This window comes from Diaphorobacter sp. (genome assembly GCF_050251835.1).
Lineage (GTDB): Bacteria > Pseudomonadota > Gammaproteobacteria > Burkholderiales > Burkholderiaceae_C > JBFXIE01.
In genome coordinates, this window is record NZ_JBFWLZ010000029.1 from 1 (window position 1) to 41298 (window position 41298).

At 67.7% G+C, this 41298-nt stretch carries 30 protein-coding genes; 14 read left to right on the plus strand and 16 right to left on the minus strand.

Annotated elements, in window-relative coordinates:
• The 3 genes from AB7E35_RS10665 to sucC all read right to left on the minus strand — a co-directional run.
• Positions 1–431: protein phosphatase 2C domain-containing protein (locus AB7E35_RS10665; protein ID WP_428167520.1), on the minus strand; the 431-nt coding region annotated here is incomplete at its 3' end.
• A gap of 339 nt (positions 432–770) precedes the next feature.
• Positions 771–1664: a succinate--CoA ligase subunit alpha gene (gene sucD / locus AB7E35_RS10670; protein WP_428167521.1), complete on the minus strand. Its 894-nt coding sequence runs from the start codon at positions 1662–1664 to the stop codon at positions 771–773.
• Between the two features lie 17 nt (positions 1665–1681).
• Entirely contained in the window at positions 1682–2842 is a 1161-nt protein-coding gene (sucC, locus tag AB7E35_RS10675; protein WP_428167522.1) for an ADP-forming succinate--CoA ligase subunit beta, read from the minus strand.
• A gap of 177 nt (positions 2843–3019) precedes the next feature.
• On the opposite strand from sucC, the gene argC reads away from it, so the two are divergent.
• A complete protein-coding gene (gene argC, locus AB7E35_RS10680) occupies positions 3020–3952 on the plus strand; it encodes an N-acetyl-gamma-glutamyl-phosphate reductase (protein ID WP_428167523.1) in 933 nt (310 codons plus the stop codon).
• 337 nt (positions 3953–4289) lie between these two features.
• Here the strand turns inward: argC and dprA are convergent, their stop codons facing one another.
• Together dprA and AB7E35_RS10690 are read right to left on the minus strand one after the other, a co-directional pair.
• A complete protein-coding gene (gene dprA / locus AB7E35_RS10685) occupies positions 4290–5522 on the minus strand; it encodes a DNA-processing protein DprA (protein ID WP_428167524.1) in 1233 nt (410 codons plus the stop codon).
• 38 nt (positions 5523–5560) lie between these two features.
• Positions 5561–6769: a LysM peptidoglycan-binding domain-containing protein gene (locus tag AB7E35_RS10690; protein ID WP_428163759.1), complete on the minus strand. Its 1209-nt coding sequence runs from the start codon at positions 6767–6769 to the stop codon at positions 5561–5563.
• 201 nt (positions 6770–6970) lie between these two features.
• Here AB7E35_RS10690 and def point away from each other — a divergent pair, with 201 nt between their 5' ends.
• From def to AB7E35_RS10720, 6 genes are all read left to right on the plus strand, one after another.
• Positions 6971–7483 (plus strand): peptide deformylase, encoded by a 513-nt coding sequence (def, locus tag AB7E35_RS10695; RefSeq protein ID WP_428163760.1) that lies wholly within the window; start codon positions 6971–6973, stop codon positions 7481–7483.
• Positions 7480–7968, plus strand: coding sequence for a hypothetical protein (locus AB7E35_RS10700; protein WP_428167525.1), 489 nt, complete (start codon positions 7480–7482; stop codon positions 7966–7968). Before def ends, AB7E35_RS10700 begins: the two co-directional genes overlap by 4 nt.
• 23 nt (positions 7969–7991) lie before the next feature.
• Positions 7992–9086: a methionyl-tRNA formyltransferase gene (locus tag AB7E35_RS10705; RefSeq protein ID WP_428163762.1), complete on the plus strand. Its 1095-nt coding sequence runs from the start codon at positions 7992–7994 to the stop codon at positions 9084–9086.
• Complete coding sequence (locus AB7E35_RS10710; RefSeq protein WP_428167526.1) at positions 9083–9844, plus strand: AzlC family ABC transporter permease; 762 nt, start codon at positions 9083–9085, stop codon at positions 9842–9844. Before AB7E35_RS10705 ends, AB7E35_RS10710 begins: the two co-directional genes overlap by 4 nt.
• On the plus strand, positions 9841–10176 hold the full coding sequence (locus AB7E35_RS10715) for an AzlD domain-containing protein (protein ID WP_428167527.1): 336 nt from the start codon (positions 9841–9843) through the stop codon (positions 10174–10176). Before AB7E35_RS10710 ends, AB7E35_RS10715 begins: the two co-directional genes overlap by 4 nt.
• Positions 10177–10309: 133 nt before the next feature.
• Entirely contained in the window at positions 10310–11515 is a 1206-nt protein-coding gene (locus AB7E35_RS10720; protein ID WP_428167528.1) for a phosphoglycerate kinase, read from the plus strand.
• A gap of 66 nt (positions 11516–11581) precedes the next feature.
• Here the strand turns inward: AB7E35_RS10720 and AB7E35_RS10725 are convergent, their stop codons facing one another.
• Both AB7E35_RS10725 and AB7E35_RS10730 read right to left on the minus strand, forming a co-directional pair.
• Entirely contained in the window at positions 11582–12481 is a 900-nt protein-coding gene (locus AB7E35_RS10725) for a DMT family transporter (protein ID WP_428163766.1), read from the minus strand.
• Between the two features lie 52 nt (positions 12482–12533).
• Complete coding sequence (locus AB7E35_RS10730; RefSeq protein ID WP_428167529.1) at positions 12534–13520, minus strand: glycosyltransferase family 32 protein; 987 nt, start codon at positions 13518–13520, stop codon at positions 12534–12536.
• A 153-nt stretch (positions 13521–13673) separates the two neighbouring features.
• Here AB7E35_RS10730 and pyrF point away from each other — a divergent pair, with 153 nt between their 5' ends.
• On the plus strand, positions 13674–14492 hold the full coding sequence (gene pyrF / locus AB7E35_RS10735; RefSeq protein ID WP_428167530.1) for an orotidine-5'-phosphate decarboxylase: 819 nt from the start codon (positions 13674–13676) through the stop codon (positions 14490–14492).
• A gap of 228 nt (positions 14493–14720) precedes the next feature.
• Positions 14721–16679, plus strand: coding sequence for a methyl-accepting chemotaxis protein (locus tag AB7E35_RS10740; protein ID WP_428167531.1), 1959 nt, complete (start codon positions 14721–14723; stop codon positions 16677–16679).
• Between the two features lie 58 nt (positions 16680–16737).
• On the opposite strand, the gene uvrA is transcribed toward AB7E35_RS10740, so the two are convergent.
• Positions 16738–19821: an excinuclease ABC subunit UvrA gene (uvrA, locus tag AB7E35_RS10745; RefSeq protein WP_428167532.1), complete on the minus strand. Its 3084-nt coding sequence runs from the start codon at positions 19819–19821 to the stop codon at positions 16738–16740.
• A 326-nt stretch (positions 19822–20147) separates the two neighbouring features.
• Here uvrA and AB7E35_RS10750 point away from each other — a divergent pair, with 326 nt between their 5' ends.
• The 3 genes from AB7E35_RS10750 (at position 20148) to AB7E35_RS10760 (ending at position 23902) form a co-directional block, all read left to right on the plus strand.
• Positions 20148–21323: an MFS transporter gene (locus AB7E35_RS10750; RefSeq protein ID WP_428167538.1), complete on the plus strand. Its 1176-nt coding sequence runs from the start codon at positions 20148–20150 to the stop codon at positions 21321–21323.
• A gap of 206 nt (positions 21324–21529) precedes the next feature.
• Positions 21530–22087: a single-stranded DNA-binding protein gene (ssb, locus tag AB7E35_RS10755; RefSeq protein WP_428163771.1), complete on the plus strand. Its 558-nt coding sequence runs from the start codon at positions 21530–21532 to the stop codon at positions 22085–22087.
• A 150-nt stretch (positions 22088–22237) separates the two neighbouring features.
• Positions 22238–23902, plus strand: a complete 1665-nt coding sequence (locus tag AB7E35_RS10760; RefSeq protein WP_428163772.1) for a hypothetical protein — start codon at positions 22238–22240, stop codon at positions 23900–23902.
• Positions 23903–24437: 535 nt separating this feature from the next.
• Here the strand turns inward: AB7E35_RS10760 and AB7E35_RS10765 are convergent.
• The 7 genes from AB7E35_RS10765 to bcsD all read right to left on the minus strand — a co-directional run bounded on the left by AB7E35_RS10765 (position 24438) and on the right by bcsD (position 36988).
• Positions 24438–28823: a cellulose synthase subunit BcsC-related outer membrane protein gene (locus AB7E35_RS10765; RefSeq protein ID WP_428167533.1), complete on the minus strand. Its 4386-nt coding sequence runs from the start codon at positions 28821–28823 to the stop codon at positions 24438–24440.
• On the minus strand, positions 28790–30028 hold the full coding sequence (gene bcsZ, locus AB7E35_RS10770) for a cellulose synthase complex periplasmic endoglucanase BcsZ (protein WP_428167534.1): 1239 nt from the start codon (positions 30026–30028) through the stop codon (positions 28790–28792). Before bcsZ ends, AB7E35_RS10765 begins: the two co-directional genes overlap by 34 nt.
• Before the next feature lie 227 nt (positions 30029–30255).
• On the minus strand, positions 30256–32583 hold the full coding sequence (gene bcsB / locus AB7E35_RS10775; RefSeq protein ID WP_428163775.1) for a cellulose biosynthesis cyclic di-GMP-binding regulatory protein BcsB: 2328 nt from the start codon (positions 32581–32583) through the stop codon (positions 30256–30258).
• A gap of 40 nt (positions 32584–32623) precedes the next feature.
• On the minus strand, positions 32624–34840 hold the full coding sequence (gene bcsA / locus AB7E35_RS10780; protein WP_428163776.1) for a UDP-forming cellulose synthase catalytic subunit: 2217 nt from the start codon (positions 34838–34840) through the stop codon (positions 32624–32626).
• An 8-nt stretch (positions 34841–34848) separates the two neighbouring features.
• A complete protein-coding gene (gene bcsQ / locus AB7E35_RS10785; protein ID WP_428167535.1) occupies positions 34849–35625 on the minus strand; it encodes a cellulose biosynthesis protein BcsQ in 777 nt (258 codons plus the stop codon).
• Positions 35622–36470, minus strand: a complete 849-nt coding sequence (bcsP, locus tag AB7E35_RS10790; RefSeq protein ID WP_428167536.1) for a cellulose biosynthesis protein BcsP — start codon at positions 36468–36470, stop codon at positions 35622–35624. The genes bcsQ and bcsP overlap by 4 nt, the downstream gene beginning before the upstream one ends.
• A 29-nt stretch (positions 36471–36499) precedes the next feature.
• Positions 36500–36988, minus strand: coding sequence for a cellulose biosynthesis protein BcsD (bcsD, locus tag AB7E35_RS10795; RefSeq protein ID WP_428163778.1), 489 nt, complete (start codon positions 36986–36988; stop codon positions 36500–36502).
• A gap of 482 nt (positions 36989–37470) precedes the next feature.
• Here bcsD and AB7E35_RS10800 point away from each other — a divergent pair, with 482 nt between their 5' ends.
• A complete protein-coding gene (locus tag AB7E35_RS10800; protein ID WP_428163779.1) occupies positions 37471–38847 on the plus strand; it encodes a diguanylate cyclase in 1377 nt (458 codons plus the stop codon).
• 167 nt (positions 38848–39014) lie between these two features.
• Here the strand turns inward: AB7E35_RS10800 and mnmA are convergent, their stop codons facing one another.
• Complete coding sequence (gene mnmA / locus AB7E35_RS10805) at positions 39015–40142, minus strand: tRNA 2-thiouridine(34) synthase MnmA (protein WP_428167537.1); 1128 nt, start codon at positions 40140–40142, stop codon at positions 39015–39017.
• Between the two features lie 237 nt (positions 40143–40379).
• Here mnmA and AB7E35_RS10810 point away from each other — a divergent pair, with 237 nt between their 5' ends.
• Complete coding sequence (locus AB7E35_RS10810; RefSeq protein ID WP_428163781.1) at positions 40380–41261, plus strand: DUF262 domain-containing protein; 882 nt, start codon at positions 40380–40382, stop codon at positions 41259–41261.
• Positions 41262–41298: the final 37 nt, after the last annotated feature.

Here is a 41298-nt window from a genome sequence, read left to right on the forward strand (position 1 = left end):
GTGATTTGCCGCAGCTCGCCCGCGCGCAGGCGGTAGCAGCGCGAGTCGCCCAGGTGGCCCAGGATGAGCCGGTCACCATGAAACACGCCCACCACCAGCGTGGTGCCCATGCCCTGGTATTGCGGGTGGGCCAGTGATGCGCCCAGGATGGCGTGGTTGGCGTTGTCCACGCAGGCCTGCAGGGCCTGGCGCACGTCGGCGGTCTGTGCGTGCGCGCCCTCGGTTTGCAGCCAGAGCTCCATCTCGGTGCCCACGTAGCTGGTGGCCATGCCGCTGGCCACTTCGCCCGCGTTGTAGCCGCCCATGCCGTCGGCCAGGATGACCAGGTTGACTGATTCATGGACGGCAACTGCGTCTTCGTTGTTGGTGCGCACGCGCCCGGTGTCGGTCAGCGCGTAAAACTCGTAGTGCAGCGCTGGCTGTGGTTTCATAAGCCTCCCCGGAGTTCGCTGCGCACAGGGGCAGCGGCCAGCGCTGGCGTGGGCATGGCGGTCTGCTGAAGGTGTTTCATGTCGCCGCTGGCTGCACTGTGTTTTGTATGGATTTGTGCATCATAGATCACGCCTTCAGGCCCAGTAGCGCGGGTTTTGGCGGGTGTGGTGGCGTCATTTTTTGCGCGCGCGGATGACGGCGTGCCACAAGTGCAATGTTTGTCCTCGCATCAAGTCAAAACGCCAGCCCAGGCATTCCCGGACTGGCGTTTTCTCAAAAAACCAGCAGTGCAAAACGGGCGCCCGCAGGCCGCTTCTGCCGTGCCTGCGGGGGCTGGCTTACAGCAGGCCCTTGAGGATGCGGCCCATCTCGGACGGGTTGCGCGTGATCTTGAAGCCGCACTCTTCCATGATGGCCAGCTTGGCGTCGGCCGTGTCGGCGCCGCCGGAGATCAGCGCGCCCGCGTGGCCCATGCGTTTGCCGGGAGGGGCAGTCACGCCGGCGATGAAGCCGACGATGGGCTTCTTCATGTTGTCCTTGCACCAGCGGGCGGCTTCGGCTTCGTCGGGACCGCCGATTTCGCCAATCATGATGACGGCATCGGTGTCGGGGTCGTCGTTGAAGGCGCGCATCACGTCGATGTGCTTCAGGCCGTTGATGGGGTCGCCACCAATGCCCACGGCAGACGACTGGCCAATGCCCAGCTCGGTCAGCTGCGCCACGGCTTCATAGGTCAGCGTGCCGGAGCGGCTTACCACGCCGATGCGGCCCTTCTTGGTGATGTGGCCGGGCATGATGCCGATCTTGATCTCGTCGGGCGTGATCAGGCCGGGGCAGTTGGGGCCCAGCAGCAGGGTCTTCTTGCCGCCAGCGGCTTCCTTGGCGCGCATTTTGTTGCGCACTTCCAGCATGTCGCGCACCGGAATGCCTTCGGTGATGCAGATGGCCAGGTCCAGGTCGGCCTCTACGGCTTCCCAGATGGCAGCCGCGGCGCCTGCGGGCGGCACGTAGATCACCGACACCGTGGCGCCGGTTTGCTGGGCGGCTTCCTTGACGGAGGCGTAGATCGGGATGTTGAAGATGGACTCACCGGCCTTCTTGGGGTTTACGCCGGCCACAAAGCAGTTTTTGCCATTGGCGTATTCCTGGCACTTTTCGGTGTGGAACTGGCCGGTCTTGCCAGTGATGCCCTGGGTGATGACTTTGGTGTCTTTATTGATGTAGATGGACATGTTGCTCTCTCCAGGGCTTAGCGGACGGCTTCTACGATCTTCGTGGCGGCTTCGGCCATGGTGTCGGCGCTGATGATGGGCAGGCCCGACTCGGCCAGCATCTTCTTGCCCAGCTCTTCGTTCGTGCCCTTCATGCGCACGACCAGCGGCACCTGCAGGTTCACGGCCTTGCAGGCGGTGATCACGCCGGTGGCGATGGTGTCGCACTTCATGATGCCGCCGAAGATGTTGACCAGAATGCCCTTGACCTTGGGGTTCTTGAGCATGATCTTGAAGGCTTCGGTCACCTTCTCGGGGGTGGCACCGCCGCCCACGTCCAGGAAGTTGGCGGGTTCGCCGCCAAACAGCTTGATGGTGTCCATGGTCGCCATGGCCAGACCTGCGCCGTTGACCAGGCAGCCGATGTTGCCGTCCAGGCTGATGTAGGCCAGGTCAAACTTGCTTGCTTCGACTTCTGCGGGGTCTTCTTCGTCCAGGTCGCGCAGGGCCACGATCTCGGGGTGACGGAACAGCGCGTTGGCATCAAAGTTGAACTTGGCGTCCAGGGCCATCAGGTTGCCGTTGGAGTCGCAGTTCAGGGGGTTGATCTCGACCAGCGACGCGTCGGTGTCCATGTAGCACTTGTACAGCTTGGCGAACAGATCCACGGCCTGGTCCACCGAAGCGCCCGTCAGGCCAATGGCCGCGGCAATCTTCTTGGACTGCTCGGCGGTGATGCCGGTCAGCGGGTCGATGTACTCGGTGACGATCTTCTCGGGGGTGGCATGGGCCACTTCCTCGATGTCCATGCCGCCTTCGGACGACGCGATGAAGGCCACCTTTTGCGTGGCGCGGTCGGTCACCAGCGACACGTACAGTTCTTTCTTGATGTCGGCGCCGTCTTCGATGTACAGGCGGCGCACCTTCTGGCCTTCGGGGCCGGTCTGGTGCGTGACCAGCTGCATGCCCAGAATGTCGCTGGCGCGTGCCTTCACGTCGTCAATGGTCTTGGCCACCTTCACGCCGCCGCCCTTGCCACGGCCACCGGCGTGGATCTGGGCCTTGACCACCCACACGGGGCCGCCGAGCTTTTGTGCGGCTTCCACGGCTTCTTGCACCGTGAAAGCGGGGATGCCACGCGGAACGGGCACGCCGAAACTGCGCAAGATTTCCTTGCCTTGGTATTCGTGAATCTTCATGAGGTCTCTCTCAGGGGAAGGATGGTGTTTTGTTGCCCGTTTTGCCGACAAGCGGGAATCAGACCGCTCGGGCGATAACGGCGGCGGGCAAATGTATCATGCTGCAGCGCACCACCCATGTGGTTTCAACTTACGTGCGGGCCGCTCCATGCAGGTCCGCAGCAGGAGCTTTTTTCCATGCCCAAGGTCTTTATTGATGGCGAGGCAGGCACCACCGGCCTGCAGATCCGTGAACGTTTGCAGGCCATGCCCCAGGTCGATCTGGTCAGCATTGCCCCCGAACTGCGCAAAGACCCCGCCGCCAAGCGTGCGCTGATCGCCGGTGTCGATCTGGTGGTGCTGTGCCTGCACGACGACGCTGCACGCGAGACCGTGGCGCTGGTGGACGCCATCAGCGCCGAGACGGGGCGCACCATCAAGATCATCGACGCATCCACCGCGCACCGCACGGCGCCGGGCTGGGTGTTTGGCTTTCCAGAGCTGGCCGCGGGCCAGGCGGATGCCGTGCGCGGCGCCACGCGCGTGGCCAACCCCGGCTGCTACGCCACCGGCGCCATCGCGCTGCTGCGCCCGCTCGTCGATGCCGGGCTGGTGCCCGCCGATCACCCGCTGGCGCTGCCGTCGGTCAGTGGTTATTCGGGTGGTGGCCGCACCATGATCGAAGCCTACGAAGGCGGCCAGGCCGCGCCCTTCGAGCTGTACGCGCTGGGCCTGGAACACAAGCACCTGCCCGAGATCATGCGCTACACCGGCCTGACGCGCCGGCCCATCTTTGTACCGGCGGTGGGCAACTTCCGCCAGGGCATGCTGGTGCAACTGCCCCTGCATCTGGACTTGCTGCCGGGCGCGCCCAAGGCTGCCGACCTGCACGACGCCCTGGCCGCGCACTACGCCCGCAGCAACACGCCGGAGCAGTGGGTCAAGGTGCTGGCGCCCACCGATGACTTGAAGCTGGCCGCCGACACGCTGGCCGACACCAATCAGCTGGAGCTGCGCGTATTTGCCAACGAGCAGCATCGCCACGCCCTGCTGGTGGCCCGCCTGGACAACCTGGGCAAGGGCGCCAGCGGCGCTGCCGTGCAGAACCTGCAACTGATGCTGGGGCTGTGACTACAAAAATCATAGCTGCCAGCGCTTGTTTTATAAGGGCTGGCGGTGGTTTTTCCTGCTTGGCGACATGCCTCAGGGCGCTTTCGCTCTCCCTCCCCCGCTGGGGGAGGGTAGGGGTGGGGGTCTGCCTGGCGCACCGCAAAAACCATGAAGGGTGCACTAGCCGCGCCCCCATTCCCGCCCTCCCCCAGAGGGGGAAGAGGAGTCTGAGACAAGTCGCCAATCAAGCAGTTCTGAATCGAAATCTGCCGGCCTGATCGAAGTGCGTCAAAAAATAAGCCAAATGCCCTTCAGCCCAATTGGGACAAGCGCAAGCAGCTATTGACTCGATAGCAAATCAAGCCCTGCCCTGGCGCTGAAACAGCCCGCCCGGCAGCCGCGCCACCTGGCCGTCCAGCTCCAGCTCCAAAAGCCGTACCTGCAGCGTGGCGGCATCCAACCCGGTGCGTGCCACCAGCGCGTCCAGCCCCTGCGGGTCAAAGCCCAGCGCGTCCAGCACGCATTGGTAGTCGGGCATGGCTGGCGGTTGCCCGGTCGTATCGGTATCGGCTTGCGCGTTGGCTGGCGTTGACGGGGGCAGTTGCAGCTCTTCCAGCACGTCCTGGGCTGATTCCACCAGCTTGGCGCCCTGGCGTATCAGCGCATGGCAGCCGCGCGACTGCGGCGCGTGGATGGAGCCGGGAATGGCGAACACCTCACGCCCCTGCTCGGCCGCCAGCCGCGCGGTGATCAGCGAGCCCGAGGCCAGCGCGGCCTCTACCACCAGCGTGCCCTGCGACAGCCCGGCGATGATGCGGTTGCGCTTGGGAAAGTTGGCCGGCAGCGGCGGCGTGCCCAGGGGGTATTCGCTGATCAGCAGGCCGTGGCGCGCAATGCGGTGGGCCAGGTCGCGGTGGGCGGCAGGGTAGACCCGATCCAGCCCTGTGCCGACGACGGCGATGGTGGCCGGCGTGGCGGCGTTGTCGGGGGCGTCGATCAGCGCGCCCTCGTGCGCCGCCGCGTCAACTCCCAGAGCCAGCCCCGACACGATGCACAGCCCCGCCGCGCGCAGTGCGCGTGCAAACTGCAGCGCGTGCTGTGCGCCCTGGGCCGTGGGGTTGCGGCTGCCCACCATGGCCACGCAGCGCTGGGGAGCAAAGGGCGCGTTGCCGCTGTGCACGAACCGCGGCGCGCCCAGCAGGTACAGCAGCGGCGGCGGGTCTTCGGTGGCAAGCAGGGCAGGTGGGTAGGCTGCATCGCCCAGGGTAACGATGCGGTGCGCGGGTCGCTGCGCGCCGGGCGTTTTCGAGACATTGGGCTTATCGGGTGCGCAGGGTGATTCAGATGGGCCGACCAGGCTGCCAGCCTGGAGCCACTGCCAGGTTTGCTCCAGCAGCGGCTCCAGCCCTTCGGGCACGGCGGCCAGGGCGCGCGCCTGCGCGGCCGTCACGCAGTCGCGCCAGGCGCTTTCGCTCTGCGCAAAAATATTCTGCGGCAGACCAAAGGCGGCCAGCAGCCGCCGCGCCGCGCTGTTGCCCACGCCAGGTGTGATGGTCAGTCGCAGCCAGGCTGCGAGCTCGTCGCGTTGCATGCGCAGGGGCGCAAAACGGCGGGGCGGGCCGCCGGGCGTTATTCGGGGTTGACCAGCCGGTCGCCCACGCGCACGGTGCGGTCGGCCTGCACGATGAGCGCGTAGGACACGCGATCGAAGGTGAGGAAGACCATCGCCAGGCCGTTGCTTTCGCTGGGCAGGCGGATCATGGCGCGGGCTTCGTCGGTCTTGTCCACCAGACGCTCGCCGCGGGTCAGCAGCTGCAACACATGGCCGGCTTCCATGCCGTCGCGTGCGCCGCGGTTGATGGTGATTACCTGATTCTGGCCGGCATTGGCTACGGCGCTGCCGTAGATGGACACCACGCTGGCATCCACGGGCGACTGCGGAGCCCGCGGTGCATAGCTGTTGAAGGTGCGCTGCGGAGCGGGCAGCATGCGGTCGCCCGCGCGGATTTCTTCGCGGGCGCCTGACAGCTCGAGCGTGGCGGGCACCAGATCCAGCTCGGCGTCTGCCTGCGCCGGGTCGGAGCCGGGCGCCGGGGCAGTGGATTCGCCGCGCACCAGTTCGGCGCGGCCGACGTATTGCGCCTCGTAGCCCAGCACTTCGCCGGTGTTGGGGTCCTTGAGCGCCACGGCATTGCGAAACACCCGGTACAGGCGCGCGGCGCCGGGCGCCATTGTCAGCGGGCTGCCCTGCGGGCCGCGTGCGTAGGCGCGGTCGCCGTTGGCCATCAGCACGCGCTCATCGCGGGTGGCCACGATGCGTGGGGCCTGCAGCAGCGCCAGCTCGTCCACCACCAGCGGCTCGACGAGGAAGGGCTCGATCAGGTGCGGCTGCAGCGTGGGAAGCGCCGTGCCGGCCAGGCTGTCGTAGCGCGTGCGCGGCGACACGCGCACGGTCTCGCTGGCGTCGCCGGGGCTGGTGCGCAGGCGTGCGTAGCCGTCGGCGCGGTCCAGGTACAGCGTCTGGCCCGGAAAGATCAAGTGCGGGTTGGGGATGGCCTGCAGGTTCATGCCCCACAGCTCGGGCCAGCGCCAGGGGCGCTGCAGGTACATGCCGGAGATGCCCCACAGCGTGTCGCCGCGTTTGACCACGTACACGTCGGGCGCATTGGCCGCCAGCTCGGACACGGGAACGCCGCGCGAGGCCACCTGCTGCGCCGTGGCACGCTGTGCTGCGGTGACGGGGTGGTTCTGGGCCTGCGCTGCCGGGGCCATGACGGCGCCCGCCAGCATGGCCAGAACGCCCAGCGCCGTGGCGCGCCCGCGGGCCGTACTCGTCATATTGTTCTTCGTGTCATTCATTGAAAAACGTCCCTCTTGTTGCAGTGCAGTTAATCCGCCTGACGCCAGAAACTACCGCAAAGACATTACAAAGCATTTGAGATTCTGTGTCCAAGCCCTTGATTGGGCAACGATTATTGCTGCCGTGCCTGCATCGGTCCGCAAAAGTGGCGAAAATAGCGACATATTCGACGCGCTGCCATGGCCATTCTTCCGATTCTCTGTTACCCCGATCCCCGCCTGCACAAGGTAGCCCGGCCAGTGGCTGCCGTGGACGAGCGCGTGCGCGCCATCGTGGACGATATGTTTGCCACCATGTACGACGCCCACGGCATTGGCCTGGCGGCCACGCAGGTGGACGTGCACGAGCGCATTGTCGTCATCGACGTGTCCGAAGAGCGCGACACGCCGCTGGTGCTGATCAACCCCGAGATCACCTGGGCCAGCCCCGACAAGCAGGTGGGCGACGAGGGCTGCCTGTCGGTGCCCGGCATCTACGACGGGGTGGAGCGTTCCAGCGCCGTGCATGTGCGCGCCCTGGACCGTGACGGCCAGGCGCGCGTGATCGAGGCCGAGGGCCTGCTGGCCGTGTGCATCCAGCACGAGATGGACCACCTGATGGGCAAGGTGTTCGTCGAATACCTCTCGCCGCTCAAGCGCAACCGCATCAAGACCAAGCTGCTCAAGCAGCAAAAACAGGCTGCGCACGCATGACCCGCCTGGGCGCGCCGCTGGTGGTATTGCTGGCGGCGCTGCTCGTCGGCTGCGCGGTGCCTGAATGGCAGCCACCCGGCACGCCGCAGGCCGACATCCAGCGCGCCTTCGGCCAGCCCACGCTCACGCTGGCGCTGCAAGGCGGCGGTGAACGGCTGATCTACAGCCGCCAGCCCGCAGGGCAAGAGGTCTATCACATGGACTTTGACGCGCAGCGCCGCCTGGCGCGTGTGGAGCAGGTGCTGACTCAAGAGCGCTTTGCGGCGCTGCAAAGCGGCGTGGACGGGCAAAGCGACGTGCTGCACACCTTCGGCCCGCCCGCTCTGGTGGAGAGGGTGGCCAGCTTCAACGGCGATATCTGGACCTACCGCATCCTGGACAATGGCTATCCGCGCCAGGCCCATGTGCACATCGACCCGGCAGGGCTGGTGCAGCGCGTGATGTTCACGGACGAGTTCCTGAACGGCGACGATCCCCGAGATTAACCCCCTATTTTTTAATCCGCCGCATGAGAGTCATTTTTGCCGGCACCCCCGACTTTGCGCGCGTAGCCCTGGAGCAGCTGCTGGCGGCCGGGCACGCCGTGCCCCTGGTGCTGACCCAGCCCGACCGCCCCGCCGGCCGCGGCATGAAGCTGCAGGCCTCGCCCGTCAAGCAATGCGCGCAGCAGCACGGCATTGCCGTGGCCCAGCCCCTGAGCCTGCGCCTGGACGGCAAATACCCCGAAGACGCCGCCGCGGCCCGCGCCGCCATTGACGCCGCGCAGGCCGACGTGATGGTGGTGGCCGCCTACGGGCTGATCCTGCCGCAATGGGTGCTGGATACCATGAGCGCCGCCCGGCCGCCCGAAGGCGCGAAGGCCCCCCCGGGGGGCAGCGAACCACGCGCAGCGGGGAGCGTGGGGGCCAGGGGGCTAGGGTGTTTGAACATCCACGCCAGCGTGCTGCCGCGCTGGCGCGGCGCCGCGCCCATCCACCGCGCCATCGAAGCCGGCGACGCCGAGACTGGCGTGACCATCATGCAGATGGACGCAGGACTGGACACGGGCGACATGCTGCTGCTGGAAAAGACCGCCATCACCCCGGCCGACACCACGGCCACGCTGCACGACCGCCTGGCCAGCCTGGGCGGGCGCCTGATCGTGCAGGCGCTGGACCTGGCGGCCCGCGGCGCCCTGGTGGCCACGCCGCAGCCCGGCGAGGGCGTGACCTACGCGCACAAGATCGACAAGGCCGAGAGCACCATCGACTGGCGCGACAGCGCCGAGGTGATCGCCCGGCGCGTGCGCGCCTTCGACCCCTTTCCCGGTGCGGCCACCACGCTGGGGGCCGACGTCATCAAGGTGTGGGGCTGTGAAATTGATAGCTGCTCACGCCCGTCAGGCGTGGGTTGTGGCCAGATTCTGCATGTGGGCGACGACGGCATCACCGTGGCCTGCGGCACAGGCAGTGCAGGCGGTTCAGGCAGTGGGGGCAGCGCGCTGCGCCTGACGGTGCTGCAGCGCGCCGGCGGCAAGCGCTTGCCGGCCGCCCAGTTCCTGCGCGGCTTCGCGCTGGCGCCGGGCATGGTGCTGGGCGCAGCGGACGGCAGCGCCGCGCCATGAGCCTGGCCCGCTGGCGCGCCAGCCTGCGCGATCCGGCGTATCGCCAGGGGGTGAGCGACATGATGGGCACTGGTCTGGGCGTAGGTGCCTGGGCCCTGGTGACCGGCGTAGCCATGGTCAAGAGCGGCATGTCGGTGCCGCTGGCGCTGTTCATGTCGCTGGTGGTGTATGCGGGCAGCGCGCAGCTGGCCGTGCTGCCGCTGATGATGGCCGGCGCGCCGCTGTGGGTGATCTGGCTGACGGCCACCTGCGTGAACCTGCGCTTCGTGATCTTCAGCAGCATGTGGCGCAGCTACTTTGCCCACCTGCCGCGCCGCCAGCGGCTGGCGCTGGGCTACTTCAGCGGCGACGTGATCTTCGTGTGCTTCATGAAGCGCTACCCCAAGCCCGAACCCGCCCCCGGGCAGGTGCCCTATTTCTGGGGCGCGGCCACGGCCAACTGGCTGTGGTGGCAGGTGCCGTCGGTGGCGGGCATCTTGCTGGCCAATGTCATTCCGCTGTCGTGGGGCCTGGGCTTTGCGGGCGTGCTGGCACTGCTGGGCATTTTGTTGTCCATGCTGAACGACCGCGCCACCTGGCTGGCCACGGCCGTGGCGGGCTCGGCGGCCATTGCCACGTTTGCGCTGCCGCTCAAGCTCAACATTTTGGTGGCGATTGCGGCGGCGGTGACGGCCGGGCTGACCGCCGAGGCGGCCGAGCGCGCGCTGCGCCGCGCCCGTGCGCGGGCTGCCGGGGACGACGCAGAGGGCGGCGCATGAACGGCGAGTGGCTCGAACCCCTCATCGCCACGCTGGGGCTGGCGGTCATCACCGTGGTCACGCGGGCGTTCTTCATGATTCCCGAGCGCGAGCTGCCCATGCCTGACTGGCTGCGCCGCGGCCTGAAGTACGCGCCGCTGGCCGCGCTGACGGCCGTGATCGCGCCCGAGCTGTTCATGACCCAGGGCGCGCTGATGCACACGCTGCAGGACGCGCGCCTGCCCGCGCTGGCGGCGGCCTGCGGCTATTACTTCTGGCGCCGCGGCATTCTGGGCACCATCGTCGTGGGCATGGCGGTGTATTTGCCGCTGCGCATCGGGCTGGGCTGGTAGGCGCAAGCCCGCAGGCAGTTACGGCGCGGTTACCAAGCCGCCTACAATTTGCGCCGTTTTCACTCGCGCGGCTTTGCTGCAGCCGTTTCCATGACGGCACCGTGACGGCGCGGCGCATTTTCATCACATTCCCATGCACATCCTTCGCTTTTCTGACCTTTGCGCCCAGGGCCAGGCCCGTGGCCAGCGCGTTTTCATCCGTGCCGACCTGAACGTGCCGCAAGACGACGCCGGCCGCATCACCGAGGACACGCGCATCCGCGCCTCGGTGCCCTGCATCCGGATGGCGCTGGATGCCGGTGCCGCCGTGATGGTGACCAGCCACCTGGGCCGTCCCACCGAGGGCGCGTTCAAGCCCGAGGATTCGCTGGCCCCGGTGGCAAAGCGCCTGGGCGAGCTGTTGGGCCACCCGTACGAGAACGGCGTGCCGCTGGTGGCCGATTGGGTGGATGGCGTGAGCGTGCAGCCCGGCCAGGTCGTGCTGCTGGAAAACTGCCGCGTGAACCCGGGCGAGAAGAAAAACAGCCCCGATCTGGCGAAAAAGATGGCCGCCCTGTGCGACATCTACGTCAACGACGCCTTCGGCACGGCGCATCGCGCCGAGGGCACGACCTACGGCATCGCCGAACACGCCAGGACCGCCTGCGCCGGCCCGCTGCTGGCGGCCGAGATCGACGCCCTCACCCAGGCGCTGGCCAACCCGAAGCGCCCGCTGGTGGCCATCGTGGCGGGCTCCAAGGTCAGCACCAAGCTGACCATTTTGCAAAGCCTGTCCAGCAAGGTGGACGGGCTGGTGGTGGGCGGCGGCATTGCCAACACCTTCATGCTGGCCGCGGGCCTGCCCATCGGCAAGAGCCTGGCCGAGCCCGACCTGGTGAACGAGGCCAAAGCCGTGATCGCCGCCATGGCCGCGCGCGGCGCCGAAGTGCCCATCCCCACCGACGTGGTGGTGGCCAAGGCGTTTGCGGCCGATGCGCCCGCCACCGTGAAGAAGGCCACCGAAGTGGCCGAGGACGACCTGATCCTGGACATCGGCCCCGAGACGGCGGCCCGGCTGGCCGCGCAGCTCAAGGCCGCGGGCACCATCGTCTGGAACGGCCCGGTGGGCGTGTTCGAGTTCGACCAGTTCGCGGGCGGCACCAAGGCCATTGCGCAGGCCATCGCCGAATCGAGTGCCTTCAGCATCGCAGGCGGTGGCGACACGCTGGCCGCCATTGCCAAGTACGGCATCGAGAAAGACGTGGGCTACATCTCCACCGGCGGCGGCGCCTTCCTGGAGGTGCTGGAGGGCAAGCTGCTGCCGGCCTTCGAGATTTTGCAAAAGCGCGCGGTTGGGTGATGCGCTAAATTGCTATTAAAAAAAAAGAGCTGCTAGCGCTTGTCCCATAAGCGCTGGCAGCCATTTTTACTTGAGGTCTTGCGCCTGCGCCGCGCGGGCCGGCCATAGCACCGAGGCGATGGCCACCACCATCAGCCCCACGGCGGTCCAGTCCTGCCAGTGCAGCACCTCGCCCAGCCACAGCGCGCCGCTGAACACGCCCAGCACCGGAATCATCATCACGCTGAGCGTGGAGGCCACGGGCGGCAGCGTGCGCACCAGAAAGAACCACGCCGTCTGCGCAAAGCCCAGCACCAGCAGGCCGTTGTACAGGATGGCGGCCCAGGTCTGGGCGTCGGGTGGTGCCCAGCGCTGACGCTCGAAGGCCACCGCCAGCACGGTGAGCACGGCGCAGGTGATGGCCACCATCCAGAACGACAGCGTGAGCAGCGGCACCGGCACGCTCAGGCGCCGCATCAGCTGCGTGCCCAGGGCCCAGCCGGCGGCGGACACCAGCATCAGCGTCACGCCCAGGGGGCGGCCGCCCAGCGCGCCCACTTCATGCCACAGCAGCAGCACCACCCCCAGCAGCGCCGCGCCCACGCCCGTCCAGGCACGCCCGGCCAGGCGGTCGCCAAACACCAGCGCGCCCAGCACGGCCGAAAAGATGGGCATGGTGTAGCCCAGGATGGCCGCGCGCCCGCTGGACAGCTGCGGGATCGCCAGGATCATGAGCACATGCCAGATCACCATGTTGGTCAGCGTCAGCAGCACCACGCGGCCCCAGTGCGCGCGCTCGATGGTGAAGGGCAGTTTGCGCACCCATATCACCGCCGCCAGGATGGGCAGGCCCAGCCACAGCGACGCCGTGCGAAAGGTGAGTGGCGGAAAGTTCGCCACGCCCATCTTCATGACCGGCCAGTTGAGGCCCCAGACCAGGGTGAGAAGGACAAGAACGACAAGCTGGCGACGGGAAAGCGTAGGCATGGCGGGTATTGTGCAGGCCGCGTGCTGTTGGTGATGGCCAGCGCGGCTTCAATCACACGGGTGCGCAGGCCTGCGCCCACAGGCTGCCTGGCCGCGCGCCGCCGTGGTGGGCCAGCAGGGCCGCAAAATGCCGCCGCTCGCCGCCGCGCAGCTTCACCAGCGGCGCGGCGGGGCCGTGCAGGGGCGCCAGGCACAGCCGCGGGTACAGCAAATACCACTTCCAGCGCAGCGCGCTTTGGTAGAAATAGGCGGTGTCTTCGGCGCGCAGCAGCGCCAGGCGGTAAGCGCCGCCGCGGCGCAGCACCTGCTGGGCCGCCACGTGGATCAGCAGGTAATGCGGGTCGGCAATGCCTTGCAGCAGCGCCGCGCCCGTGGGCTGCTGGTGCACGGCAGCCAGGTAGGCGTCCGGCCCTTGCTCGATCAGCGCGCGGTGAAACTCCTGCTGCCAGGCGCTGACAAAGGGTGCGTGCGCGGGCGCGCCGAAGGCCCAGCTCTCTACGATGGGCCAGCGCGGGTCATGCGTGTAGCCCTGCAGAAAAAAGCCCGCAAACTCGCTGCCCAGCGCCTGCTGGTGGGCCTGCAGCCAGTCCAGCGACTGCGTGAGCACGATGGACGCATCCAGCCAGAAACCGCCGTGGTGGCGCACCAGGTACAGGCGCAGCCAGTCCGCCTGCTTGGTGGGGTCCAGCTGAGAGAAGCCGGGCGGCAGTTCGCCCGGGGCGACAAAGCGGTCCAGATTGCCGGCGTGCAGCACTTCAATGGCGTAGTCCGGGCACTGGCGGCGCCAGCTGCTGATGCACTGGGCCACCACGGGGTCCTGGGCGGCGCCGTTCCAGTAGCTCCAGATGCGCCGCGGAATGGGCGCCGGGGCGGGCGCCAGGCTGGATGCCGGATCGGGTGCCGGATCGGAGGCGCCGTCATTGCCCTGGAACACCGTGGGCACCGCCGTGCCCGGATAGGCGGCCGCACTGGCGGGGCGCAGCAGGGTCAACAAGCCAAGGGCGGCGCGCATCGCGCCGGCTGGAACAAGAGTAGGCATGGGCCGAGGGAGCTTGGAGTGTGAGGTGGCGACAAGGGCTGCAACGCGCCCGTCTGGCGCGCCGACGCTCGGGGGCCGGGCGATTATGGCGTTGGCTCGCCACGGCAGGCAGCGCACCAGGCACTTGCCGGATGCCTGCCTAAAATCGCGGGCATGACCTTTCTAGACATGCTGCGCGACGCCACCACGCGCAACGACTCCCTGCTGTGCGTCGGCCTGGACCCGGAGCCCACGCGTTTTCCTGCGTCGGTGCCGGCACACAAGATCTACGACTTTTGCGCCGCTATCGTGGATGCCACGGCCGACCTGGTGTGCGCCTTCAAGCCGCAGATCGCCTACTTTGCCGCGCATGGCGCCGAGGACCAGCTCGAGCGCCTGATGCAGCACATGCGCTGCAACGCGCCGCATGTTCCGGTCATTCTGGATGCCAAGCGCGGCGACATCGGCAGCACCGCCGAGCAGTACGCCAAAGAGGCCTTCGAGCGCTACGGCGCCGACGCCGTGACGCTGTCGCCCTTCATGGGCTTTGACTCCATCACTCCCTACCTGCAGTACCACGGCAAGGGCGCTTTTTTGTTGTGCCGCACTTCCAACCCCGGCGGCGACGACCTGCAGGCCCAGCGCCTGGCCAGCGTGGAAGGCCAGCCACTGGTTTATGAACACATTGCCCGGCTGGCCCAGGGCCCGTGGAACAAGAACGGCCAGCTGGGCCTGGTGGTGGGCGCCACTTACCCGCAAGAAATAGAGCGCGTGCGCGCCATCGCGCCCACGCTGCCGCTCTTGATCCCCGGCGTGGGCGCGCAGGGCGGCGATGCCGCTGCCACCGTGCGCGCCGGGCTGCGTGCGGACGGGCCCATCATCGTCAACTCGTCACGCGCGGTGCTCTACGCCTCGTCCGGGGCCGACTTCGCCACCGCTGCCCGCAGCGCCGCCCTGTCCACGCGGGCCGCGCTCAACGCCGCGCGGATCTGAGGCTTACTGCAAAATTAATAGCTGCCAGCGCTTGTCAAACAAGCGCTGGCAGCTTTTTTTGTGTATGACGGCTCGGATCTGGCCGGGGCGAGGCAGCGTGTCAAACATTTGACTAGCATCAAGCTTGCCGCTTTTTTGACCACAATGGCAATGCGGCTTGTGGGGTGAAACAAGGGTGGCTCCCTAAACTTGTCACAAATTTTTTCACACTTGGATGGTAGGCCGCCCATGCTGCTACTCGACCGCTTACACCTGTTTCACAAGCTCCTGATTCTGGGTGTCTTGGCCATCGTCATGACGGCACTGCCCGCCGGCTTGTACCTGCACACGCTGAGCGGCCAGATGCTGGCGCTGCGCACCCAGGCGGCCAGCATGCCGGCGCTGCAGCAGCTGGGCCAGGCGGTGCGGCTGGCGCAGACGCACCGCGGCCTTTCGGCCGGCATGCTGGGTGGCGATACCCAGCTGGCGGCACGCCGCCCTGCCGTGCGCGATGCGCTGGACCAGGCGCTGCAATCCACCGCCGCGCAATTGCAGGCGCTGGCGCCGCGGCAGGCCCAGGACTTTGCCCGCCTGCAGCAGGACTGGCAGCAATTGCAGCAGGCCGTGGCCGACCGCTCCATCGCGCCCGCGCAAAGCATGGCGCGCCACACCCAGCTGGTGGGGCAGCTGCTGGCTTTCAGCGACCAGCTGCTGCACACCAGCGGGCTGGCCACCAACGACGGCCGCGACACCCAGGCGCTGATCCAGGCGGCGCTGCAGCAACTGCCGCTGCTGGGCGAGCAGCTGGGCCTGCTGCGCGGGCAGGGGGCGGGCTTTCTGGCGCGCCGGGAACTGCCCCCCGAAAGCCGCGGACAGCTGCGCGCCCTGCGCGCGCGCGCCGATGAACTGCACAACGCCAGCCAGGCGGCCCTGCAACGCGCGTTGCAGTACGCGCCCGGCATCGAGTCACAACTAGCCGCGCCTCTGGCTGCGCAAAAGACCGGCGTGACCACCGGGCTGCAGCTGGCGGACAGCGGCCTGCTGAACGCCGCCGAGCTCACCTTGGCGCCAGCGCAGTACTTTGACACCCTGACCGCCAGCATCGAGGCGGTGAATGACCTGGCCGGAAAGGCCACCGCACTGCTGCTGGATCGCGTGCAGCAACAGGCCACGGCAGCGCAGCGCATGCTGTGGACCATTGTGGCGGTGCTGCTGGCCCTGGCGCTGGCCAGTTTGGCGCTGGGGGTGGTCTTCGTGCGCTCCATCACCCGTCCGCTGGGCCAGGCGGTGCAGTTGGCGCGCGCCGTGGCCGCAGGCGACCTGAGCGGCGCCGACCAGCCCCACGGCAGCAACGAAATCGGCCAGCTGATCGACGCGCAGCAGCACATGCGCGCGCAGCTGCGCCCCATCGTGGCCCAGGTGCGCCAGGGCGCCGAGGCCGTGGCGCTGGCCAGCCGCGAGATTGCGCTGGGCGACCACGACCTGTCGGGCCGCACCGAGGCCCAGGCCAGCGCGCTGGAGGAAACGGCCGCATCCATGGAGCAGCTCAGCGCCACGGTGCAGCACAACGCCGACACCGCGCGCGAGGCCAACCTGCTGGCCGAGCGCACCCGCGACATGGCGCTGCAAGGCGGCGCCAGCGTGGAGCAGATGGTGAACACCATGCACGGCGTGAGCCAGGCGTCGAAACAAATGGCCGAGATCATCCAGGTGATCGACGGCATTGCCTTCCAGACCAACATCCTGGCGCTGAATGCCGCCGTCGAGGCCGCGCGCGCGGGCGAGCAAGGGCGCGGCTTTGCCGTGGTGGCCACCGAGGTGCGCACCCTGGCGCAGCGCAGCGGCGAGGCGTCCAAGCAGATCCGCGGGCTGATCGAGGCCTCCGGCGCCCGCGTGGCCACCGGCCACCAGCAGGCCGACGCCGCCGCGCGCATCATGGCCGAGGTGGTCGAGAGCATCCAGCGCCTGAGCAGCCTGGTGGGCCAGATCAGCAACGCCAGCCAGGAGCAGGCCAGCGGCGTGGCGCAGGTGGGCGAGGCCATCACGTCGCTGGACCAGGTCACGCAGCAAAACGCGGCCCTGGTCGAGGAGATTGCCGCCGCCGCCGACAGCCTGAGCAGCCAGGCGCAAAGCCTGGTGCAGGCCGTGGCGGTGTTTCGCACGGACGACGCGGCGCAGCCCGCGCAGCCCGCGCAGCGGGTCGCCTGACACTCACAAAACAATAGCTGGCAGCGCTTTGCTTGCCTGGGCTAAAGGCGTTTTTGGTCTATGAAATCCCTGGCAGATAACGCTGTAGATAACGCCCGGTGTAGCTGGCCGGCTGGGCGGCCACCTGCTCGGGCGTGCCCTCGGCCACCACGGTGCCGCCGCCCGCGCCGCCTTCGGGGCCCATGTCGATGAGCCAGTCGGCGGTTTTGATCACGTCCAGGTTGTGCTCGATGACCACGATGGTGTTGCCCGCGTCGCGCAGTTGCAGCAGCACCTTGAGCAGCAGGTCAATGTCGGCAAAGTGCAGGCCGGTGGTGGGCTCGTCCAGGATGTAGAGCGTGCGGCCGGTGTCGCGCTTGGACAGCTCTTGCGCCAGCTTCACGCGCTGCGCCTCGCCGCCGGACAGCGTGGTGGCGCTCTGGCCCAGGCGGATGTAGGACAGGCCCACATCCAGCAGCGTCTGCAGCTTGCGCGCGATCGTGGGCACGTCTTTGAAGAAGGCGGCGGCGTCCTCCACCGTCAGCTCCAAAATCTGCGCGATGTTCTTGCCCTTCCACTGCACTTGCAGCGTTTCGCGGTTGTAGCGCTGGCCGTGGCACACGTCGCAGGGCACATAGACGTCGGGCAGAAAGTGCATCTCCACTTTCACCACGCCGTCGCCCTGGCAGGCCTCGCAGCGCCCGCCGCCCGTGGCCTGCGACACGTTGAATGAAAAGCGCCCGGGGCCGTAGCCGCGCTCGCGGGCGGTGGTGGTCTCGGCCATCAGCTCGCGGATCGGCGTGAACAGGCCGGTGTAGGTGGCCGGGTTGCTGCGCGGCGTGCGACCGATGGGGCTCTGGTCCACGTTGATGACCTTGTCGAAATACTCCAGCCCCTCGATGGCCTCGTGCGGCGCGGGCTCGTCGTGCGCGCGGTACAACTGGCGCGCCGCGGCCTTGTGCAGCGTGTCGTTGACCAGCGTGCTCTTGCCCGAGCCGGACACGCCCGTCACGCAGGTCAGCAGCCCTACCGGGAACTGCACGCTCACGTTCTTCAGGTTGTTGCCCGTGGCGCCCAGCACGCGCAGCGCCTGCAGCGGGCCCTGCGTGGCGTGGTGCTCGGCCAGGCGTTCCTTTTTGCGCTGGCTGGCGGCGGTTTCAGGAAAGCGGGACTTGGCCTTCTTCTCGGGCGCGGGCGTTGCGCCCTGCTGCAGCACCGGCAGCCAGGGCGTGCGCCGCGCGGGCACGGGCAGGGTCTTGGCGCCGCTCAGGTACTGGCCGGTCGGCGACGCGGGGTTGGCGCACAGGTCGGCATGGGTGCCCTGCGCCATCACGCGCCCGCCGTGCACGCCGGCGCCGGGGCCCATGTCCACGCAATGGTCGGCTGCGCGGATCATGTCCTCGTCGTGCTCCACCACGATCACGCTGTTGCCCAGGTCGCGCAGCCGCGTGAGGGTGGCAATGAGGCGGTCGTTGTCGCGCTGGTGCAGGCCGATGCTGGGCTCGTCCAGCACGTACATCACGCCCGTCAGGCCGCTGCCGATCTGGCTGGCCAGGCGGATGCGCTGCGCCTCGCCGCCCGACAGCGTCTCGGCGCTGCGGTCCAGGCTCAGGTAGGACAGGCCCACGTCGTTCAAAAAGGTAAGGCGCGCGGCAATCTCGCGCACGATCTTGTCGGCGATCTCGGCCCTGGCGCCGGCCAGCTGCAGGCCCTGGAACCAGGCCAGCGCGTCGGCCAGCGTCTTGTGGCTGATGTCGTAGATGCCCAAAGCGGCATCGCCCTCGCCCACCTTGACGTGCCGCGCCTCGCGGCGCAGGCGCGCGCCGTGGCATTCGGGGCAGGGCTGGGCGCTGCGATAGCGGGCCAGGTCTTCGCGCACCACGCTGGAGTCGGTCTCGCGCCAGCGCCGCGCCATGTTGGGCACGATGCCCTCAAAAGGGTGCTTCTTGACGATGGGCTGTCCCTTGTCCGGGCCGCTGTCCAGCAGGTAGCTGAAGGCGATTTCTTCGGTGCCCGAGCCGTGCAGGATGACCTGGCGCACCGGCTGCGGCAGCTGCTCGAAGGGCGTCTCCACGTCAAAGCCGTAATGCCGCGCCAGGCTCTCGAGCATGGCGAAGTAGTAGCCATTGCGCCGGTCCCAGCCCTTGATGGCGCCGCTGGCCAGGCTGATGTCGGGAAAGGCCACCACGCGCGCGGGGTCGAACACCTCTTGCTGGCCCAGGCCGTCGCAGGCCGGGCAGGCGCCCATGGGGGCGTTGAAGGAGAACAGCCGCGGCTCCAGCTCGGGCAGCGAATAGCTGCACACCGGGCAGGCGAACTTGCTGGAAAACAGATGTTCGGCGCCGGTGTCCATCTCCAGCGCCAGCACGCGGCCGTTGCCCTCGTGCCCGCCGACGCGCAGCACCGCCTCGATGCTCTCGGCCAGCCGCTGGCGGGCGTCGGGGCGCACCTTCAGGCGGTCTATCACCACGTCGATGTCGTGCTTTTCGGTCTTCTTGAGCTGCGGCAGGCTCTCGTGCTCGTAAATCTGGCCATCTACCCGAAAGCGCACGTAGCCCAGCGCCTGCATCTGCGCAAACAGCTCGGTGAACTCGCCCTTCTTGCCGCGCGCCACCGGCGCCAGCAGCATCAGGCGCGTGTCCTCGGGCAGGGCCAGCACCGCATCCACCATCTGGCTGACGGTCTGCGCCGCCAGTGGCAGGCCGTGGTCGGGGCAGTACGGCGTGCCGGCACGCGCGAACAGCAGGCGCAGGTAGTCGTGAATTTCGGTCACCGTGCCCACGGTGGAGCGCGGGTTGTGGCTGGTGGCCTTTTGCTCGATGGAAATCGCCGGCGACAGGCCCTCGATCAGGTCCACGTCGGGCTTGTCCAGCCGCCCCAGAAACTGCCGCGCGTAGGCCGACAGGCTTTCCACATAGCGCCGCTGGCCCTCGGCATACAGCGTGTCGAACGCCAGGCTGGACTTGCCCGAGCCCGACAGCCCGGTGATCACCACCAGCTGGTTGCGCGGAATGTCCAGGTCGATGTTCTTCAGGTTGTGCGTGCGCGCGCCGCGAATGCTGATGCGCTGCTCGCGCAGCACATGCGCCAGCGGGCGGCCGGCGGATGTTGCGTCGTCAGGCAAAGGGGGGCGGTCGTCGGGAAGGGGGTGAAGGGTTGGCATCGCGCAGGTGCCGTTGGGGCAAACGCAAGATGATAGGCCAGCCGTTGCGCAAGCGCTGCCCCGCCCACGGCTGCCCTGCGTGCCCCGCCGGGATGGCCTGCCCGCCGTCCGCAACTATTCATTCAATAGCTGCAAGCGCTTATCGCACAAGGGCCATAGCCATTTTTGACCATGCACCACACACCGCGCGTCGCACACCGCAGCAGCGCCAACCACACGGGCATGGGTGAGAATCGCCGCTTTTGACTCGCCACCCGCCCGCCGTGCCGGACACCGCCAAGCCCACCCCCACCGCCGCCACGCCCGCTGCCCGCCCATCCACCACCATGACCGCGCTGGAGCGCCGCTCCAGCGCGGGGCTGGCGCTGATTTTTGCGCTGCGCATGCTGGGCCTGTTCCTGGTGCTGCCGGTGTTTGCGCTGGAGGCGCGCTACTACCCGGGCGGTGACGACCCCGCGCTGGTCGGGCTGGCCCTGGGCGTGTACGGCCTGACGCAGGCGTTTTTGCAGCTGCCGCTGGGCATGGCGTCCGACCGCTTTGGCCGCAAGCGCGTCATCGTCGCCGGGCTGCTGGTGTTTGCCGCGGGCAGCCTGCTGGCGGCGCTGGCCGATTCGGTGACGGGCCTGCTGGCGGGCCGTGCGCTGCAGGGCGCGGGCGCCGTGTCGGCGGCGGTGACGGCGCTGCTGGCCGACCAGACGCGCGACGCGGTGCGCACCAAGGCCATGGCCCTGGTGGGCGCCAGCATCGGGCTGATGTTTGCCATTGCCCTGGTGGCGGCGCCGCTGCTCACGGCATGGGTCGGGCTGGCAGGGCTGTTCGGGCTGACCTGCGCGCTGGCGCTGGGCGGCGTGGCCGTGGTGCTGTGGGTGGTGCCGCCAGAGCCCGCGCGGCATGCCGACGCCCCCCGCGGGCGCCTGGCCGACGTGTGGCGCCATGCCGATCTGTTGCGCCTGAACCTGGGCGTGTTCGTGCTGCACACGGTGCAAATGGCCATGTGGGTGGCCGTGCCCGCCATGCTGGTGCAAGGCGGTCTGCACAAAGACGCGCACTGGCAGGTGTACCTGCCGGCGGTGGTGTTGTCTTTTGCGGCGATGGGCGGGGTTTTTGCCCTGGAGCGGCGCGGGCGCCTGCGCGCGGCGCTGCTGGCTGCCATCGGCCTAGTACTGCTGGTGCAGGTGGGCCTGGGGCTGCTGGCCGCCAGCGGGGTCGCACCGCCTTTGCTGCTGCTGGCGGCGCTGCTGTTCATCTTTTTTTGCGGCTTCAACGCGCTGGAGGCCACGCAGCCCAGCCTGGTGTCGCGCATGGCCCCGGCCAGCCTGCGCGGCGCGGCGCTGGGCAGCTACAACACGCTGCAGTCGCTGGGGCTGTTTGCCGGCGGCGCGTTAGGCGGCGCGCTGGCCAAATGGGCGGGCGCGCCCGGGTTGTTCATGGCCACCGCGCTGCTGACGGCGCTGTGGCTTGTGCTGACCTGGCCCCTGCGGCCCTTGGGGCGCCACGGCTGAGCGGTAAGGCGGCGCTGACGATGCGCGGAAACCGCGCGCAGATTCGCCCGTAGATTCGCCCGTAGATCCGCGCGCAACATCGGCCAAAAACGCATGCGCCCAAGCCCTGCGTGCACGGCGGGGTGCTTGCGGCACAATGGCGCGTCCGGCGCGGGACCCCTCCCTTTGCAGCCCGCGCCCCGTATTGACATAAAGGTTTTTCACGCATGGCATCCGTCAACAAAGTCATCATCGTCGGCAACCTGGGCCGCGATCCCGAAATGCGCTCCTTCCCCAGCGGCGACCAGGTCGCCAACGTGCGCATCGCCACGACGGACCGCTGGCGCGACAAGAACACTGGCGAAAACAAAGAGGCCACCGAGTGGCACAGCGTGGTCTTCAACGGCCGCCTGGCCGAGATCGTGGGCCAGTACCTGCGCAAGGGCTCGCAGGTCTATGTGGAAGGCAGCCTGCGCACCCGCAAGTGGACCGACCAAAGCGGCCAGGAGCGCTACACCACCGAAATCCGCGCCGACACCATGCAGATGCTGGGCAGCCGCCAGGGCATGGGCGGCCAGGGCGGCGGTGGCGGCTACGACGATGGCGGCTACGGTGGTGACAGCGGCGGCTACGACCAGCCCCAGCGCCGCCCCGCGCCCGCCGCCCGCCCCGCAGCGCCGCCCGCCCGCCCGGCCCCCGCGCCCATGGCCGCACCTGCTCCCGTGGCCCAGCCGCCGCGGGCAGCGTCGGGTTTTGACGACATGGATGACGACATTCCGTTCTGAAAGCGCTGATTAATCGCTTTTTGCTATGGACTGCAACGGCCCATGAAATAACATCATTGGCGTAGCGCGCCGCTGCGACGGATGCAGCAGCGCGCCTTGTCTGACCCAGGCGGCGCAGGTGCCGCCTTTTTCTTGCCCAAGGCTCACCCCATGCGCTTTTCCTTCCCCGCCCGTTCCGGCTCCCTGGCTTTCCTGTGTCTGGCTGCAGCGCTTGCTGGCTGCGGCGGAGGCTCGGGAGGCGATGATGTCGGCCCCCCGCCCGGCACGCAGCAATACCCCGGCGGCATCTGGGAAGGCACCGTGGGCACGGGCGCGGCGCAGCGCTCCGTGGTGGGCTTCATCGACGGCGGCGTGGATGGCAAGGGCGGCGAGTTCTATCTGGCCCGCGGCGCGGCGGGTTCCGCCGGCTACGACGGCATCTACGGCCTGCTGCGCACCAATGTGGCGGCGGTGCAGGCCACCGGGGTGACGTACTTTTCGGTGCAGGACGGCAAGTTCGCCACCGGCCTCACCCTGCGCGGCACTGCCAGCTCTGACCCGGCCACGGGCAAGACGGTGTCGATCAGCGGCAACTACACCAGCCCGGCGGGTACCGCAGCGGCCACATCCAGCCCCACCACCTTCAAGCTGGGCTTGAGCAAGCTCAACGACTACCCCGCCCGATCCGACCTGGTGGCGGGCACGTACCGCGGGGCCGGCGTGTTTGGGGGGCAATGGGTCTTCACGGTGACTGCGAACGGATCGCTGTCGGGCCGCGTGGGCGGTTGCAGCGTCCAGGGCACGGTCGCGCCGCGTTCGCAAAGCTCGGCCCTGTACACGGTGACGATGGGGCTGTCCGGCGACGAGATCGCCTGCGGTGACCGCGCCGGCACCCAGCAGGCAGGGGTGGCCTTTTTGCGCTTTGATGCCAGCAACAAGCCTGCCGGCATCTGGGTGTTGACGCGCAACGCGATCGGGGCGGACAACACCTATGTCCTCAACGGCCTGAAGGACCCCGGCCCGGATGTCATCACTCCTTTCACCGGCCCGGCTGCGGGCAACTGGGTCGGCACGCTGCAACTGCCCGCCGGCGTGACGGGCGACACCGCCGTCTGGGGCTCGGTGCTGCCGGACGGCGGCATGTTCTTCTACACCAACAGCAGCTTCAACCACAACGCGCTGTACGGTCAGCTGCTGCCCTTCGACAACAGCGCCACGCCTACCCGTTTCCTGTCCGACAAAGACAGCGTGCGCCTGTTCGACCGGCAACTGGGCGGCACGGGCGGTTACATCGGCGGTGTGCAGTTCGACATGGCGGTGGAAAGCACCGCCGCCAACCAGGCGGCAAGCCGCCTCACGGGCAGCTACAGCTACTCGACGCAGCCGGGGGGCTACCCCACGCAGTTCACCCTGCAGCGCGACCCTTTGTACGCCCTGCCTGCGACGGCTACCCCGAACATCAACCTGATCGTGGGCAGCTACCGCATGCCCGGCGTGGGCTTTGGCGGCCATACGGTCGATGTGCAGGTGGCCGTTGACGGCGCCATCACCGGCGCCACCACCAATGGCTGCCTGATTGTGGGCAAGCTGATCCATCTGGCCGGCAATGACGCCAATCTGTACCGCGTGGAGGCCTTCGGCTACCTGGAAGACCCCGCCAAGCCGGTCACGCCGGGCACCACCATCGGCTGTGAACTCTCCACCGGCCCATCGCAATCGGGCGTGGCCTCTGCCATGTTCTCGCAGGGCAGGGTGTCGGGCCTGCGCATCCTGACGTCGGGCGAAAGCAAGTCTGGCGAGCGCGCCCATTCGGTCTTCGTGGGCGACAAGCGCTGACCGCGGCAACCGGGTGCCCGCTGGCGCAGGCTGGATGCCCGCCCGCGCGGGCATGACGGCGGGCGACAGGGGTGCGGTTGCTCTTTTATTGATAGCTTTTGGCGCTGGACTGGCAGGGGCTGGAAGTTGAATTGGCCTGAAGGCTGATTTGACTGTTGCCAGTCACATGCCCAGGCCCCGCCACGTTCACCCCGGCAGCACCCCGTCATTGCCGCGAAAGCGGCAATCCAGTGCCCGCCGCATCGGCTGGATGCGCCGCGTGTGTGCAGGCGAAAAAATCCCCCGCATGCGGGGGATTTTTGTGGGCTTCAACCCAGACTTCCCATTAGGCGCACCTTCCGTGCTGCTTGGGCGTCAGCGGTGCATTTGCGGTCATTTCGGCCCCTCTTCGTCGCCCATAGCTACGGCTATGGGCTCATCAGTCGGTACCGAACTGCCTCGCAACTGCCCTCGCTGCCATCCCAAGCCCTAATGGAAAATCTGGGTTCAACCGTCAGTCCCGTCCGCCCCCCCCCGCGGGGAACGGCGTGCGCGGTCAGAACGAATACGGCGACTTCAGCGGATTGACCGGCAGCGCCTGACGGCCCGTGTAGGGCTGCAAAGCGTAGCGCAGGTACAGACCGCCCGAGAACTGGCGGTAGTTGCGCGCGTTGTCCAGCGACAGGTGGCTGCCGATGAACAACTGCGGGTGCAACTGGTATTCCATCGCCACACCCAGGTTGTAGCCCAGGCCGGTCTTGCTCTGGCCCGGATACACGGCGGTGGTGCTGGCGCCCACCTCGCCGAAGGCCTCGGCATCGCTGGCGGCCTGCGCGGCGGCGCTTTGGCGCGCGCCGCTGGTGGGGAAGTAGGGCGCGTCGTCCTCCTTGAAGTACTGCGCGCCCAGGGCGCCCTTGATCTGGTAGCTCAGGCGGCCGGTGCGCTGCGCCCAGTCAAAGGGCACGCTCAGCGCCAGGAACTGCTGCGGACTGAAATAGCCGCCGTGCCCATAGGTGAAGTAGCGCAGGTTCTTGTCATAGCTCAGGCCCGTGAAGTTCAGGCCCGCGGTGAAGGCGGCGTCGGTGGAGCGGTGGATGCGCCAGTACATGCCGCCGCCCAGTTCGGCGCGGTAGTTGGACTTGACGTTCTGGCCCTCCAGGCCGTGTAGCGCGCCGACGGCGTAGGCGCCAAAGTTGCCGTCGTCCCAGGTCAGATCCAGGCGCGCGCCGCTGGCGGACACCGCGCCCCAGGTCTCGCGGGTGCGCGCATCGCGGGCGCCGGCAAACGACAGCACGCTGTCCGTGACCGGCCGGCGCGACAGCTCGCCCGTCAGGGTGCTCTGGTCGCCCAGTCCGAAGCGGTAGCGCACGCCGCCGGTGATGTCGGTCTGGCGAAAGCCCAGCGGCAGCGTGCCCACGTCCAGGGCCAGGTTGGCGGTTTCGTAGCCCACGCTCAGGCCCACGCCGTTGTCGCTTTGCGAGCCCGGTGAGCGCAGCGGCATGTCCAGCGCCGTGGCAGGCCCGCTGCCGAAGCGGCTGAGGGTGCCGTAGCTGGTGTCGGGCGTGCCGGAGCTCAAGCCCGTGGGGGTGGCGCGCAGGGTCATCATGCCGTCGCCAGCGCCAAACTTCAGCTCCACTGGCGCCTGCAGATCGGTCAGGCGGCTCAGCCCGGCCTCGCCCTGGCGGGCGCGGCCCACCACGCCTACCGACAGCATGGAGGTGCGGCCCTCCTGCAGTTCGGACAGTTCGTCCAGGGCTGTGCGCGGGCGCGCTGGCTGCGGCATGCCGGACGGTGCCGTCATGGGCGCCGCGCCCCACAGCGAAGGCGTGGCCGCGGGCAGCGACAGGGGCGCGGCCTGCGCGCTGCCGGCATAGGCCGCCTGGGGCGTGATGTAGCCCGTGGCGGGCGGGGGCACATACAGGGACGCTCCGCCGGTGGGCGCGGCTGGAGCCGCGGGTGCGCCCGGTGCGCCGGACGTGCTGCCCAGTGACTTGGACGGCGCGGTACGGGTCTGCGCACCTGCCTTGCCCGCGGGGCTGGCAGTCGTGGCCGGGTTGGCAGCGGTGCTGTTGGGCAGCCGTGGGGCATTGGCGGCAGAGGGCGTCGGCGATGCCAGTCCTGATATCTGCCGGGGCATCTGCGCTTGCGCCTGCCCCGCAGCCTGTCCCGGTGTGCCGGCGTAGTAGTTGGCCGGCGTGGCAACGGGCATGGCCGCGGGCGCGGCCATCGGAAAGCGGGCAGCGCCCGCCGGCGGGGGGATGAAGGGCTGCGGCCCGGCGATTGCGGCGGTGGGCGGGGCCGCCGCGTAGCCCAGGGGCGCAGCAGCCACGGCTGCCGTGGGAAACGGGGTGCGCGCGCCCCAGGCCGGCGCGGCGGTGCGGCGGAAGGGGTTGGCGCCCGGCGCCGCGGCATTCCAGCCCGCTGCGCCCGGCCCTGCCGCGCCCAGCACGGCTGCGCGCTGGCGGTTTTCGGCCTCGATGGCGGCGGCAAAGTACTGGCCGGCCTTGGTGGCTTCGCCCTTGGCGCGGTACAGGCGGCCGGCGGCCGTCAGCACCTCGGGGTCCTGGGGTGCCAGTTGCAGCGCCACCTGAATGGCGGATTCCGCGTAGGCGTAGTCCTTGGTGGCGGTGGCGGCCGCGGCGGCCGGCAGCAGCAGCTTGAGGTTGCGCGGCGACTTCTCCAGCAGGCGGTGGTACAGCTGCATGGCCTGGGCATGGTCGCCGTTGTCGGTGTACATGCGGGCCAGCACGCCGATCACGTCGGGGTCGTTGGGGCGCTCGGCCAGCAGCGGGGCCAGGGTGTCGAAGGCGCCGGCCAGGTCGCCGCTGCTGCGCACCGCGTCGGCCTGGCGCAGGATGTAGCCCACGCGGATGTCCTCGTAGCCGCGGCGCTGCTGGGCGGACATGGGTACGTCCTGCAGCTGCCGCAGGATGCCCGCCAGCTCCACGTCCTGCTGGGTCTTGAGCAGCGCGGCGGCGTACTGCAGGCGCAGGCCGGTGTCGGGGCGGGGTGTGCGGGCCAGCACTTCGCGCACCATGGCCAGGGCGCGGTTGGGGTCGCCAGCGTCGGCATACGCCAGGGCCACCGTGCCCAGCAGTTCGGGGTCTTGCTCCACGAAGGGCTCGGCCTGGGCCAGCACGGCACGCGCCTGCGCCAGGTTGCCCTCGCGCCCCAGCGCGGAGGCGGCGGCAGCCTGCACATGCACCCAGGCGCGCTTTTGCAGCGCGGCGATGTCGCGCGTGCGGTTTTGCTCGGGGATGCGCTCCAGCGTGGCCAGCGCGCCGGTCCAGTCGTTGGCCTCGGACGCGAGCAGGGCGCTGGCATACAGCGCCTCGGGCATGTGGGGGTTGGAGATCAGCAGTCCGTCCATCACGCCGCGGGCCTCTGCCGAGGCGCCCATCTTCAGGTACAGCCGCGCCAGATCGAGCCGCACCCAGGGGTTGCCGGGGTCGTTGAGCAGCGCGTCTTCAAGCGCGATGCGGGCTGCGTTGTCGTCGCCGCGCTCGGTGGCGGCGCGGGCCTGGCCCATGGCCTGCGTGGCGCGCAGGCGGCCCAGGGCCCCCACTTTTTCCTGCTGGCTGGGGGTGAGTTTTTCGACCAGCTGCAGCGCCTCGCCGGCCTTGCCGGTTTGCGACAGCACGCCCACCAGGCCGCGCAGCGCGTCGGGGTTGTCGGCCTGGCGTGCCAGCACGCGGCGGTAGCCGGCTTCGGCGGCTTCGAGCTGGCCCATCTCGGCCAGCACGTCGGCCAGGTCGTTCTCGGCGGTGACTTCCTTGGGATCCAGGCGCACGGCCTGCTCCAGCAACTGGCGCGCGCTGGCCTGTTCGCCGGCCTCACGCGCGGCGCGGGCCTGCCCGATCAGGGTCCAGTAGGTGGCGCTGTCCAGGGCCTGCTTCCAGCGTGCGGCCGAGCCATGGCGCGTGGCGCGCTCCAGGTAGCTGCGGGCCTGCGCAAATTCCTCCTGGCGCAGGCGCAGCACGCCCATGCCACCCAGCGCGTCGCCGTCGCTGGGGCGGGCTTCGAGCACGGTGCGAAATTCCGCTTCTGCGGCTTCCAGGTCGCCGTCTTCGAGCGCCTTGAAGCCGTCGCTGCTGCGCTGGCGCAGCGGGTCGCGCGCCGCAGTGGCTTCGGCCCGGGCCGTGCGCTGGCGGGCCTCGACCTCGCGCAGGCGCGCCTGCACCGCAGCGTCGCCAGGGTGGGCGCGCAGGAAGGCCTGGTACAGCGGAATGTCGGCGGTGCGGCTGCCCGTCCAGGCCAGGGCCTTGCGCCAGCTGTCGGTGGCGGCCTTGCCCACCTCGGGGTGGCCCGACAGGCGCGCCAGCTGGGCGATGCCCTCGCGGCGCGTGGATTCGCGGTAGGTCAGGTGCTGGGCCAGGGCCAGGGAAATCCGGGCGTCATCGGGCGACTGGCGCGCCAGCTGCTCCAGCCCGCGCCGGGCGTCGTCCCAGCCGCCGGAGGTGCCGCCCAGCGTCTGGTAATACTCCAGCGCCAGCGGGCCAGTGGGTGGCTGGCCGCCCAGGGCAGCCTGGTAGTTGCTCAGGGCCTGGTCGGCCTGGCCCGCGCGGGCCAGCTCGCGCGCCTGTTGCACCTGGGCGCTGTTGCGCTGGACGTTGATCTCCTGCTGCAGCCGTTCCACCAGGCGGTGTCCGGGGTGGGCGCGGCGCAGTTGCTCCAGGCCGCGCTGGGCTTCTTCCAGGCGCTGCTGCTGAAGCTGCGCGCGCGCCATGCCGTACAGGGCGTCGGGGTTGTTGGGGTCAACGCGCAGCAGCTTTTGCCAGGCGTCGATGGCGCGCAGGCTGTCGCCACGGGATTGCCAGTACTGGCCTTGTTCGATGAGTGCCTTGGCGGCGGCATCCTGGGCCTGGGCGGGGACTGTCAGGGTGCCCAGTGATGCGATCAGACCCAGAATCAGGGTGTGGTTTTGGCGCTTTGTTGCGGACATGCCTTTTCCCAGCGTAATTGCAGTCTGCCCGAAGGCAGGAATTGATAGCGTTGTTCCATCCAGCCCGTGCCAAAAAGGCCGAGCACCTGGTCGTAGTAGAGGGGCGTGCTGCCGGCGGGTGGCTGCAGCAGCTGCGCACGCACGCGCTCTTGCTGCTGCTTTAGCTGTGCCTTGGCGCCCAGCGCTTGCAGGTAGGGCAGCAGCGCCGCCGAAAAGCCCACCGGCCCCTGGCCCTGTGCCTGGCCGGTGGCGGTCTGCACCTTTTCGGGCGGCACCGGTGCGCTGCGCAGGGCGGTCGCCATGCCGCCGAGCCTGCGCAGCTGCACCGCCGCGAGCCGGTCGGCGCGCGGCGTCATGCCAGCCCACAGGTAGGCGCGGATGGCGTCGTAGCTGCCGGTGTCGCCTTTGTCGGGGTCGGCCACGAAGGCGCCCGGCCCACCGCCCTCGGGCAGCTCGAAGGCCACCCAGTCGGCGGCAAAACCCTTGGGGGTGGTGGCGGCCAGCATGCGTTCGTGGCTGGCCAGCAGCGCGCGCCAAGGGCCCTGGGGGTCCAGGCGTTCAAAGGCGCGCACCAGCGGCACATGCAGATAGCTGGGATTGAGCCGCCAGATGCGGCCTTTCAGCACGAAGCCCTGGGGCGCCGGCAGCAGCGTGGGGCCCAGGCCCGGCACGTCGGCCACCTCCTGCGCCACCACCAGGGCCAGCAGGGCCCGCGCCTGCGCGGTGTAGCGCGGCTCGCGCCACAGGCGCCCGGCCTCGGCCAGGCTGTAGGCGAACCAGAGGTTGGCGTCCGAGGCCGAGTTGGCGTCGATCACGCCCCAGCTGCCGTCGTTCCTGCGCCCCCATTGCCAGGCTGGCAGCTGTGCGCCCGCGTCGCCGCCCGCCAGGTTGGTGACGCTCCAGCCCCACAGCTTGTCAAAGCGCTCGCGGTCGCGCGCCACCAGCGCGAAGAACATGGCGTAGGACTGCCCCTCGGACGTGGAGTGCTGCTGCGCGACCGAGTAGTCGATGACCCTGCCGTCGGCCTGCATGAAGCGCTGGGCGAACTGCTCCCACAGCGGCCATGTGGCGGCCGGGCACGTGTCTGCCGCCATGGCGGCGGGCGCCAGGGCGCACCACAGCGCCAGTGCGCTGCCGGCGCGATGCAGCAGCGCGGCGCAGGCCGATCGCGCCGCATGGCCGGGTTGGCTGGCAGGGCTCGTCATGGGCGTGTGGCTATCAATTTTCATAGCTGCTGGCGCTTGTTCTATAAGGGCTTGGTGGCTAAAACGCTGATAAATTGGCGGCGTCAGGGTGCATGGGCGACCGTGGGTATGCCCACGGCCGCGCCGTTAGAGGGTACAAGGTGCCCCGGTGGCAGCTGATTATCAGGTCAAAATATGTCCAAGCCATTGCTATACAAGCGCTGGCAGCTCCTGAAATCATAGCTTGACTATTTGGCTGCGGCCTTCAGGCGCGCACGGGCACGGGCACGCAGCGCGATGTAGAGCATCAGCCCGATGAGGATTGCGGCCGACACGCCCAGCACCACCAGGGCCAGCGGGTTGCGCGACAGCCACCACCGCGCATGCGTGACTGCCCCCAGCTCGCCGACGTGGTAGGTCTGCTCGGCCACCAGGCTGTTGACCTCTTGGCCGCGCACCACGGCGGCGCTGCCCTGGATGCGCTTGAGCAGGTCGGGGTCGCGCAGCGCCTCGGTGATCTGCTGCAGACCCGCAGCCTGGTTGCTGGCCAGCATGACCACGCTGCGCCCGCTGCGCAAGGGCGACTCGAAGCCCGCCAGCACCGCGTCGCTGCTGGAGCTGTTGAAGACGACTTCGCTGCGGCCCGGCTTGGCGCGGCTGGCTTGGTCGGGATCCCACCAGTTGAGCAGCTGAGAGGCATAGTCCGACAGGCGAAAACGCTTGCCGTCGCCATTCAGGCTGAAGGGCAGGTGATCCGCCCACCGCGAAAGCAGCGGCGGGTTGCTGCCGCTGGCGATGACCAGCAGGTCTTTGTCTTCCAGACCCTGCAGGTTGTCCCCCAGGGCCACGGTGACGGCATGGGCCGGGTAGCCGGTCACGTTGCCCATCAGCCCCATGAGCGACAGGTAGGCGCTGTAGTCGGCATGTTCGGGCCGGGCGGGCAGCACCACGGCGGATTCCGACAGGTCGGCCAGGCGCGTGAACGGAAAACCGCTGTTGCCGAACGCCGCCAGGTCGGGCATGGCCAGAAAGTGCGAGAAGCCCGTGATGTCGATGGTCGAGTCGGGCTCCACGGTGCCGCGCACGTTGTCCAGCAGCACGTCCTTGCACGAGCCTTCTTTCTTCAGCTCGTGGTAATAGTGAAACTGCAGCTGGCTGCGCGCGGGCAGCTTGAACAGCGGCACCTGGAAGAAGTCTTCCGCAGGCAGCAGGTCGCCCGAGGCCAGCGCCGGTGCGGGCAGCACACTGTCGATCAGGCGCTGCACCCTGCCGGTGGGGCTGAAGTCGGCTGCGCGCAGCGGCAGCGAGCGCAGAAACTGCTCGTTGACATTGATGTTCAGGGTGGACTTGTCGGCCCCGTTTTGCCCGGTGTAGCGGTATTTGATGTGCACCGGGATGTCCTGCTTGCGCCATGCGAACAGGTCGGGCGGCACCTGGAAGTTCACGCGGATGAGGTCGGGCGAATAGCCGGCCACGCTCAGCATGTCCGCCTGGGCCAGCTCGCCAAACTTGACGGGGCGGTCTTTGGACAGCCAGTTGGGCGCGTCGTAGGGCTTGCGCGGCTCGACTTGGGTGAATTCGGTGATGACCGCCGTCGGGCCTGACAGCGCGGGTGCGCCCACGGTGAGCGCCGTGGCCGCGCGCTTGAGCTCTTGCACGTCGCGGCCGCTGACGATGAGCACCTTGGCCGTGGAGTCCGTCGGATGGGTGGCCACCGTGATCGCGGGGCCCTTGGCGGCGGGCAGGTCCAACCCGGGCACGCTTTGCGTGCCCAGCGCCAGCACCACGGCATGGCCCTTGGCCGGAATCTGCCCCACTGCCGCCGGAAAGGAGGCGCCGCGAAAGCCCGCCAGCGCGCCGAACCACGACGAGATGGTGCCGGCCGCTTCCAGCTGCGCGGCGTCAGGGGTGTTGGCGAACACGATGGGCAGCTCGAGAGGGCGGGCATCGCGCCGGTCAAAAAAGGGCTCGGGCAGGAAGGCCAGGTCGTTGGCCAGCGCCAGCGGGCTGACCGTCAGCTCCAGCACGCTGTCGTTACCCACGTTGGCCCACAGGCTGGAGTGCGCGGGATCTTCGCAGTCCATGGTGTAGTGGCCGATCAGCTCGATGTTCAGGCGGTTGAACTCGCCGATCATGCGCGCGGGGATGTCGATCACGCGCTGCAGGTTCTGCCCGCCTTGCTCTTTGGGCACCGGGATGGTGGTGACGACCTGCTCGTTGACCATCACCCGCAGGTGCGAGATGTCGGGCAGCAGCGCCGGCGAGTAGGCGTAGTTCAGACGCAGCCGCGCGCTGGACACCACCTCGTCGCCACGCACGCTGAACTGCACCCCACCCGTGCCCTGCACGCCGCGCAGCTGCAGCGGAAATATCGCGCCCAGCTGGCGGAAGCTCACCTGGTACTTGCGGCCCGCGCCATTGGGCAAGGACTCTGACTGCACGGCGCTCGCCTGGGGCTGCACGGCCGCCGGCTGGGCCTGCGCGCTGCCCGTGCCGGCCAGGGGCGTGGCTACCAGCAGCGCGGCAGCTGCCAATACGGGCGCCGCGCGCCAGGGGGTGTTGGTTGACTCGGTCATGGATGCTTCGAAGGAAAGTCCGGCGAAGGACGAAAAGGGGTTACCGCGGCTTGCTGATGACTTCGCGCCGTCCGCGCATGATGTTCAGGGTGTTGGCGGCCACCTGGCGCAGGCCGCGCACGCCGATCACCATCACGCTCTTGAGGGAGGTGAGCGGCTTGTCGTGCTGGCGGTTGCCCCAGAAACCGATCCAGGCATCTGCGCGCCCGAAGGTCAGGCTGGCCAGCTGGGCCTGCTGGCGCAGGCTGAGTCCGTCAAAGCGCAGGCCCAGGCGGCCGTTGCTGCAAAAGGTGACTTGCGCGGGGAAGCTGCCTTCTTCGTCCGAGCGAAACAGCGTGACATGCACCTGCGAGTCCACATCGAGCGCCAGATCCGGGGGCACGCTCAGGCCAAGACCGCTTTGGGAGAAGTCGTCGGTCTCGCACATGAGGGTGCGACCGTCGGCAAAGCGCAGGGCGGCCGGCAACTTGGCCGTCACCCGAGGTGTGCTGCGCACCTGGCGCGTCTCGCTGGCCACGGCCAGGCTGGCGCTGGTCAGGATGATGTTATAGACCGTCCAGACCATGTTGATCGCCAGCGTGGTGAAAGTCTCGGAGGAGAGGCCCTCCAGCACCATGCGCCACACGCCCACTGCCATGCCCACCAGGTTGAGCACCAGCAAGATCAGGTAGGGACGGGCAATGGACCAGTCGAAGTACGACTGCTCGATGACGCCGCCCTTGGCGGTCACGTTGAATTTCCCCAGCTTGGGGTTCACGAAGGCCACCAGCACCGGGCGCATGATGTACCAGGCCAGCACCGACTCGTAGACCTCGTTCCAGAACGAGTAGCGAAAACGCCCCTGGATGCGCGAGTTGGTCATGCTGGCATGCACCAGGTGCGGCAGCGCGTAGGCCGTGATCATCAGGGCGGATGCATGGAACACGTGGGCGTTGAAGAACAGGTAGGCCAGCGGCGCCGTGAGGAACACCAGCCGCGGCAGCCCGTAGAAGAAGTGCAGCATGGCGTTGAAGTAGCACAGGCGCTGGCCCAGCTTCAGGCCCGGGCCCAGCAGTGGGTTGTCAACGCGGCAGATCTGCGCCATGCCCCGCGCCCAGCGGATGCGCTGGCCTACGTGGCCCGACAGACTTTCGGTCGCCAGGCCCGCGGCCTGAGGCAGCTCCAGGTAGGCGGTGTTGTAGCCCAGGCGGCTCAGCTTGAGGGCGGTGTGCGCGTCCTCGGTCACGGTTTCCACAGCAATGCCGCCGACCTGCATCAGTGGCCCACGCTTGATGACGGCGCACGAGCCACAGAAGAACGCGGCATTCCACAGGTCGTTGCCGTCTTGCACGATGCCGTAGAACAGCTCACCCTCGTTGGGCATCTGGTGGAAGGTTTCCAGGTTCTTCTCGAACGGGTCGGGCGAGAAGAAGTGGTGGGGCGTCTGCAGCATGGCCAGTTTGGGGTCGCGCACGAACCAGCCCATGCAGATCTGCAGGAAGGAGCGGGTGGGAATGTGGTCGCAGTCGAAGATGACGACGTAATCAGAGCCGGTGACGGCCAGCGCCGCATTGATGTTGCCCGCCTTGGCGTGGGCGTTGTTGTTGCGCGTGAGGTAGCCGACGCCCAGCTCTTCGCAAAACGCACGGAATTCCTCGCGGCGTCCGTCGTCGAGCACGTACACGTGCAGCCGGTCGGCGGGCCAGTCCATGTGCATGGCCGAGAACACGGTCTGCTTGACCACTTCCAGCGGCTCGTTGTACGAGGGGATGAACACGTCCACGCTGGGCCAGGAATCGACGTCCGGCGGCATGGGCACGGGGCGGCGCTGCAGCGGCCAGGCCGTCTGGAAGTAGCCGATCAGCAGCACCAGGAAGGCGTACAGCTCTGCCGCCAGCAGGCCCAGGCCGAAGAACGCGTCGATCACGTTGGTGAAGCCGATGGTGTCCGTCACGCGCCAGTACATGTAGCGCGTGGATGCGGTGATCGACAGCACGATCATCGCCAGCGTGGACAGCCGGCCCGGCGTGCGGTTGAGCAGCATGGCCGCGAAGAAGCAGCCCGCCGAGAAGATGAGCTGCCCCTGCAGGTTCATGGGCACGCTGACCACGATGGCAAACAGCAAGGCTGCCAGCAACACCGCAGCCAGCCGCACGAATGGGTGGTTCCACCAGGGCAGATCCGCCAGCATGTGCACGCGCATGCGCCAGCGCGCCTCGAAGCTGTTGGGGTTGCGGTCGGCGATCTCGTCGGCGGCGGTTTTGTGATCCGTGGCCATGGTGGTTCCTATGCCGGCTGCAAAGCGGCTTGCATCCGCGCGGTGAGAAAGTCGGCGCAGGCCATAAAGTCATGGCTGGCCTGGCTTTGCGCGCTGTGATCGAGCACGCTGACGCCCAGCGCAAGCGCTTCGGGCACCGCTTCATCGGCATGAATCACCCCGGCAAAGTGCTGCCCCACGCCTTCGCGCAGCACGCGCAGGATGTCCTGCGACAGCTGGCGCCCGGAGTTGAGCTGGCTAAGCAGATAGAACGCATCGATAAAGTCGGTGCGCGGTGCGCAATGGGTTTGAACCAGCCGCTGCATGAGCGGCAGCGTGGCGTAGGACGCTGCATCGGCCAGCAGCACCACCATCACCCATTGGGTGACGCCCAGTGCCTGACGGCCGTACAGCGATGGCCCGGGGGGCGTATCCAGCAGCACCAGCGCATCTTCAGGCAGGTGCAGCGTTTGCAGTTGCTCGCGCAGCCTGTTGGGACGGGCGCTGATGTGCGCTTCCAGCGTGGCCCGGTCTTCCTCGGTGATCACGCCGTAGGGCAGCAGGTACAGGCCGGGCTGGCGCTCGAAGCACACGTCGCGCCAGTCCTGGCCGGCCAGGGTGGCGCGTGACAGTCCGCGCAACTCATGCGGCCCCAGGCCCATGTGCAGCGCAAGCGCGTTTTGCGGATCCAGGTCGATAGCCAGCACGGTACGGCCCGTGCGCCGGGCCAGTGCGACAGCCAGGTTCTCGGTCACCGTGGTTTTGCCCACACCTCCTTTGGCCGATGCGATGGTCAGAATGTTCATGGATGGTTTCTCGTGCCCAGCAGGCGGGCAAACACTTGGCGCAGGCCGGTGGCGGGTGCGGACGGCTGCGCCAGCCGCGCAAGGGGCGACGGGCCTTGCAGCTCGGCCATCGTCTGGGCTGGCACAGGGGCGGGGGGCGCGGCAGATGACCACGTCGCGGGAGCCGGGGCTGCAACGGGTGCAGCAACAGGTGCAGCGGCTGGGGCGGTCGCCAAGACAGCCTGGGCCGGAGCAGAAATAGCGGCGGCGGCAGGTGCGGCTGCGCCCCAGCGCGCGGCCTGCCTTGCGGGCTCGCTGAGGGGTGCCCCGGCATGCCACAAGGGGTGCGCCACAGTCGCTGCTGCGTGGGCGCCGGATTGCGCTGCGGCGGCCACTGGCTGGACAGGCGCCATCGCTGCCGCCGGCGCGGCAGCCGCAACTGGCGCCGCCAGTTCATGCAGGAGCAGGGGAGCCGGTGCCGCTGCAGGCGTCGGCTGCGTAACCGTGGCCAAGGCATGCGCCGCAGGCCAGGGGGGCGTTGCGCCCGCAGGCGCAGCGTCCAGGCGTGGCTCGATACGTTGGTCGACCGGAGCTACCGGAGCTGTCTGCGCCACGGGTGCGGCCGCTGGCTGTTGAAGCTGTTGAACCAGAACCGGCGCTTGTGTCTGCCATTGCGGAGGGGGAGCGCCCGTCGCTTCACCCGGGCGCACAGCGGGCACCTCTTGCGGCAGCGCCTCCAATGCGTTGATGAGCGGCCAGCGCCCACGCGCCGCATCCGCCTCGCGCGAGCGCGTCAGCTCCCGGTAGGTGTCGGGTTTGCCGCCAAACTCTTGGTACAGGCTGAAAATGTCATTGGGCTGCTGCATGTCGATGTCCTTTCCACCAGGCGGTCATGTCAGGCCGCGACCAGTCGCAGGCGCACGCTGCCCTGCGCATCCGCCGCTGTCACCACGTCCACCCGTAGCCCCTCGGCGCCGGCGGCGGCAAACCAATGCTGGTAAACCCCCTGCAAAAAGCCGCAGGCCCAAGGCACCTGTGCCTCGCCGAAAGCCGCCGCAAGGGGCGAAAAATGGTGCGTCACTTCGATGCCCTCGCTGGTCTGGCCCAGCTCGGCCCAGCCCCATTCGAGCAAGTCCCACACGCGGTTCATGTCTTGCTGAAGCTCTTGCACCGTCTCGCAGGCGTTCAGCGGGTGCGCGGCAGCAAAGCGCACGCCGATGCGCGCCATGAGTGTGGTCAGCTCTTGTGCCGGCAGGGCCGATGCGAATTCATCGCCCATCGCCGCCAGAAAACCGCGCCACTGGCGTGAGCACTGCAGCTGGTGCAGGTGGGCAATCTTCATCAGTGGGGAGGATGCGGCGGATTCGGTGGTCAATGGGATCATGGATAGCGCAAATGCGCGAGCGCGCAAGCGTTAATGGTGTAACACAATATTTTCTCAATAAATATCTACTATCGGCAATAGCAAGTCAATACTATTGACAGAAACCCGAGGTGGTGCTGTGTTAAACCAACATCGGCGCCGCTGCCGCCCTGTCTGGGCGCAGGCACCAGAGGGTGCCAGAAAATCAGGCAACGCCTCCGCCCTCCGGTAATGCCCACCGCTGTCAGCGGGCCCAGGCCGGCCTCTCCGGCCTCTCTTTTGGCGAAGCACAGCTGGGCGATGGGGTGTGGCCACGGCTATTCGCTGGAGCAACATGCACAATCTCGGACAATTGACGCACTGCGGTGCAGCGTCGGTGACGAAGTCCCTTGTCATGTCGGGTTTTGGAGACATGGGCGGCGGCCTCTCGTCCAGGATCGCCTCGGGGAGCAGGTCTTTGGGGTTCTTTTTTTTGGGTAACCTGCTTTCAGCAGTTCTGAGTCATGCCTCATCAATCGGATCAACGGCACGCCGCCGAGTGGCGCCAATTGCTGCTCAGCCACAGCCTGGCGGTGCGCCAGCAGGTGAGCGCGCTGGCTGCTGCGCAGTGCGATGCACTGGCCAGCCACTTTTACGAGCAGATGATGCGTGATCGGGCTGCCTCGGTCTTTTTGTCGCACGAGCAGGTGCACAGCCGCCTGCACGCGTCCATGCAGGCCTGGCTGGTGGCGGTGTTTGCGCAGCAGCCTGACGACGACCTGATGCCCCTGGTGGCGCAGCAAAAGAAGATCGGTGAAGTGCATGCCCGCATCGACGTGCCTATGCATCTGGTGCTGCGTGGCGCCCGCACCCTGAAAGAGAAAATGCATGTCCTGCTGCAAGACGATGCGGTGTGCCAGGCGGCGGATCGCCCGGGCGCGCTGCAACTGGTCGCCCGGGTGCTGGACTTGGCCATGGAAGTCATGAGCCAGGCCTATTCCAGCTCGCGCGAACGCAACTCGCGCGCCCAGGAGGCCTACCGCCTGTTTGCCGTGGCGCAAAACGTTTCCACCGAGCGCGAGCGCCGCCGCGCCGCCTTGCTCGACTGGGAAAACCAGCTCATGTTCGACCACGCCGTGGGTCTGCAATCGGGGCAGCTGCCGCGCCTGGGCGCATCGGAGTTCGGCCTGTGGTTTCGCCACAAGGGCACGCATGTGTTCCAGGGCGCTGCAGAGACCGAGGCCATCCTGGGTGCCATACAGCACATTGACGAGGCCGTGTTGCCCGCCTTTGCCTTGCCCGGAGGCGAAGCCGAGCGCATCGCACGCCTGCGTGATCTGCGCGAGAGCTGCAAGCGCATTGCCTTCCAGCTGAACACCTTGTTCGAGCAAAACACCGAGCTCGAATCCGGACGCGACGTGCTCACGCGGCTGCTCAATCGCAAGTTTCTGCCCGTGGTGCTGGGCAAGGAAGTCAACTACGCGCGCACCAGCGGTGTCAGCCTGTCGGTGCTGGCCATCGACATTGACCATTTCAAACAGATCAATGACACCTACGGCCATGCTGCCGGAGACAGCGTGCTGCAGCACCTGGCCGGTCTGCTCACCCACCACACCCGCGGCGGCGACTATCTGTTTCGGCTGGGCGGTGAAGAATTCTTGCTGCTGCTGGTGGACACCCCGCTGGCGGGCGCGCAGCGCGCTGCGCAAAAGCTGTGCAGGCAGGTGGCTGCCGAAGTGTTTTCGCTGCCCAACGAGCAGACCCTGCATGTCACCGTCAGCATCGGCGTGGCTGCCTTCAACGGCCACCCTGACTATCAGCATTTGCTCAACCGCGCCGATGCTGCCCTCTACCAGGCCAAGCATGCCGGCCGTAACAGCGTGATGGTGGCGGCCGATTGACCCGCGGTGCAGCGCAAAGGCTGGCGAATGACTGTTTTGCTATTTAATATATAGCTGCTTGCGCTTGTTTTATAAGCGCTTGACGCATATTTGACAGTTAAAGAAGGGCTGCCCTTCAGACACAACCCGCCCGCGCTGCCATTCCCAGCCCCATCGGAAAATCCGGGTTAATCCGTTACGTCCGCCGCCGCAATCACCCCGCCGCCCAGGCACACCTCGCCGTCGTACAGCACGGCGCTTTGCCCCGGCGTGACGGCCCACTGCGCATCGGAAAAGTGCAGGCTGAAACCCGCAGCATCGGCTCGCTCCACCATGCACGCCGCATCCTGCTGCCGGTAACGCGTCTTGGCCGCGTAGGTGCCGGGTGCGGGCGCGGCACCGGCAATCCAGCTGGCATCCTGCGCATCCAGCCGATGCGACAGCAGCCAGGGATGGTCGTGCCCCTGCACCACGCGCAGCGTGTTGGTCTCCAGCTCTTTGCGCGCAACAAACCACGGCGCATGCTCGCCGCCGCCGCGCTGCGCGCCCTTCTCTTTCACGCCGCCAATGCCCAGCCCCTGGCGCTGGCCCAGCGTGTAAAAGCTCAGGCCCACATGCCGCCCCAGCTTGCGCCCGCGGTCGTCCAGAATGGGGCCGGGCGCATGGCTGATGTAGCGGTTCAAAAACTCGCGAAACGGCCGCTCGCCAATGAAGCAGATGCCGGTCGAATCCTTCTTCTTGGCATTGGGCAGACCGATTTCCTCGGCAATGCGGCGCACCTCGGTCTTGTGCAGCTCGCCCACCGGGAACAGCGTCTTGGACAGCTGCGCCTGCGTCAAACGGTGCAAAAAATAGCTCTGGTCCTTGGACGGGTCCAGCCCCTTGAGCAGCTCGAACAAGCCAGTGGCGGCGTTGTGCCGCACGCGCGCGTAGTGCCCGGTGGCAATCTTCTCGGCGCCCAGGCGCATGGCGTGGTCGAGAAAGGCCTTGAACTTGATCTCGGCATTGCACAGCACATCGGGGTTGGGCGTGCGCCCGGCCTGGTACTCACGCAGAAACTCGGCAAACACGCGGTCTTTGTAGTCGGCGGCAAAGTTGACGTGCTCGATCTCGATGCCGATCACATCGGCCACGGCGGCGGCGTCCACGAAGTCGATGTTGGACGAGCAGTATTCGCTGTCGTCGTCATCTTCCCAGTTCTTCATGAAGATGCCGACCACCTCGTGGCCTTGTTGTTTGAGCAGGTAGGCGGTCACGGCGGAGTCCACGCCGCCCGAGAGGCCGACGACAACGCGCTGTTTGGTAAGGGCAGTCATCACCCGGATTGTATTTTTGATGGGCGGGGCGCCTTGCGCGGGTGTGTGGAACGCGGAGCAGTCCGCAGGGAATGCACCCGGTAGGGTCTAGGGTTGGCGGCTATCGGCCATGAGCGGAAATCCACTCAGAGATGACGTAGGTCTGTTGGGGATCGGAAGGGACCTTCGCGACGCACAAATCAAGGCACTCTAGAACACCACTAAACTGGCCCCCGATAGTAAAAAAGAGGGGGAAGCATGAAAATTCAGTGTGTTGAGCGCGATATCCGCCAGGTGTTGGAGTCAGGGACATACCTAATCCCACGTTTCCAGCGGCCCTTCTCTTGGGACAAAGAGAACGTTGAGGAGTTCTGGGTCGATAGCACAGCAGAGGTCAAGAAGGATTACTTTATCGGAGCCTTTGTCTCATACAACATTTCCAGCTCTTCCTATGGCTTGGTCGATGGCCAGCAGCGCCTAACTACCATCACCATTGCACTGTGTGCTATCCGGGACAAGTTCATGGAGTTGGGCCACGATGCCCTGGGCAAGGGTGTGCATCGACTTATTGAAACGCGCGATCTCAACGACCAGGCCCAATTCGTCCTCAAAACGGAAACCTCTTACCCGTACCTGCAAGCCAAGATTCAGAGCCTGGAGAAGGAAGACTCTGACATAGATGCCGGCGAGGAAGAGAGGGCTATCAGTGTGGCCTATCAGACCCTGGCGAGCTTCATCGAGGACGGCGTGGATGCGGCCATTGCGAAGGTGGATCCATCCAAGGCCAAGGCCACTGGCAGGAAGTGGTTGGAGCAAGCTCGTAATAAGCTTTTGGGGCTCAAAGTCATTTCAATCACGCTGGACAACCAGGATGATGCGTACCTGATCTTCGAGACGCTGAACACCCGTGGTAAGGACCTGACGGCCGCAGACCTGGCGAAGAATCACTTCTTGCGACTGTTGCCCAACAAGGGCAAGGCGCTGGACAGACCGAAGGATCACTGGATGGAGATTCAGTCCACGTTGGATGAGGCGGATCGCCCCATCCAGATTGATCTTGCCCCCGTATTCCCGGACCCGTCCTATTCGCAACGTAACGCCGAGCCCTTGGCGGGTGAGTGGCGTGCTTGGGCAGCCTGATGCCGCCGGAACTCTCGGGGTGAACGCATTTTCAACG

Bases quoted from the DNA above. Each gene is read 5' to 3' on its own strand.
- sucD (WP_428167521.1), bottom strand. From the start codon at position 1,664: ATGTCCATCTACATCAATAAAGACACCAAAGTCATCACCCAGGGCATC.
- sucC (WP_428167522.1), bottom strand. From the start codon at position 2,842: ATGAAGATTCACGAATACCAAGGCAAGGAAATCTTGCGCAGTTTCGGC.
- argC (WP_428167523.1), top strand. From the start codon at position 3,020: ATGCCCAAGGTCTTTATTGATGGCGAGGCAGGCACCACCGGCCTGCAG.
- dprA (WP_428167524.1), bottom strand. From the start codon at position 5,522: ATGCAACGCGACGAGCTCGCAGCCTGGCTGCGACTGACCATCACACCT.
- AB7E35_RS10690 (WP_428163759.1), bottom strand. From the start codon at position 6,769: ATGACGAGTACGGCCCGCGGGCGCGCCACGGCGCTGGGCGTTCTGGCC.
- def (WP_428163760.1), top strand. From the start codon at position 6,971: ATGGCCATTCTTCCGATTCTCTGTTACCCCGATCCCCGCCTGCACAAG.
- AB7E35_RS10700 (WP_428167525.1), top strand. From the start codon at position 7,480: ATGACCCGCCTGGGCGCGCCGCTGGTGGTATTGCTGGCGGCGCTGCTC.
- AB7E35_RS10705 (WP_428163762.1), top strand. From the start codon at position 7,992: ATGAGAGTCATTTTTGCCGGCACCCCCGACTTTGCGCGCGTAGCCCTG.
- AB7E35_RS10710 (WP_428167526.1), top strand. From the start codon at position 9,083: ATGAGCCTGGCCCGCTGGCGCGCCAGCCTGCGCGATCCGGCGTATCGC.
- AB7E35_RS10715 (WP_428167527.1), top strand. From the start codon at position 9,841: ATGAACGGCGAGTGGCTCGAACCCCTCATCGCCACGCTGGGGCTGGCG.
- AB7E35_RS10720 (WP_428167528.1), top strand. From the start codon at position 10,310: ATGCACATCCTTCGCTTTTCTGACCTTTGCGCCCAGGGCCAGGCCCGT.
- AB7E35_RS10725 (WP_428163766.1), bottom strand. From the start codon at position 12,481: ATGCCTACGCTTTCCCGTCGCCAGCTTGTCGTTCTTGTCCTTCTCACC.
- AB7E35_RS10730 (WP_428167529.1), bottom strand. From the start codon at position 13,520: ATGCCTACTCTTGTTCCAGCCGGCGCGATGCGCGCCGCCCTTGGCTTG.
- pyrF (WP_428167530.1), top strand. From the start codon at position 13,674: ATGACCTTTCTAGACATGCTGCGCGACGCCACCACGCGCAACGACTCC.
- AB7E35_RS10740 (WP_428167531.1), top strand. From the start codon at position 14,721: ATGCTGCTACTCGACCGCTTACACCTGTTTCACAAGCTCCTGATTCTG.
- uvrA (WP_428167532.1), bottom strand. From the start codon at position 19,821: ATGCCAACCCTTCACCCCCTTCCCGACGACCGCCCCCCTTTGCCTGAC.
- AB7E35_RS10750 (WP_428167538.1), top strand. From the start codon at position 20,148: ATGACCGCGCTGGAGCGCCGCTCCAGCGCGGGGCTGGCGCTGATTTTT.
- ssb (WP_428163771.1), top strand. From the start codon at position 21,530: ATGGCATCCGTCAACAAAGTCATCATCGTCGGCAACCTGGGCCGCGAT.
- AB7E35_RS10760 (WP_428163772.1), top strand. From the start codon at position 22,238: ATGCGCTTTTCCTTCCCCGCCCGTTCCGGCTCCCTGGCTTTCCTGTGT.
- AB7E35_RS10765 (WP_428167533.1), bottom strand. From the start codon at position 28,823: ATGTCCGCAACAAAGCGCCAAAACCACACCCTGATTCTGGGTCTGATC.
- bcsZ (WP_428167534.1), bottom strand. From the start codon at position 30,028: ATGACGAGCCCTGCCAGCCAACCCGGCCATGCGGCGCGATCGGCCTGC.
- bcsB (WP_428163775.1), bottom strand. From the start codon at position 32,583: ATGACCGAGTCAACCAACACCCCCTGGCGCGCGGCGCCCGTATTGGCA.
- bcsA (WP_428163776.1), bottom strand. From the start codon at position 34,840: ATGGCCACGGATCACAAAACCGCCGCCGACGAGATCGCCGACCGCAAC.
- bcsQ (WP_428167535.1), bottom strand. From the start codon at position 35,625: ATGAACATTCTGACCATCGCATCGGCCAAAGGAGGTGTGGGCAAAACC.
- bcsP (WP_428167536.1), bottom strand. From the start codon at position 36,470: ATGCAGCAGCCCAATGACATTTTCAGCCTGTACCAAGAGTTTGGCGGC.
- bcsD (WP_428163778.1), bottom strand. From the start codon at position 36,988: ATGATCCCATTGACCACCGAATCCGCCGCATCCTCCCCACTGATGAAG.
- AB7E35_RS10800 (WP_428163779.1), top strand. From the start codon at position 37,471: ATGCCTCATCAATCGGATCAACGGCACGCCGCCGAGTGGCGCCAATTG.
- mnmA (WP_428167537.1), bottom strand. From the start codon at position 40,142: ATGACTGCCCTTACCAAACAGCGCGTTGTCGTCGGCCTCTCGGGCGGC.
- AB7E35_RS10810 (WP_428163781.1), top strand. From the start codon at position 40,380: ATGAAAATTCAGTGTGTTGAGCGCGATATCCGCCAGGTGTTGGAGTCA.